The sequence below is a fragment of the Ralstonia sp. UBA689 genome (assembly GCF_002298975.1).
GTDB lineage: Bacteria > Pseudomonadota > Gammaproteobacteria > Burkholderiales > Burkholderiaceae > Ralstonia.
This window is the reverse complement of sequence record NZ_DBMV01000011.1, coordinates 228,123-283,563: the sequence shown is the minus strand read 5'-3', so window position 1 is coordinate 283,563 and position 55,441 is coordinate 228,123. Positions and strand designations below refer to the sequence as shown.

The 55,441-nt window shown below is 65.1% G+C and carries 57 protein-coding genes (2 of these 57 only partly in view); 30 read left to right on the top strand and 27 right to left on the bottom strand.

Features of this window, described 5'->3' with window-relative positions; all coding sequences use genetic code 11:
* From B4F51_RS06890 to B4F51_RS06875, 4 genes are all read left to right on the top strand, one after another.
* Positions 1-291: the 3' end of an AraC family transcriptional regulator gene (locus B4F51_RS06890; protein WP_296224341.1), read on the top strand. The gene continues 606 nt to the left of window position 1, outside the view; 291 of the gene's 897 nt are visible here — the last part of the coding sequence; its start codon lies beyond the left edge, outside the window; its stop codon occupies positions 289-291.
* A gap of 160 nt (positions 292-451) precedes the next feature.
* Positions 452-1,342: an NAD(P)H-binding protein gene (locus tag B4F51_RS06885; RefSeq protein WP_296224340.1), complete on the top strand. Its 891-nt coding sequence runs from the start codon at positions 452-454 to the stop codon at positions 1,340-1,342.
* A 128-nt stretch (positions 1,343-1,470) separates the two neighbouring features.
* Complete coding sequence (locus tag B4F51_RS06880; protein ID WP_296224339.1) at positions 1,471-2,256, top strand: hypothetical protein; 786 nt, start codon at positions 1,471-1,473, stop codon at positions 2,254-2,256.
* 74 nt (positions 2,257-2,330) lie between these two features.
* On the top strand, positions 2,331-2,864 hold the full coding sequence (locus B4F51_RS06875) for a BON domain-containing protein (RefSeq protein ID WP_296224338.1): 534 nt from the start codon (positions 2,331-2,333) through the stop codon (positions 2,862-2,864).
* A gap of 23 nt (positions 2,865-2,887) precedes the next feature.
* On the opposite strand, the gene B4F51_RS06870 is transcribed toward B4F51_RS06875, so the two are convergent.
* The 4 genes from B4F51_RS06870 to B4F51_RS06855 all read right to left on the bottom strand — a co-directional run bounded on the left by B4F51_RS06870 (position 2,888) and on the right by B4F51_RS06855 (position 4,834).
* Positions 2,888-3,367, bottom strand: coding sequence for a YbhB/YbcL family Raf kinase inhibitor-like protein (locus B4F51_RS06870; protein WP_296224337.1), 480 nt, complete (start codon positions 3,365-3,367; stop codon positions 2,888-2,890).
* A gap of 246 nt (positions 3,368-3,613) precedes the next feature.
* On the bottom strand, positions 3,614-3,976 hold the full coding sequence (locus B4F51_RS06865) for a DUF1304 domain-containing protein (protein WP_296224336.1): 363 nt from the start codon (positions 3,974-3,976) through the stop codon (positions 3,614-3,616).
* Positions 3,977-4,028: 52 nt separating this feature from the next.
* Positions 4,029-4,475, bottom strand: coding sequence for an AsnC family transcriptional regulator (locus tag B4F51_RS06860; protein WP_296224335.1), 447 nt, complete (start codon positions 4,473-4,475; stop codon positions 4,029-4,031).
* The gene (locus tag B4F51_RS06855) at positions 4,472-4,834 is read right to left on the bottom strand and encodes a GIY-YIG nuclease family protein (protein ID WP_296224334.1); all 363 of its coding nucleotides are present in this window, start codon (positions 4,832-4,834) and stop codon (positions 4,472-4,474) included. The genes B4F51_RS06860 and B4F51_RS06855 overlap by 4 nt, the downstream gene beginning before the upstream one ends.
* A 186-nt stretch (positions 4,835-5,020) precedes the next feature.
* Between B4F51_RS06855 and B4F51_RS06850 the strand changes: the two genes are divergently transcribed.
* Positions 5,021-5,737 carry a dienelactone hydrolase family protein gene (locus B4F51_RS06850; protein ID WP_296224333.1) on the top strand — a complete coding sequence of 239 codons (717 nt, stop codon included), beginning with the start codon at positions 5,021-5,023 and terminating at the stop codon, positions 5,735-5,737.
* Positions 5,738-5,746: 9 nt separating this feature from the next.
* On the opposite strand, the gene B4F51_RS06845 is transcribed toward B4F51_RS06850, so the two are convergent.
* The 7 genes from B4F51_RS06845 to B4F51_RS06815 form a co-directional block, all read right to left on the bottom strand.
* Positions 5,747-7,369, bottom strand: coding sequence for an NAD(P)/FAD-dependent oxidoreductase (locus tag B4F51_RS06845; protein ID WP_296224332.1), 1,623 nt, complete (start codon positions 7,367-7,369; stop codon positions 5,747-5,749).
* Positions 7,370-7,382: 13 nt separating this feature from the next.
* Entirely contained in the window at positions 7,383-8,969 is a 1,587-nt protein-coding gene (locus tag B4F51_RS06840) for a polyamine aminopropyltransferase (RefSeq protein WP_296224331.1), read from the bottom strand.
* A gap of 118 nt (positions 8,970-9,087) precedes the next feature.
* Entirely contained in the window at positions 9,088-9,816 is a 729-nt protein-coding gene (locus B4F51_RS06835) for an ABC transporter ATP-binding protein (protein WP_296224330.1), read from the bottom strand.
* A complete protein-coding gene (locus B4F51_RS06830) occupies positions 9,813-10,562 on the bottom strand; it encodes an ABC transporter ATP-binding protein (RefSeq protein WP_296224329.1) in 750 nt (249 codons plus the stop codon). Before B4F51_RS06830 ends, B4F51_RS06835 begins: the two co-directional genes overlap by 4 nt.
* The gene (locus tag B4F51_RS06825) at positions 10,559-11,518 is read right to left on the bottom strand and encodes a branched-chain amino acid ABC transporter permease (protein ID WP_296224328.1); all 960 of its coding nucleotides are present in this window, start codon (positions 11,516-11,518) and stop codon (positions 10,559-10,561) included. The genes B4F51_RS06830 and B4F51_RS06825 overlap by 4 nt, the downstream gene beginning before the upstream one ends.
* Complete coding sequence (locus tag B4F51_RS06820; protein ID WP_296224327.1) at positions 11,515-12,384, bottom strand: branched-chain amino acid ABC transporter permease; 870 nt, start codon at positions 12,382-12,384, stop codon at positions 11,515-11,517. The genes B4F51_RS06825 and B4F51_RS06820 overlap by 4 nt, the downstream gene beginning before the upstream one ends.
* A gap of 65 nt (positions 12,385-12,449) precedes the next feature.
* Positions 12,450-13,709 carry an ABC transporter substrate-binding protein gene (locus B4F51_RS06815; protein ID WP_296224326.1) on the bottom strand — a complete coding sequence of 420 codons (1,260 nt, stop codon included), beginning with the start codon at positions 13,707-13,709 and terminating at the stop codon, positions 12,450-12,452.
* A gap of 309 nt (positions 13,710-14,018) precedes the next feature.
* On the opposite strand from B4F51_RS06815, the gene B4F51_RS06810 reads away from it, so the two are divergent.
* From B4F51_RS06810 to B4F51_RS06780, 7 genes are all read left to right on the top strand, one after another.
* On the top strand, positions 14,019-14,417 hold the full coding sequence (locus B4F51_RS06810) for a DUF350 domain-containing protein (protein ID WP_296224325.1): 399 nt from the start codon (positions 14,019-14,021) through the stop codon (positions 14,415-14,417).
* Positions 14,418-14,459: 42 nt separating this feature from the next.
* Complete coding sequence (locus B4F51_RS06805) at positions 14,460-15,494, top strand: SPFH domain-containing protein (RefSeq protein WP_296224324.1); 1,035 nt, start codon at positions 14,460-14,462, stop codon at positions 15,492-15,494.
* 74 nt (positions 15,495-15,568) lie between these two features.
* A complete protein-coding gene (locus B4F51_RS06800) occupies positions 15,569-17,020 on the top strand; it encodes a DUF4178 domain-containing protein (RefSeq protein ID WP_296224323.1) in 1,452 nt (483 codons plus the stop codon).
* Positions 17,017-17,202, top strand: a complete 186-nt coding sequence (locus B4F51_RS06795) for a hypothetical protein (RefSeq protein WP_296224322.1) — start codon at positions 17,017-17,019, stop codon at positions 17,200-17,202. The genes B4F51_RS06800 and B4F51_RS06795 overlap by 4 nt, the downstream gene beginning before the upstream one ends.
* On the top strand, positions 17,199-17,618 hold the full coding sequence (speD, locus tag B4F51_RS06790) for an adenosylmethionine decarboxylase (RefSeq protein ID WP_296224321.1): 420 nt from the start codon (positions 17,199-17,201) through the stop codon (positions 17,616-17,618). The genes B4F51_RS06795 and speD overlap by 4 nt, the downstream gene beginning before the upstream one ends.
* Before the next feature lie 138 nt (positions 17,619-17,756).
* Entirely contained in the window at positions 17,757-19,049 is a 1,293-nt protein-coding gene (gene cqsA / locus B4F51_RS06785; protein ID WP_296224320.1) for an alpha-hydroxyketone-type quorum-sensing autoinducer synthase, read from the top strand.
* A gap of 17 nt (positions 19,050-19,066) precedes the next feature.
* The gene (locus tag B4F51_RS06780; protein WP_296224319.1) at positions 19,067-20,344 is read left to right on the top strand and encodes a sensor histidine kinase; all 1,278 of its coding nucleotides are present in this window, start codon (positions 19,067-19,069) and stop codon (positions 20,342-20,344) included.
* 37 nt (positions 20,345-20,381) lie between these two features.
* On the opposite strand, the gene fumC is transcribed toward B4F51_RS06780, so the two are convergent.
* Positions 20,382-21,767: a class II fumarate hydratase gene (gene fumC, locus B4F51_RS06775; RefSeq protein ID WP_296224318.1), complete on the bottom strand. Its 1,386-nt coding sequence runs from the start codon at positions 21,765-21,767 to the stop codon at positions 20,382-20,384.
* Positions 21,768-21,921: 154 nt separating this feature from the next.
* On the opposite strand from fumC, the gene mdtD reads away from it, so the two are divergent.
* The gene (gene mdtD, locus B4F51_RS06770) at positions 21,922-23,346 is read left to right on the top strand and encodes a multidrug transporter subunit MdtD (protein ID WP_296224317.1); all 1,425 of its coding nucleotides are present in this window, start codon (positions 21,922-21,924) and stop codon (positions 23,344-23,346) included.
* Here mdtD and B4F51_RS06765 read toward each other — a convergent pair whose 3' ends face one another.
* The 7 genes from B4F51_RS06765 to B4F51_RS06735 form a co-directional block, all read right to left on the bottom strand.
* Positions 23,347-25,485 carry an ATP-dependent helicase gene (locus B4F51_RS06765; RefSeq protein ID WP_296224316.1) on the bottom strand — a complete coding sequence of 713 codons (2,139 nt, stop codon included), beginning with the start codon at positions 25,483-25,485 and terminating at the stop codon, positions 23,347-23,349.
* 224 nt (positions 25,486-25,709) lie between these two features.
* Entirely contained in the window at positions 25,710-26,102 is a 393-nt protein-coding gene (locus B4F51_RS06760; RefSeq protein WP_296224315.1) for a 2-oxoglutarate dehydrogenase, read from the bottom strand.
* Between the two features lie 14 nt (positions 26,103-26,116).
* Complete coding sequence (locus B4F51_RS06755) at positions 26,117-27,928, bottom strand: S10 family serine carboxypeptidase-like protein (protein ID WP_296224363.1); 1,812 nt, start codon at positions 27,926-27,928, stop codon at positions 26,117-26,119.
* A 1,316-nt stretch (positions 27,929-29,244) separates the two neighbouring features.
* Positions 29,245-29,550 (bottom strand): hypothetical protein, encoded by a 306-nt coding sequence (locus tag B4F51_RS06750; RefSeq protein WP_296224314.1) that lies wholly within the window; start codon positions 29,548-29,550, stop codon positions 29,245-29,247.
* 147 nt (positions 29,551-29,697) lie between these two features.
* Positions 29,698-30,030: a YnfA family protein gene (locus B4F51_RS06745; protein ID WP_296224313.1), complete on the bottom strand. Its 333-nt coding sequence runs from the start codon at positions 30,028-30,030 to the stop codon at positions 29,698-29,700.
* A 63-nt stretch (positions 30,031-30,093) separates the two neighbouring features.
* Positions 30,094-31,128, bottom strand: a complete 1,035-nt coding sequence (locus tag B4F51_RS06740) for a TraB/GumN family protein (RefSeq protein WP_296224312.1) — start codon at positions 31,126-31,128, stop codon at positions 30,094-30,096.
* A 39-nt stretch (positions 31,129-31,167) separates the two neighbouring features.
* Complete coding sequence (locus B4F51_RS06735) at positions 31,168-31,779, bottom strand: TetR/AcrR family transcriptional regulator (protein WP_296224311.1); 612 nt, start codon at positions 31,777-31,779, stop codon at positions 31,168-31,170.
* A 169-nt stretch (positions 31,780-31,948) separates the two neighbouring features.
* Here B4F51_RS06735 and B4F51_RS06730 point away from each other — a divergent pair, with 169 nt between their 5' ends.
* A complete protein-coding gene (locus tag B4F51_RS06730) occupies positions 31,949-33,409 on the top strand; it encodes an MFS transporter (RefSeq protein WP_296224310.1) in 1,461 nt (486 codons plus the stop codon).
* Between the two features lie 118 nt (positions 33,410-33,527).
* Positions 33,528-33,836 (top strand): DUF1272 domain-containing protein, encoded by a 309-nt coding sequence (locus tag B4F51_RS06725; protein ID WP_296224309.1) that lies wholly within the window; start codon positions 33,528-33,530, stop codon positions 33,834-33,836.
* A 30-nt stretch (positions 33,837-33,866) separates the two neighbouring features.
* Here the strand turns inward: B4F51_RS06725 and B4F51_RS06720 are convergent, their stop codons facing one another.
* Positions 33,867-35,045 (bottom strand): hypothetical protein, encoded by a 1,179-nt coding sequence (locus tag B4F51_RS06720; RefSeq protein WP_414706706.1) that lies wholly within the window; start codon positions 35,043-35,045, stop codon positions 33,867-33,869.
* 184 nt (positions 35,046-35,229) lie between these two features.
* Here B4F51_RS06720 and B4F51_RS06715 point away from each other — a divergent pair, with 184 nt between their 5' ends.
* From B4F51_RS06715 to B4F51_RS06695, 5 genes are all read left to right on the top strand, one after another.
* The gene (locus B4F51_RS06715) at positions 35,230-35,631 is read left to right on the top strand and encodes a DUF2946 domain-containing protein (RefSeq protein ID WP_296224362.1); all 402 of its coding nucleotides are present in this window, start codon (positions 35,230-35,232) and stop codon (positions 35,629-35,631) included.
* Positions 35,632-35,715: 84 nt separating this feature from the next.
* On the top strand, positions 35,716-38,037 hold the full coding sequence (locus B4F51_RS06710) for a TonB-dependent receptor (RefSeq protein WP_296224307.1): 2,322 nt from the start codon (positions 35,716-35,718) through the stop codon (positions 38,035-38,037).
* A complete protein-coding gene (locus B4F51_RS06705; protein ID WP_296224306.1) occupies positions 38,025-39,290 on the top strand; it encodes a sialidase family protein in 1,266 nt (421 codons plus the stop codon). Before B4F51_RS06710 ends, B4F51_RS06705 begins: the two co-directional genes overlap by 13 nt.
* A complete protein-coding gene (locus tag B4F51_RS06700; RefSeq protein ID WP_296224305.1) occupies positions 39,287-39,793 on the top strand; it encodes a TlpA family protein disulfide reductase in 507 nt (168 codons plus the stop codon). Before B4F51_RS06705 ends, B4F51_RS06700 begins: the two co-directional genes overlap by 4 nt.
* A 73-nt stretch (positions 39,794-39,866) precedes the next feature.
* Positions 39,867-40,568, top strand: coding sequence for a hypothetical protein (locus B4F51_RS06695; protein WP_296224304.1), 702 nt, complete (start codon positions 39,867-39,869; stop codon positions 40,566-40,568).
* A 258-nt stretch (positions 40,569-40,826) separates the two neighbouring features.
* Here B4F51_RS06695 and B4F51_RS06690 read toward each other — a convergent pair whose 3' ends face one another.
* On the bottom strand, positions 40,827-41,123 hold the full coding sequence (locus tag B4F51_RS06690) for a hypothetical protein (RefSeq protein ID WP_296224303.1): 297 nt from the start codon (positions 41,121-41,123) through the stop codon (positions 40,827-40,829).
* A gap of 11 nt (positions 41,124-41,134) precedes the next feature.
* Complete coding sequence (locus B4F51_RS06685; RefSeq protein ID WP_296224302.1) at positions 41,135-41,893, bottom strand: sulfite exporter TauE/SafE family protein; 759 nt, start codon at positions 41,891-41,893, stop codon at positions 41,135-41,137.
* Positions 41,894-42,021: 128 nt separating this feature from the next.
* On the opposite strand from B4F51_RS06685, the gene B4F51_RS06680 reads away from it, so the two are divergent.
* From B4F51_RS06680 to B4F51_RS06670, 3 genes are all read left to right on the top strand, one after another.
* Positions 42,022-42,906 (top strand): LysR substrate-binding domain-containing protein, encoded by an 885-nt coding sequence (locus B4F51_RS06680; protein WP_296224361.1) that lies wholly within the window; start codon positions 42,022-42,024, stop codon positions 42,904-42,906.
* 141 nt (positions 42,907-43,047) lie between these two features.
* A complete protein-coding gene (locus tag B4F51_RS06675; RefSeq protein ID WP_296224301.1) occupies positions 43,048-43,557 on the top strand; it encodes a hypothetical protein in 510 nt (169 codons plus the stop codon).
* Positions 43,558-43,688: 131 nt separating this feature from the next.
* Positions 43,689-45,377 (top strand): AMP-binding protein, encoded by a 1,689-nt coding sequence (locus B4F51_RS06670; protein ID WP_296224300.1) that lies wholly within the window; start codon positions 43,689-43,691, stop codon positions 45,375-45,377.
* Between the two features lie 84 nt (positions 45,378-45,461).
* Here B4F51_RS06670 and B4F51_RS06665 read toward each other — a convergent pair whose 3' ends face one another.
* Positions 45,462-45,803: a DUF1488 family protein gene (locus B4F51_RS06665; protein WP_296224299.1), complete on the bottom strand. Its 342-nt coding sequence runs from the start codon at positions 45,801-45,803 to the stop codon at positions 45,462-45,464.
* Positions 45,804-46,705: 902 nt separating this feature from the next.
* On the opposite strand from B4F51_RS06665, the gene B4F51_RS06660 reads away from it, so the two are divergent.
* Positions 46,706-47,773: a hypothetical protein gene (locus tag B4F51_RS06660; RefSeq protein ID WP_296224298.1), complete on the top strand. Its 1,068-nt coding sequence runs from the start codon at positions 46,706-46,708 to the stop codon at positions 47,771-47,773.
* Positions 47,774-47,791: 18 nt separating this feature from the next.
* Here the strand turns inward: B4F51_RS06660 and B4F51_RS06655 are convergent, their stop codons facing one another.
* Positions 47,792-47,923: a hypothetical protein gene (locus B4F51_RS06655; protein WP_296224297.1), complete on the bottom strand. Its 132-nt coding sequence runs from the start codon at positions 47,921-47,923 to the stop codon at positions 47,792-47,794.
* Between the two features lie 361 nt (positions 47,924-48,284).
* Between B4F51_RS06655 and B4F51_RS06650 the strand changes: the two genes are divergently transcribed.
* Complete coding sequence (locus tag B4F51_RS06650) at positions 48,285-48,518, top strand: hypothetical protein (RefSeq protein ID WP_296224296.1); 234 nt, start codon at positions 48,285-48,287, stop codon at positions 48,516-48,518.
* 146 nt (positions 48,519-48,664) lie between these two features.
* Here B4F51_RS06650 and B4F51_RS06645 read toward each other — a convergent pair whose 3' ends face one another.
* Positions 48,665-49,291 carry an FMN-dependent NADH-azoreductase gene (locus B4F51_RS06645; RefSeq protein ID WP_296224295.1) on the bottom strand — a complete coding sequence of 209 codons (627 nt, stop codon included), beginning with the start codon at positions 49,289-49,291 and terminating at the stop codon, positions 48,665-48,667.
* 139 nt (positions 49,292-49,430) lie between these two features.
* On the opposite strand from B4F51_RS06645, the gene B4F51_RS06640 reads away from it, so the two are divergent.
* Both B4F51_RS06640 and B4F51_RS06635 read left to right on the top strand, forming a co-directional pair.
* Positions 49,431-50,384, top strand: coding sequence for a LysR family transcriptional regulator (locus tag B4F51_RS06640; protein WP_296224294.1), 954 nt, complete (start codon positions 49,431-49,433; stop codon positions 50,382-50,384).
* 90 nt (positions 50,385-50,474) lie between these two features.
* On the top strand, positions 50,475-52,046 hold the full coding sequence (locus B4F51_RS06635) for an MDR family MFS transporter (protein WP_296224293.1): 1,572 nt from the start codon (positions 50,475-50,477) through the stop codon (positions 52,044-52,046).
* Between the two features lies 1 nt (position 52,047).
* Here B4F51_RS06635 and B4F51_RS06630 read toward each other — a convergent pair whose 3' ends face one another.
* A complete protein-coding gene (locus tag B4F51_RS06630; protein WP_296224292.1) occupies positions 52,048-52,944 on the bottom strand; it encodes an oxygenase MpaB family protein in 897 nt (298 codons plus the stop codon).
* Positions 52,945-53,104: 160 nt separating this feature from the next.
* On the opposite strand from B4F51_RS06630, the gene B4F51_RS06625 reads away from it, so the two are divergent.
* Positions 53,105-54,049, top strand: coding sequence for a hypothetical protein (locus tag B4F51_RS06625; protein WP_414706697.1), 945 nt, complete (start codon positions 53,105-53,107; stop codon positions 54,047-54,049).
* A 6-nt stretch (positions 54,050-54,055) separates the two neighbouring features.
* Here the strand turns inward: B4F51_RS06625 and B4F51_RS06620 are convergent, their stop codons facing one another.
* On the bottom strand, positions 54,056-54,487 hold the full coding sequence (locus tag B4F51_RS06620; RefSeq protein ID WP_296224291.1) for a PGDYG domain-containing protein: 432 nt from the start codon (positions 54,485-54,487) through the stop codon (positions 54,056-54,058).
* A gap of 82 nt (positions 54,488-54,569) precedes the next feature.
* On the opposite strand from B4F51_RS06620, the gene B4F51_RS06615 reads away from it, so the two are divergent.
* Both B4F51_RS06615 and B4F51_RS06610 read left to right on the top strand, forming a co-directional pair.
* Positions 54,570-55,175, top strand: a complete 606-nt coding sequence (locus B4F51_RS06615) for a hypothetical protein (protein ID WP_296224290.1) — start codon at positions 54,570-54,572, stop codon at positions 55,173-55,175.
* A protein-coding gene (locus tag B4F51_RS06610) for a dipeptidase (RefSeq protein WP_296224289.1) crosses the window boundary here: on the top strand, positions 55,172-55,441 show its 5' portion. The gene runs 258 nt beyond the window's last position; the window shows 270 of its 528 coding nt (coding positions 1-270); the start codon lies at positions 55,172-55,174; its stop codon lies off the right edge, out of view. The genes B4F51_RS06615 and B4F51_RS06610 overlap by 4 nt, the downstream gene beginning before the upstream one ends.

Genomic DNA, 55,441 nt, shown 5'->3' with positions numbered 1-55,441 from the left:
CTGGCTGATCTGGCAGCGCAGGCCGGCATGAGCGTCCCGCATTTCAAGGTGTTGTTTCGCACCACCCTGGGCGTGCCCGTGCATCGGTACGTTGTGCAGCGCCGGGTGGAGCGCGCCAGGTCGATGCTGTTGGAAGGGCGGATGAGCGCCACGGAGATCGCCCTGGAAGTCGGCTTTGCACACCAGAGCCACCTGACCCGATGGATGCGCCGCTTGCTTGGTGTCACGCCACGCGAAGTGGCGCGCTCGGGTTCAGGCAGGTCTGCGGCGGCGCAACGCGATCATCCATAGCTGCGAAATTCCTCTTTTCCTGCAAGTCGCCTTTCTCGACCTTGTTTAGGCTCCCGTCTCGCTGGTCCGGCGTGCGCTCGGTCGCCGAGTCACACAACGGGCTTTGATGCCCGCGCCGCATGCTGGCGGCCAGTGCAATCCGACAAAGGGGGGGCAAAACATGTACGTCATTTTTGGAGCGTCGGGCAACGTCGGGCGCGCAACCATCAGCGCCTTGCGCAATGCCGGCAAGCCCGTGCGTGCCGTGGTGCGCGATGCGCGGCAAGGTGATCGCTTTGCAAAACAGGGGTGTGAAGTTGCCCGTGCCGATCTGACGGACGCGGCGTCCGTTGCCGAAGCGATTGTGGGTGCCACGGCGGTGCAGATCCTGTGCCCGGTGCCGGTGCGCGATCCGCACCCCGAATCGACGATGCGCCGCATGATCGATGTGGTCGCTGATGTCTTGCGGGCCAATCCGCCGCCCAGGGTGCTTGCGCTCTCCGATTACGGTGCCGAGCTGGAGCAGGGGACCGGCCTGACGCTCCTGTTCCACTACCTTGAGGTGCGCCTGGAGCCGGTGGCGACACACCTGACCCTGCTGCGGTCTGCCGAGCACGTGCAGAACTGGGCGGCCATGCTGCCGGTCATGCTGGCCGTCGGCACGTTGCCGAGCCTGCATCATCCGCTGGACCGGCGCATTCCCGTCATCGCGGCGCAGGATGTCGGCACGCTGGCCGCCGAGTTGCTGATGGAGGACACACGCAGCCCCAGCCCGCGCATCGTCAGTGTTGAAGGCCCACGGCGCGTAAGCGTGCTTGATGTGGCGCACGCGTTCAGCGAGGTGAGCGGTCGGGAGGTCGCCGCTGTCGAGTTGCCGCGCAACGCATGGGCGCCGAGCTTGCAGCGTGCCGGACTCAGCGAGAACCACGTGCAACTGCTGACTGACCTGTACGACCAGCACAACGCCGGTCACATCGATGTCGAGAGGGGGGCGACAGAACAGCGGTTCGGCAAGACTGAACTGGCGGACGCCGTTGCCGCATTGGTGGCGGAACACGCCCGCTCGAGATAGCTGGGGTCCGGTGATGCAACGGCGTGCAAATGCGAATGCCTCTTATGCGGATTTCGGTCTGCGCCCCTGGGGTATTTCGCGCAATGCCTGTAACGCCACTATGATCTCGGGAAATCCCCGGGGTCATCATGCTGCTTTGTCGTTCCACGCGCGCCATCTGGATGACGGCTGCGCTGTCAGGGTTCGCCTTGCCGGCGCAGGCCGTCCTGCCTGACGAAATCCAGGTCTACACCGGCGATATCAACGCCCCCGGGCAGTTCGGGCTGGAACTGCACCTGAACACCGCGCCCAGCGGGATCGGCGAGCCGAGCTATCCGAATGAAGTCACGACGCCGCACGGGTGGCGTGCCACGGCGGAGTTCTCCTATGGGCTGACGCCGTCGGTGGAGCTTGGGCTGTACGTTCCGACCACGCTCACGCGTGAGAACACGTATTACGTCACCGGCCCCAAGCTGCGGGTCAAATGGATGCCGCTGCGGCCCGTGGATGACGTCGGCCAGTTCGCCGGCATCAACGTGGAGCTTGCCCACGTTGCCGGGCGTTTTGAGCAATCGCAGAACGCTGTGGAGTTGCGGCCCATCTATGGGTATCAGAACGCGCAATGGCTATGGGCGGTCAACCCGGTGCTCGACTGGAACCTCTCCGGCCCGGGGAGCAGCGGCGTGCCGGAGGCCGCTCCGAGCTTCAAGATCGCGCGCACGGTCATGACGGGCGTACGCGCCGGCGTGGAGTATTACGCCGGGCTGGGGCCCATCAACCACATCGCGCCGCTGCATGAACAGCAGCACTCGGCCTTCCTGGCCTTCGATGTCGACCTCAAGCCGTTCGTCTTCAACGTCGGCATCGGGCGTGGCCTGACGCGCGCGACCGATCGCTGGACGGTGAAGTGGATCTTTGAGATTCCGCTCGGTTGAGTTCTGGCAACGCCGTCGTTGAGCGCCTATGCTTCGCAGCACTCGGTTGACCCGGGGCCAACGAGGGGGGCGCTATGACGACGATCGACATCCGCTGCATCGCGCTGGCATTGCTGTTGTCGGCTTCCGCCACGCATGCCGACGACGATCTGCAGAATCGCGGTCACGACCCGTTCTTCCAGATATCGTCTGGCGTCTCCAACTGCCCTGAACCTGCTGGCCCGCGCATCAGCGAGGCGGAATGGAAGCGCGATTCGCATCACCGTATCGAGCACGGCAACCACTGCTGGCTGGAAGGTCGCTGCCGCTTGCCGAATGCCTTTGCCTACGACGGCGAAATTGCCGACACCGCGCAGCGGCGCCTGCAATGGATGTCGATCCACGTGCCCGGATGGCGGCAGAACAGCACGCTCTGGGTGACGGTGTGGCAGCGGTGGATGCTGGTGCAGGGCTGCGTCGCGCCGGGTTTCTCACTGGCGCCGTTCATGGCCGCGCTGCGCGAGGTGCCCGACGTCGAGCGCTTCATCGACGAGACGACGGCACACCCCGAGCGCGGTGTGCCGTACGCGCTGTTCCGCAAGGGGACGGCCGCGGTTGCAAAACCTTGAGCCTGAACGCACCGTGTGCGGGCTCAGTGTCGGTGCTTCTGATACGTGCCGACGAGTTGTGCCTGGGCCAGCACGTGGCCGCGCATGGCACGTTCCAGCCCCGTCTTGGTGAGCGCACCGAGCTCGGGCAGTTCAACGTCCAGCGCGTAGAGCTTGTGGACGTAGTGATGGCGTCCGACTGGCGGGCATGGGCCGCCATAGGCTGTGTGCTGCCAGTCGTTGGTGCCGGCGCGGGTGCCCGGTGGCAGGCCCTTGTGCGCCGCATCTTCCGCCAGGGCTGCCGTGCCGGGCGGGATGTTGTAGAGCACCCAGTGGACCCATGTCATCTGCGGTGCCGCCGGGTCTGGTGCGTCCGGGTCGTCAACGATCAGGGCCAGGCTGCGCGTGCCCGTCGGCACGCCGGTCCAGGCCAACGGCGGCGATGTATCCGAACCTTCGCACGTGAGACGGTCGGGTATCTCGGCGCCCGCGGCAAAGGCGGGAGAAGTCAGGGTCAGCGTCATGGCGTTCCTCACTTGAGCGGAGACGGGGAGGCCGCACAGGCCCGCGAGCAGCAGCGTCAAGATGCACGTTGGACGGCTTGCGTGTGGCATGTCGGTATCCCGTTGATTGGTGCCGTGCCAATGGCGACAACACCTTCGACTCTCTTCAAGCTAGTGCGCGACGGCGATACCGACAAGGGCCATCGGGCTGCGCGCACTGATCGGGAGCAGGTAGGCGGCCCAGAGTGCCAGAGTGCCCGGAGTGCTTTATGCAAACCACCCCAGCGCCAGCGCTACTACCGCAGGTACCGTCTGGACAAAGAGAATCCGGCGGTTGACGGTGATGGCGCCCCAGATGCCCGCCACCGCCACGCAGATCAACCCGAACAGCGCAAACGCGGCGTTGATGGCAGGGTCCGGCGCCACCAGCCCGATCACCAGCGCCGCCACCAGGAAGCCGTTGTACAGCCCCTGGTTGGAGGCCATGGCGGCGGTTTCGGCTGCCTTCTCGGGCGTGATCCGGAACACCTTGGGGCCGCGCGTCTTCCACAGCACCATCTCCAGAACGACGATGTAGACGTGGATCAGCAGCACCAGCAGGTAGACGATCAGGGCGAGGGTTTTGATCATGGCGGCGGTCAGTCGTGAGTTGTGAGCGTGCCGCAATGATAGAGAGTTTGTCTCAGAGCGCGGTCGGGGCGCGGGCATGGGCAAAGGCGTGCAGCGCTGTTTCCACCGGTGCCATGGGTGCCGGCTCGATCGCCGCGCGCGCGGCTTCGAGGGCGCCTTCGCAGAGGTAGCCGATGGTTTCCCGCGCGTTGCGCACGAGTGTCTTGCCTGCGGGCCGAAGAGCGATCCGGCGGCCGTTGTCTGTGCCCTGACGTTCGATCAGGCCGATCTTCTCCAGTGCCCGCACACGTTTGAGCACGGCCGGACGTGGTAGCCCAACCGGCCGCACGCATTCCAGGAGGCTAGCCTCGCCCGCAGCGGTGGAGGCCAGCCAATCCAGCAGGGCGAAATCGCAGAAGTCGATGCCGTAGTGGGTGCCGAGCGCATCGTCGAGCTTGAGGCGAAGGCTGGCGTGGGCGCGCTGCACGGCCATGCAGAACCCGAATGCGGAAGCGGTCATGCCACGCGCTCCTCATCCTCATACCCGGCGGCCCCCTGACACGGGATTTCCTGGCGCCAGAGCGTGACCAGGGTTTCCAGTTCTCTTGCGACATCGAAGCCCGGTTCTTCGCGTGGCTTGACCAGGTCGAGCACCTCAAAGACGAAGCTCGATTCGCCGTGGTCGGCCCAGTCCTTGCGCAGCAGCAGGTTGGCGTGCCCGCCATGCTTCAGTTCGAAGTGATGCCGGTTGAGCGCTGCCTGCGCATGAGAGCTGCCCTTGACCAGCGCTCTGCCCGTGATGAGGTTGCGGATTGCATAGACACCCGCGCGCGTGCGGGTCTCAAGGTACTGGCGTTTCAGTGCCCGTCGGTCGGTCATGGTGGGGCCTTGCAGGATTCAAGTGTCGCCAATTATTACCCGGGTATAAAGACTGGTCAATAATATCCGGGTTAAATTGTGGCGACCAAGTGCCATCAAGGCCATCTCGATAGTCGTAGTGCGGCTGCAAAATTCACCATCGAGGGCTATGCTGTGCGCTTTCGTTTCAGGCAGAGGAGCCATCCCATGACAGCAGCGCAAGGATCCATGATTTCGTTCAAGCGTCCGGACGGCCAGGAACTCCAGGGCTATCTGGCCAAGCCCGCCAAGGCGGCGGGCGCGCCCGGGGTGGTCGTGATCCAGGAATGGTGGGGTCTGAATGACCAGATTCGCGGCGTGGCTGACCGTCTGGCGCGCGCCGGTTACGTGGCGCTGGTGCCCGATCTCTACCGCGGCCAGATGACGGTGGAGGAGGAGGAAGCCCACCACCTGATGACCAACCTGAACTTTGGCGACGCTGCCACGCAAGACGTTCGCGGTGCCGTGCAATATCTCAAGCAGACCTGCGACCGCGTGGGCGTGACGGGCTACTGCATGGGCGGCGCGCTGACACTGCTGACGCTGAGCAACGTGCCGGAAGTGGATGCCGGCGTGGTGTGGTACGGCTACCCTCCGCTGGAATACATCGACGCCTCGAAGATCAAGGTGCCGGTGCAGGGGCACTGGGGTACGCAAGACACCGCCTTCAATATCGAAGGCGTCGATGCACTGGAAAAGAAGCTCGTTGATGCGGGCGTCGATGTCGAGTTCCACCGTTATCTCGCGCACCACGCCTTCGCCAACGAGACGGCCGTGGGCGAAAACCGCATCGCCATCACGCAATACGATCCGGTGTGGGCGCAGCACGCCTGGGATCGTGCTCTGACGTTCTTCGGCCGCACGCTCTGGCCGCGTCAGGGCTGATGCGCAGTCTCAGGCGGCGAGGATGGCCCGCGCCGCCTGATCTCCCCACCACGCGGCTTCTTCAAACACCGAATAGCCGGACAGATCGGCATGCGCGTAGTGAATCGGCCCGGCGCTCTCGCGCAGGCGCGCGATGCCCGGTCGAGAGAGAAAGCCCGGCGCCGGAATCGCCATGGCATGCCCGCGCAGGGTCAGGTCAGCCCGCCGGATCTGCGTGCGCAGGCGGATGCCGTACACCGTATCCAGATCGGCCAGCGCGCGATCCAGCAACGCTTGCGGTGATTCCTTGAGCAGCCATTCACGTGCCGTCTTGGGCGTCATGTCCGACAGCGCCACGTAGGCTGTGAACACGCTCTGCGCGGGCGGCCCGACGCGGATGTCCTGGTGGTTGGCCACCACATAGCCCAGCCCCGTGCCGCGATAGACCACGTTGTCCCACGCCAGCGGGGTGTCGTCATGCTCGGGCGGGAATCCTTCGATCAGCAGGTTGGCAAGCAGCCACGGCGCGGCTTCGGGCAGTTCGGCGGCGGGCACGTCAAAGCCCTCGACGATGTGCTTGGCAACGTGCAACGGCATCGCGCTGACCACGTGGTCGGCCAGCAGGCGGATCACACGTCCGTCGGGCTGCAGCACGTCGGCCAAGACGCGTGCGCCTGCCTCGTTGGTCTTGCCGATGCGCGCGGCGCTGCCCGGGAGCAGGCGGCCGGCATCGTTCAGGCCAGCGGCTTGGAACAAGCGCTCGGCCATCCAGTCCAGCCCTTCCGGCCACGTGAGCACGGTGCCCTGTTCCGCATTGCTGGCCATGCCGCCGCGGCTGGCGAAGTAGGCAATGCCGGCCCAGGCGGAGACGTGGTCGGCCGTGGCGCCGTAGTCGTCGCGGCAGCAGTAGTCGGCATACCAGTGCAGCGTGGCGGCGCGGTAGCCCTCGCGGTGCAGCCAGTCGCGGAAGGTGAGCGCATCGAGCGCGCGCCAGGCCGGGTCTGCGGAAGAGAGCGCAGTCGGAACGGCGAAGAGGCGGCGGCCGTCGTTGCCGGTGGTCTGGCGCAGGCGGTCGATATGGGCGAAGAAGCGGGTGTGCTCGGCACGCTCGGCCGGCGAGATGCCCTCGTGCGGCACGAAGCCGTCTTGCCAGCGGTTGCCCAGCCACAGGCGTTCATCGGGCGCGTGAACGAGGACGCGTTCATCATAGGTCGGGCGCAGGGCAAACGGGTTGCGCTCGATTACGCCAAAGTCGGCCAGCATCTCGCGCACGTGCGTCGATTCCATTGACGGCAGCGGCAGGTAGTGCGCGCCGGTCGGAAAGCGCTGGGTGCCGAACGCGCCACCAGCGGCATTGCCGTACCGCTCCGGCCCCTCGACGACAACGACATCGCTCCGGCCGCTCTTGGCAAGGCGCCATGCGCAGCTCAACCCGCCGATGCCGCTGCCGCAGATGGCGACGCCCGCGCGGCGTGTTTCCGATGGCGCGGGCAAGGCCTTGAGGTCGCGCAATTGGTGCCCGGCTGCCTGGCCGGGCATGCGCACGTTGGGCGTGATCTCGGTCAGCGCACGAAAGCCGGCCCAGGAAGCGGCACCGGCCGCTGCCACACCGGCTGCGGCCGCGCCGATCAGGAAGCTGCGTCTGCTGTTCATGGGGTGCCGGTCATCAACGCAGCACACCGTGCCAGTCTTCTTCAAAGTACCGCACCAACGATTGGTTGTTCAGCCGGTTGGGCTCGACCTGCGGGCGCGGCATGTCGGGCGCGAAGCTGAACATCTGGTGCGTGGTGTCGGCATCCAGGAAGCGCGTCGGCACGCGGTATGAGGTGGGCGGCTGGAAATCCGCGCGCCCCGGCGCGGCCAGGATGAAGCCCCATTCGCCAAAGGACGGCACCAGCGCGTGGTACGGCCACGTGCGGTAGCCAGCTTCCTTCAACGTCGCGTCCACGCACCAGTACGAGCGCGGCGCGAAGTAGGGCGAAGTCGCCTGAATGACCACGAGCCCTGTGTCCGCCACGTGGCGCGACAGCAGCCGGTAGAACGGCACCGAATACAGCTTGCCGATGCTGAAGTTGGACGGGTCCGGAAAATCGACGATGGCCACGTCGAACATGTCGGTGGCGGTCTGCAGCCATTGCCCCGCGTCGGCGTTGACTACCGTTACGCGCGGGTCGCTGAACGAATGCTCGTTGAGCGCGACCAGCGCCTCGGCGTGCGAGAACAGGTTGGTCATGCGCGGGTCCAGGTCGACCAGCGTGACGTGCTCGATTTGCGGGTACTTCAGGATCTGCCGCAGCGCGAGGCCATCGCCGCCGCCCAGCACCAGCACGCGCCGCGCACCGCGCACCGATTCCAGCGCGGGCAGCACCAGCGCCTCGTGGTAGCGGTATTCGTCGCGTGAAGAGAACTGCAGGTTGCCGTTGATGTACAGGCGCAGGTCGTCCTTCCAGCGCGTCACCACCAGCCGCTGATACGGCGATGAGATCGCATGGATGATCTCGTCGCCGAAGAGCGCGCGCTCAGACCATTGCGTGAGCCTGTCCGACGCGGCAAAGCCCGCGAGCAATGCCGCCGCCACCGCGCCCGCGCGCCACGCCATCGCCGTGCGCATGCGGGCCGAAAGCGCCAGCTCGGCACGGAAGTGCCAGAGCGTCCAGACCGCAATCGCCGTGTTGAACAGTCCGAACAGGAAGCCCGTGCGCACCAGCCCCAGGCGCGGCGCCAGCACCAGCGGAAACAGCAGCGAGACGGCCAGCGCGCCCAGGTAGTCGAACGTCAGCACGCGGCTGACGAGGTCCGAGAACTTGGCCTGCCGGCGATGCAGCATGCGCATCACCAGTGGAATCTCCATGCCAACCAGCACGCCGATCACCGTCACCAGCGCATACAGCACGAGCCGGAACGGCGCCGATTCCAGCGCAAACAATGCAAACAACGCCGCCGCCGACACGCCGCCAAACAGCCCGACCAGCAGTTCCAAGTCGACAAAGCGCGCCAGCAGTGCCTCGTCCGCCACGTAGCGCGACAGCCACGAGCCGATGCCCATCGCAAACAGGTAGGCGCCGATGATGGATGAGAACTGGAGGATGGAATCGCCCAGCAGGTACGAAGCCAATGCCCCGGCAATCAGCTCATAGGCCAGCCCGCACGAGGCGACCACGAACACGGCCAGGACCAGCAGGGCACTGCCGCGACCTTGTGGGCTTTGTGGTGGGGAAGATTCGAGAACGGCGTCGGTCTGCGGCGTCGACATGCGAGGGGCGGGGGTAGGCAGAGGATGATCGGGCGTTAACAAAACCACCGACGCGCCGTTGCGGCGAGCGCGATTGTGCCGATTTTTTGCCCTGCCTGCGAGCCCATTTCGCCAGCGCCTACGCCGCCGCTGCCGCGCTGGCCCCCGTCAACGCCCGCACCCGGCTTTCGTCCGCCGCCAGCTCCCGCGCGTTGCCGGCATGGACGATGCCGCCGTCATCCAGCACATAGGCGTAGTCGGCAATTTCCAGGCTCATGCGCGCGTTCTGCTCGACCAGCAGCACGGTGATGCCCGCGTCGCGCATCTGCGACACCACGCGAAACACCTCGCGCACCACCAGCGGCGCCAACCCCTGAGACGGCTCGTCGAGAATCAGCAGGCGCGGGTTGAGCAGAAGCGCGCGCCCCAGCGAGAGCATCTCCTGCTCGCCGCCGGAGAGCGAACGTCCGCGGCTGAATCTACGCTCGGCCAGGCGCGGGAACAGCTCGTAGATGCGGGGGATCGTCCACGGGCCGCTGCGTTCGCGCGGCACCTTCAGGTTTTCTTCCACCGTGAGATTGGCGAATATCCGGCGCCCTTCCGGCACGTAGCCGACACCGCTGGCGGCGATGCGGTAGGTGGGCCAGCGCGTGGTGTCGGTGCCAAAGATCGTCACGCGCCCCTGCCGCGCGGGCGTCAGGCCCATCAACGTGCGCAGCGTGGTGGTCTTGCCGGCGCCGTTGCGCCCAAGCAGCACGGTGATGCGGCCATCCTCCGCTTCCAGGCTCACGCCGTGCAGGATGTGGCTTTTGCCGTAGTAGGTGTGCAGCCCCTCGGCAATCAGGGCGGAATGCGGGGCCGCGTTCATGATGCGTTTCCCAGGTAGGCCGCCTGCACGGCCTCGTTGGCGGCAATCTGTTCCGGCGTGCCCTCGGCCAGCAGATGCCCGCGATCGAGCACCGTGATGCGATCGGCCAGGTCGAACACCATGCGCATGTCGTGCTCGATCAGCACGATGGTGAAGTTGTTCTCGCGATGCAGCCGGCGAATCAATTGCATGGTTTCGTTGGTCTCCTGATCACCCATGCCGGCCGTGGGCTCATCCAGCAGCAACAGGCGCGGACGCAGCGCCAGCGCAATGGCGATCTCGGTGGTGCGCTGGTCGCCGTGGGCCAGCTCGCCGGCCAACCGGTCGGCCTTGCCTCGCAAGCCAGTGAGTTCGAGCGTCTGCTCCACGTGCTGTCGCACACGCGCCTTGTCTGCCGCGCCGATCCACGGCCGCAGGCGAAAGCCCGTCGCTGCCTCCGCGCTGATGCGCACGTTTTCGAACACCGTCAACTCCGGGAAGATCTCCGTGATCTGGAACGTGCGCGCAATGCCGGACGTCACGCGCCGGTGCGCGGGCAGGGCAGTGATGTCCTGCCCTTCAAAGGCGATGGTGCCCGCGCTCGGCCGAAAGAAGCCGCTGATGAGGTTGAAGAACGTTGTCTTGCCCGCGCCGTTTGGCCCGATGACGGCACGCAGTTCGCCCGGCTCGACAGAGAGCGACACGTTCTGCACTGCGACCAGGCTGCCGAAGTGCTTGCTGACGCGTTCGACCGCAAGGACACTCACGATTCACTCCTGCGCTGGATCACACCCAGCAGCCCGCGCGGGAAGAACAGCACGATCGCCACGAACAGCATGCCGACAAACGACATCCAGTTGATGGTGATGCTCGACAGATAATCCTGCAGCACGACAAACACCACCGCGCCCAGCAGCGGCCCCCAGAAGCTGCGCATGCCGCCCATGACGGCCATCATCACAAAGTCGCCCGACTGGCTGTAATGCAGGCCGCGCGGGTCGGCAAAGTTATTGAGCAGCGCATACAGTGCGCCTGCAAAGCCCATGAAGAAGCACGACAGCGTGAAGGCAATCCAGATGTGCCGGTTGACCGGGATGCCGAGAAAGCGTGCGCGCCGCTCGTTCTCTCGGATGGCAATCATGGTGTGGCCGAACGGCGAACGCAGCACGCCCGCCATCACGCCTGTGGCCAATGCCAGGCAGACCAGCACGAAGTAGTAGAACGCGTCGGCATTCGACAGGATGTCGATGGTGGTGAAGCCAAGATGCAGCGGTGCGCGTGCGAAGCCGCGCAGCCCGTCGTCACCGCCCGTGAGCGAACTCCATTGGAAGGCGATGTAGTAGAACACCTGCCCGAAGGCGATGGTGACCATGGCGAAATACACGCCGCGCCGCCGCACGCTCAATGCGCCCAGCAGTGCACCGGCAACGCCGCCCAGCAGCGTGCCGCATGCCAGCGCCAGCGGTGTGCTCGGCGCCAGGAACTTCAGCGCAAGGCCGGCGCCATATGCCCCCAGCCCGAAGTACGCCGCATGCCCGAACGACAGCACACCCGTGAAGCCCAGCAGAAAGTTGACCGACATGGCCGCCAATGCCAGCACCAGCACGCGCGTGCCCAGTGCGGTGTAGCCGCCCAGCAGCGGCATCCAATAGGGCGCGAGCAGCAGTGCTGCCCAGATGGCCAGCAGCCCCAGCAGACGGCGAAGCGGCACGGGCTTGCTCATGTCAGCATGCCTTCTTCACCAAGCAGCCCGCGCGGGCGCAACAGCAGCACCAGCGCCATCATCACGTAGATGACGGCCTCGCTGGCCGCCGGCACGAACACCGCCGTCACGCCCGACGCTACCCCGATCAACAGCCCGCCCAGCAGCGTTCCGGTCAAGCTGCCGACCCCGCCGACGATGATGGCGATGAAGCTGGGCATCAGCAGCCCCGTGCCCATGGTCGGCTCCAACCCGAGTTGCCCGGCCGCCAGCACGCCGGACAGACCCGCCAGGAAGATACCGACCGCAAAGTTGAGCGAGCGCAGCCGCCCCACGTTGATGCCGAGTGCCGCCACGGTTTCCAGGTCCAGCGTGCCGGCGCGGATGCGGATGCCCATGCGTGTGTAGCGCAGCAGCAGGAAGAGCGCCGTCACCGTCACCGCCACGGTGCCGACCATGAACAACCGGTAACCGGTGATGAAGAAAAACTCGTTGGAGAGCGGCTGCGCCAGCGCTTCGGGAATCGTCACTGGCTTGCCCTGCGCGCCCCAGATGAAGCGCGTGCCGTCTTCAAACACGAACGCCAGGCCGAAGGTCAGCAGCAGGCTGTAAAGCGGGTCGCGCCCGTAGACGTGGCGGATCAGCAGGCGCTCCAGCACCAGCCCGATGAGCGCGGCAATCGGCGGCGCAATCAGCAGCGCGCCCCAGAAACCGACATACGGCGTGATGGTGTAGGCGATGTAGCCGCCGATGACGAGAAAACCGCCGTGCGCAAAGTTGATGACGTTGCTCAGGTTGAGGATGAGCGACAGCCCGAGCGCCATCAGCACGTAGAACGCGCCGATGATCAGCCCGTTGGTGATGTTGAACAGCAGCAGTTGCGTCATGGCCCCCCGCGCGTCTACCGGAACCCTGGGCGCGCGCTCCGTATGCGCGCTGGCCTGCAGTCAGATCAGGTCGGCCACTTGATGGTGCAGCCGGTCGCGCTCTCGGGCGGCGCGGTCTGGTCGCCGGGCACGACGTGGTCGACGCGGAACAGGTCTTCCGGGTCGCCCGCTGGCTTGGTCAGCGCCTCGCCCACAAACGACGACGTCATCAACTGGTGATCCCCCTTGCGGTAGTAGCACTTGTTGGGCTGCAGCTTCACGTCATCAGGCAATTCGTAGCCGCCCAGCGCCTCGGCCAGTTTGCGCGCGTCGAGGGTCTTCTCGCGATTGGCCACGCCCGCCAGCGTATGCACCGAGGTATAGCCGAACCAGTGGCGTGCGGTCGGCACCTTGCCGTTGTTGACCTTGCGGATGTCGGCGACGAACTTTTCCACGTGCGGCACGCCCGGCTGCTTCCAGTACCACTCGAACATCCAGACGCCGACGCGCGCCTCGGGCGGCATGGCTTCCAGCGATTCCAGCTCCTGCTGCAGCCCCGCAATGTGCATCTGCTTGCCGATGCCGAACTGCGCAATCTGCTTGAGGCAGTTGACCATGTCGGAGCCCTGCGGCAGCACCAGCAGCACGTCGGGATTGGCGGCGCGCGCCTTGATGAGGAAGGAAGAGAAATCGGTGGTGCCCAGTGGCGTCAGCTCATTGCCGGTCATGGTGCCGCCGAGCTTCTGCAGGTCGGCCGCTGCGGCTTTCTGCAGCGTGTGGCCGAAAGCGTAGTCCGGCGTGATGAAGTGCCACTTCTTGCCGTACTTGGTGAACAGCAGGCTGGCCACCGCGTTGGCCTCCATGCTGGTGGTGTTGCACACGCGGTAGACATTCCATTTGCAGTCGCTGCCGGTGATGGTGTCGGTGTGTCCGCCCGAGACGATGTGCAACACCTTCTTCTCGTTGCTGACCTGGGCGATGGCCTGTGCGATGCCGGAGTTCACGTCGCCGATCAGGAACGTCACCTGATCGCGCTCGATCAGCTTGCGCGCCTTCTGCACACCGGTGCCGACGTCGTTGGCGGAGTCCTCCACCAGCAGCTCGATCGGCCGGCCGAGGATGCCGCCTTTGGCATTGATCTGTGCCACGGCAAGCTTTGCACCCGTGACTTCGTTCTGGGCGACTGCGGCGTAGACGCCGGTCAGCGGGTCGACCATGCCGATGCGCAGAGGGGCATCGCCGCGCGCCTTGATGATGAAGGGGGGCGCCAACTGCACCGCCGCCGCCGCGACGGCAGTTTTCAGGATGGTGCGTCGGTCAACGTGATTGCATTTCGGTGTCGTCATGGTAGCCCCCTGACTGTCTGTCGAATCGACCGATCCCTGCCCACCACTTTAGGTGTGCGCATAGCGTTGCACAAGGCAGGTCAACCCGCGAAAACGGTTGATGGGTAAGGGTTTCTGCGGTGAGGGGGAGGAGGCGGACGCGGGACCATGACCACCATGTATAGAAGGGGGCACGCCGGCGGAAATGAAGGCGCGATAACAAAACCTGCGCAAACGCTTGCTATCTCGGCCTGCCGGTATCTGCGGGGGGTACGCAAGCGACGCATCAGCCGCTATAGTGGCGCCACTTGTGCACTGCCCATCCTGCCCATGCCCGACATGACCGCTTCCGTCATCGCCTACGCCTCGCACCTGCTGGCGGGCGCCGTGGTGTTCTCCGGCTTCTTCTTCGTCTACCTGCGCCTGACGCCGTATGACGAGTTCAAGCTCATCCGCGAAGGCAACGTTGCCGCGTCGCTGTCGCTGGCCGGTGCGCTGCTCGGTTTCGTGCTGACCATCTCGTCGAGCATCTCCCACAGCGACGGCCTGCTGCCGTTCCTGTTCTGGTCTGTAATGGCCTCGGTCGTGCAGTTGATCGTCTTCGTGGTGCTTACGCGCCTGATGCCCGACTACCGCCTGCAGATCGAACACAACAACATTGCCGCCGGTATGCTGTTCGGCGTGAGCGCATTGGCGGTGGGCGTGATCAATGCCGCGTGCCTGTCCTGATTCTTGTCCTGCCCCGCGAACCCGATCGCGAAGGAGTTTCCTGTGAGCCTGTCCAGTTTCATCAAGAAGCAGTTCATCGATATCCTGCAATGGACGGAGGGCGAAGACGGCGTGCTCGCCTGGCGCTACCCCATGCAGGACATGGAAATCCAGAACGGCGGCAGCCTGACCGTGCGCGACTCGCAGATGGCGATGTTCGTCAACGAAGGCCAGATTGCCGACGTGTTCAGCCCCGGCATGTTCAAGCTGACCACGCAAACGCTGCCGGTGCTGACGTACCTGAAAAACTGGGACAAGCTGTTCGAATCCCCCTTCAAGTCCGACGTCTACTTCTTCAGCACACGCCAGCAGCTCGGCCGCCGCTGGGGCACGCCGCAACCGGTGACGGTGCGCGACAAGGATTTCGGCATGATCCGCCTGCGTGCGTTTGGCGTGTACGCCTACCACGTGGCCGATCCGAAGCTCTTCTACCAGCAGGTGAGCGGCACGCGTGACGCCTACACCGTTGATGAGATGGAGCAGCAACTGGGCCCCGTCATCATGGGTGCGATGGCCACGGCCTTCGGCGAATCGGGTGTGCCGTTCCTGGACCTGGCCGCCAACCAGACGCTGATGTCGAACAAGGTGCGCGAGGTGTTGCTGCCGCAGTTCACGCAATACGGCCTGATGCTCGACAGCTTCCAGGTCTCCAGCGTGACGCTGCCCGACGAGTTGCAGGCAGCGATGGACCGCCGTATCAGCATGGACATGACCGGCGACATGGGGCGCTTCACGCAGTACCAGACGGCCGAATCGCTGCCGCTGGCCGCACGCAACGAGGGCGGCATCGCCGGCACGGGCGCGGGTCTGGCGGCGGGCCTGGCGATGGGTCAGGCGATGGCCGATAGCCTGCGCACGGCAGTGCAGGGCAACGCGGGCGCAGCACCGGCCGCGCAGCCGGTTGCCGCAGCGCCTGCTGCAGACGATCCGACTGCACGCCTGGCCAAGCTCAAGGAACTGCTCGATAAGGGCCTCATCACCCAGGCCGACTTTGACTCTGGCAAGGCGGCCGTGCTCAAAGCGCTGACTGGGGGCTGAACGCACGCCCCACCTCGGATGACCGGGCGGCGCGGTGAGCCGCCCGTTTTTCTGCGCAATTGAACGACTCAACCATGTTTCATGCCAACTGCCCGGCGTGTGGCGCGCCGGTGGAACTGAAGTCTGCCGCCGCCGTCATGACGGTGTGCAGCTTCTGCAAGAGCACGCTGCTGCGTGACGGCGAGACGCTTTCCGACATCGGCAAGATGTCAGCCGTGCTGGAGGACTACGCGCGTGTGCAGATCGGCACCACCGGGCGCTACAAGAACAAGGCGTTCACGGTGGTTGGCCGCATCCAGTTGCGCTATGACGCGGGCTTCTGGAACGAGTGGTACGTGCTGTTCAACGACGGCACCGACGGCTGGCTGGCCGAGGCTTCCGGCCAGGTCACCATGACCTTCTCGCGCGGCACGCCGCCTAACGCCGTGGCTTTCGAGGCACTGCGGCCGGGGCAGCTTTACGACGCCGAGGGCCAGCAGTTCACGCTGTCCGACGTGCGCGAGGCCAACTGCACCGGCGGCCAGGGCGAACTGCCTTTCCGCGTGGGCGAGGGCTGGCACGCGCGCGTGGCTGACGGCCGGCGCGAAGGGGCCTTCATCACGCTCGATTATTCCGACGGCACCGCGCCCACGCTGTACCTGGGCGAGTCGACCACGCTCGAAGCGCTTAAGTGCCAGCTTCTGCGCACCGACGCCGAGATCAAGGAAACCGCCGGCCGCGTCCCCGGCAAGCTCACCAACCTCGACTGCCCGCAGTGCGGCACCTCGGTGCCGTTCAGCCCCGGCATGACCGGGCATGTGCTGTGCCCCGGCTGTGGCGCGGCCATTGACGCAGCCACGCCGCGTGGCGAGATCATCGCCCGTGCGCGTTCTGTGCCGCAGGTTGTCACCACGCTCGACTTGGGCGACAAGGCGCTCATCGATGGCCTGCAATGGCAGGTGATTGGCGTGATGCGGCGCACGGCGGTCGGCGACGGTGGCGAGTGGTTCGAGTATCTGCTGTACAGCCCGAAGCGCGGCTTCACTTGGATGGTCGAGACGGATGACGGCTGGTTCCGTGCCAACGTGCTCGACCGCTGGCCCACCCAGACCGACGGCCGCAAGGCCACGCTGGGCGAGACGCAATACATCCGCGACGACGATTACACCGCGCGCGTGACCTACGCTGCCGGCGCCTTCAACTGGCGCGTCCAGGCCGGTGACCAGACACGCGTGGTCGAATACAAGGCCGGGCAGGAAAGCCTGGCTGCCGAGAGCGACGCGCATGAGCTGACCTGGTCCAAGAGCACGCCGGTGAGCGCCGCGCAGATCAAGGCCTGGTTCGGCAAGGTGGTGGCCGAGCCGGTCAAGGAGACTTCGGCCTCCGGCTACATGTCGGTGGCGGTGGTGGCCTGCGTGCTGCTGGGGCTGTTCAACCTGGTGCCGTTCTTCATGGCGCCGGGCTCGGTGTTCGTCATCACGTTCTTTGCGGCGCTGCTGCTGATCGTGCCGGCGTGGCTGGTCGCCAAGGTCGGAGGTGACGAATGAAAGGCTGGTTCTTGTTGTACGCCGTGTGCGTGGTGATTGGCGCGACGTACATGGACTGGAAGGCCGGCTTTGCCGCGCCGCGCACACCCTCATACGGCAGCGGCACGGGCGGGTCTTCGTACTGGGGCGGTTCGTCGGGCGGTAGTGGTTATGGCGGCGGCTTCAGTGGGGGCCACAAGTGACGCGTGTCGACGCGACGCCGCAACCGGCTGCGCTGTCCGCCGCGGTGGGCGAGCATCTGCTGCTCGACCTGTATGGTGTGGCACCGACGCTGTTGCGCGATGCATACGCGCTGGAGGCCGCGTTGCGCGAGGCGGCCTATGCGCTCGGCGCCACTATTCTTCATGCACATCTGCATCGCTTCGATTCGCTGCGTACCGGCATGCCTGCGGGCGAGCAGGGCGGGGTGACCGGCGTGCTGCTCCTGGCCGAATCGCATTTGTCGATTCACACCTGGCCTGAGCACGGGTTTGCCGCCATCGATGCCTTCATGTGCGGCACCGGCACGACACATGCCGCGCGTGCTGTGTTTGAACGGGCGCTGGCGCCGCAGCGTATCGACGTGCGGGTGATGCAGCGCGGCGGCGTGTCGATCTAGCTTGATCTAGCGCTTTCGATCTAATCCAAATTTCATTCCGTTCATGCTTCGCGCATGAGGGGCAGAGTGGTAGTTCGGGTTGTATCCCGGTGGCTGACGCAGGGCCACTGGAGTTCTCATCAACCCGACGAGGCCTTCATGCCCACGCTGCCCACCCACGTTTCGCCATCGGTAATTCCCTGCCAGCCTTCCACTGCCACGCCGGCGCTGCCGGACTGGGTTCATGCCCGCATGCGGTGTCACTTCGATGAGCGCATGGCCAAGCTCTGGGATGGCGATCATCTGCTGCACGGGCAGACGCCCGGCCCCGGTGCGTTGTTTCTGAACAGCAACGACTATCTATGTCTGCTCGGCGAGCGTCCGCTGGTGCGTGCGCAGGCGCGCGTTCTGCTCGGGCATGAGCACGAGCTGCTGATGTCGGCTGTGTTCCAGCATGGCGATACGCCGCAGAGCCGGGTCGAGGCCCGGCTGGCCAGGCTGATGCGGGCCGAAGCCGGGTTGATCGCGCAGTCGGGCTGGGCGGCCAATGTTGGCCTGATCCAGTGCATTGCCGGCCCAGGGGTGCCGGTCTACGTTGATATGAACGCGCATGCGTCCCTGTGGGAGGGGATTCATGCGGCCGGCGCGCAGGCTGTTCCTTTCCGCCATAACGATGTCGACCACCTGAGCCGGCAACTTGAGCGTACGGGGCCGGGCATCATCCTGGTGGATTCGGTCTACAGCACGACCGGCAGCGTGGCGCCCTTGCCGGAAATGGTGGCGCTGGCGGAATCCAGCGGGTCGGCCATCGTTGTGGACGAGTCCCACTCGCTGGGCACGCATGGGCCCGGCGGCGCGGGCCTGGTCGTGCAGCTTGGCCTTGAGCAGAGGGTGCACTTTCGTACCGCATCGCTGGCCAAGGCGTTTGCCGGCCGCGCTGGATTTGTCGCTTGCAGCGGCAAGTTCAAGGAGTTCTTCACTGTGGAGGCGCGCCCCGCTATCTTCAGCTCGGGGCTGTTGCACCACGAGCTGGCCTGGTTTGATGCGGCGGCGGATTTCATTGTCGCAGCCGATGATCGCCGGCAGCGTCTCCACACGATGACACGCGTGGTTCGTGCGGGTATCGCCAGGCTGGGCTACAACATTGCAGACGGTACGGAGCAGATCATCGCGCTCGAAGCGGGGTCGGAGCCGCAGGTCAAGGTTCTGCGCGATGCGTTGCAGTCGCGAGGGATCTTCGGCGCAGTATTCTGTGCGCCGGCCACTCCCAAGAACCGGGCTTTAGTACGCCTGACGCTGCATGCGAAAATCACCGAAACCGAGATCGAGCGCCTGCTCTGCACGCTGGAAGATATTCGCGACCGCGTCGGGCTGGATGCCTGGTCGTCCACGCGCCGTGCGCGGCGAGCGGCCCCGACGGATCCATTCAGAGAATTTTCCACGACCCCATGACGAGAGAACAGGGCGGCATGCTTCGAGTTCCCCCAGGTAGCTGGCTGGGACGCGCCTGGCAGCATCTGGGGGACTCCCTCGCGCGCGCGGCGCTCCTTGATGAAGAGAGCGCCGCGCGTTTGCGGCGAATCCGCTTCGTTGGCGCATTGGGCGTGCTCGGACACCCGCTCTATTTCTGGATCTGGGCGTACGTTTTTCCGCAACCGTACGAGAACGTTTGGTTGCGACTGCTCTGCACGGTCTTGTTCATCCCGTTGCTGTTCACGGCTCGGCTGTCTCAGTACAAGTGGCTGCCGGCTTATGCACTGTTTGCGATTACAGTCGGGTTGCCTTTCGCATTCATCTTTCTGTATCTGGAAAATGGCGGAACGATGGTATGGGCGGAATCCGTCATCATCGCCGTCGTGATCCTGTTCCACTTCGGCGCGACATTTGCGTTGATCTCGCTTGCAACGGGCGCGATTGCCGCGACGGCGCTGTTTCTAGTGGCGGGGCATGCGGTTGCCGTGTTCCCTTGGCACGCGTTGCTGGTGCAAATGCCGATTCTGGCATTTGTCATTGCGGTCCTCATTGTGATCAAGCTGGACCGGCAGATATTGGCCGAACAGAAGCGGCGCGGCGTGGAGTTGGCGCTGGGTACCGTTGCGCACGAGTTGCGCACGCCGCTGGCCAGCCTGGCACTGACGGCGAGCGGCATTCAGAACCGCCTGCCGAGCACGGTACCGCCCGATCATCCCGATTTGCCGGCGCTGCAGCAGGCGGTTGAGCGGATGCGTGCAGACGTTATTCGTGCCAACAACAGCATCGAACTGCTGGTGGCCAACTCGAAAGACCCGCAAACCGTCAGTACCGCGTGGTTCGACCTGCATGAGTCGATCAGCGCGGCCATTGCCGCCTTCCCTTTCGAGCCCGGCACGCACGCGCTCGTGCAGGTGGCACCCAGCGTGGGTGTGCAGGTTCTGGGCAATGCCAAGCTATTCGAACACATCATCACCAACCTGACCAAGAACGCGCTGGAGGCGATCCACCGTGTCGGCAAGGGTGACGTCCGTATCGGCTATGTGCTCCTGCCGGGGACGGTTGAAGTCGTTGTGCGGGATACCGGCGCCGGGGTGCCGCCAACGGTGCTCAAGCGGATGTTCCAGCCATTCTTTTCATACCCGGCCCATCGCGGCACGGGCATCGGCCTGATGTTCTGCCGCAAGGTCCTGCACGGCTGGGGCGCCAGCATTTCGTGCAGTTCGGTGGAGCGTGAATACACCGAATTCCGCATCCGCTTCCCGAACCCGCGCTGACCGTGTCAGTGCCGGTTCGGGGCGCGGCGGATGCAGCTTACCTGCCGACCATGTTCTCCGGCCGCACCCAGGCATCGAACTGCTCGGCCGTCACGTAGCCGAGCGCCAGTGCTGCTTCGCGCAGGCTGGTGCCTTCCTTGTGCGCCTTCTTGGCGATCTGTGCGGATTTGTCGTAGCCGATGTGCGGGTTGAGTGCCGTCACCAGCATCAGCGAGCGCTGCACCAGCTCGTCGATGCGCGCGCGGTTGGGCTCGATGCCCACGGCGCAGTGGTCGTTGAAGCTGCGCATGCCATCGGCCAATAGCCGCGCGCTGTGCAGGAAGTTGTAGGCAATCATCGGGCGGAACACATTCAGCTCGAAGTTGCCCGACGCACCACCCACGTTGACGGCGACATCGTTGCCGAACACCTGTGCGCACAGCATCGTCACCGCTTCGCTTTGCGTGGGGTTGACCTTGCCCGGCATGATGGAGGAGCCCGGCTCGTTCTCGGGGATGGAGATTTCACCCAAGCCGCTGCGCGGGCCACTGGCCAGCCAGCGGATGTCGTTGGCGATCTTGGTCAGGCTCGCGGCCAGCGTCTTGAGCGCGCCATGCGCATGCACCAGGCCGTCGGCCGAGGCCATGGTCTCGAATTTGTTGGGCGAGGTAACGAAGGGCAGGCCGGTCAGATCGGCCAACTCGGCGGCCACCTGTTCGGCATAGCCGGCCGGTGCGTTCAGGCCGGTGCCCACCGCGGTGCCGCCCAGTGCCAGCTCGCACAGATGCGGCAGCGCTGCGTTCAGGTGCGTCTCGTTGTGCTGCAGTTGTGCGACGTAGCCCGAGAACTCCTGGCCGAGCGTGAGTGGCGTGGCGTCCTGCAGGTGCGTGCGGCCGATCTTGATGATGCTGTCGAAGTCGGCAGCCTTCTTGGCGAGCGTTTCGCGCAGCGTGCGCAGCGACGGGATCAGATGCCGCGTGATGGCGGTGACGGCCGCCACATGCATCGCCGTCGGGAAGACGTCGTTGGATGACTGGCTGCGGTTGACATCGTCATTCGGGTGCACGAGGCGGGCCTCGCCGCGTTCGCCGCCCAGCAGTTCGCTGGCGCGGTTGGCGAGCACCTCGTTCATGTTCATGTTGCTCTGCGTGCCGGAGCCGGTCTGCCAGACCACCAGCGGGAATTCGTTCGGGTGCTTGCCCGCGATCACCTCGTCGGCCGCGGCAATGATGGCGTTGGCCTTGTCGGCCGGCAGCAGGCCCAAACGCTGGTTGACGGCGGCGCTCGCGCGCTTGATGCGGGCCAGCGCGTCGATCAGCTCGCGCGGCATGCGGTCGCCGGCAATGTCGAAGTTCTGCAGCGAGCGCTGCGTCTGCGCACCCCACAGGTGGTTGGCGGGAACTTCAATCGGGCCAAAGGTGTCGCGTTCGGTACGGGTGGTCATGGCGGGAGGGCGCAAGGCGGCGGGGACGAACGCCCATCAGTATAGGCGTGGGCCAGTGCCCTTGTTGGCGGTAGGGCGGCATGCGCAGTGCATCGTTTGCGGGCTTGCGCTGCGCACGCCACAATGGCGGCTGACTTCTCGTCAGCATCCTCCTATGTCCTCCTCCGTTTCCGTCGACAAGTCCCTCCAGCCGCTGCTCTGGCTGGTGGCCGTCGGCCTCTTCATGCAGACGCTGGATTCCACCATCGTCAATACAGCCTTGCCGGCCATGGCACGCAGCCTGTCGGAGAGCCCGCTGAAGATGCAGTCGGTCATCATCGCCTACACGCTGACGACCGCCATGCTGATGCCGGCCTCGGGCTGGCTGGCCGACCGCTTCGGCACGCGGCGCACGTTCTTCGCGGCAATCTTCCTGTTCACGGTCGGATCATTGTTGTGCGCGGAGTCGCGCAGCCTGACCATGCTGATCGCCTCGCGCGTGGTGCAGGGCGTGGGGGGCGCGCTGCTGATGCCGGTAGGGCGGCTGACGGTGCTGCGCGTGGTGCCGCGCGAGCAGTTCCTGCCGGCCATGAGCTTCGTCACCATCCCGGGATTGATCGGCCCGCTGATCGGCCCGACGCTGGGTGGTTGGCTGGTGCAGGCGGTGTCGTGGCACTGGATCTTCCTGATCAACATTCCGGTGGGCGTGATCGGCGCGCTGGTCACGCTCAAGATCATGCCCGACGTTCGCACGGATGATGAGAGCCGCTTCGATTGGTCGGGCTACCTGATGCTGGCCTTCGGCATGGCGGCGGTGTCGTTTTCGCTGGATGGGCTATCCGGGCTGGGCTTCAAACAGGCCACGGTGCTGGTGTTGCTGATCTTCGGGCTGGCAGCGCTCACTGCGTACTGGTTGCACGCCGGGCGCGTGGTGGGGCCGCTGTTTCCGCGTTCGCTGTTTGCCGTGCCCAGTTTTTCTGTGGGCATCCTGGGCAATCTGTTCGCGCGCATCGGTAGCGGCGGCATGCCGTTCCTGATCCCGCTGCTGCTGCAGGTAAGCCTGGGCTATTCGCCGCTGGAGGCCGGGCTGATGATGGTGCCGGTGGCGGCAGCCGGCATGGCGGCCAAGCCGCTGGGCAACTGGTGCATCAAGCGTTTTGGTTATCGCCAGATGCTGTTCAGCAACACGCTGATGGTCGGGTTGATGATGGCGAGCTTTGCGCTGGTGACGCCTGGGTGGCCGCTGTGGCTGCGCATCGTGCAACTGGCGCTGTTCGGCACCTTCAACTCGATGCAGTTCACGGCCATGAACACGCTCACGCTCAAGGACCTGACAGGGCCTCTGGCCAGTGCGGGCAACAGCATGCTGTCCATGGTCATGATGCTGTCGATGAGCCTGGGTGTGGCGGCGGCCGGCGCGTTGCTCACAGGCTTTACCGACTTCACCGTTGGCCCGGAAGGGCGCGACACGCTCGCGGCCTTTCACAAGACCTTCATCTGCGTCGGCGTCATGACCGGTGCGGCGGCATGGATCTTCGCGCAGCTTTCGCGGGCTGAGTCGACGCAGGCAACCAAGCACACAGGGCTGGAGGTGGAGTAATCACTTCCAGTAGCCGCGCATCTTCTTGGTCAGATCGACCTTGGCGGCTGCACGTGCTTCTGCTGCGGGGTCCGCGCCGGGCTCGGGCGGAGGCCATGCACAGGCCTCGAACAGCGGCAGCAGCGCCGGCGGAATGAAACGCGTGCGCGATGCGTAGATGTGCCGGTCGCCATTGGGCGTCTGCTGCGTGACATAGAAGCGTTGTGGCACCAGGATGTCGAGGTGCTCGCGCGCGCGCGTCATGGCCACGTAGAGCAGGCGGCGCTCCTCTTCCAGTTCTTCATGCGAGCCCGCGCCCAGGTCGGCGGGCATGCAGCCGTCCACGGCATTGAGCACGTACACCGCTTTCCACTCCTGGCCCTTCGACGAATGGATGGTCGAGAGGATCAGGTAGTCCTCGTCGCGGTATGGGTCGCCGGATTCATCGCTGGTCAGCTCGGGCGGGTCCAGCGTCATCTCGGTCAGGAAGCGCTCACGCGTGGCGTAGGTGGCGGCCATGCGGGCGAGCTGGTCCAGATCACCCTGGCGCACGGCGGCATCGTCGTGCAGGCGCTCCATGTGCGGCGCGTACCAGGCGCCCACGGCTTCCAGCTCGCTGGCCCATGCCAGGCTGTCCTTGGGCTGGCGCAGGGTTTCCATCAGCGCCATCAGCGCAGCCCAGTCGCCAGCCAGGCGGGCGGGCGGCTCGTAGCCGAGCAGCGCGGCAATCGGGTCCATCGCTTCGGCCATCGCATCGAGCACGCGGGCGGCGGTGGCGGGGCCAGCGCCCGGCAGCAACTGGATGACGCGAAACCCGGCGATGCGGTTGCGCGGGTTTTCGGCCCAGCGCAGCACCGAGAGCACATCTTTTACGTGCGAGGCTTCCAGAAACTTGAGGCCGCCGTATTTCACGAAAGGGATGTTGCGGCGCGTGAGCTCGATCTCTAGCGGCGCGCTGTGGCTGGCGGTACGGAACAGCACGGCTTGCGATTTCAGTGCCAGCCCGCCTTCGCGCTGATGCAGCACCTGCTCGGCTACGCAGCGCGCCTGCTCCGCTTCATCGCGCACCGAGATCAAACGTGGGCGATGCGTTGACGCGCGATCCGTCCACAGCGTCTTGGCAAAGCGCTCGGTAGCAAAGCGCATCACGCCGTTCGACGCATCCAGGATCGGCTGTGTCGACCGGTAGTTGCGTTCCAGCAGCACCGTATGCGCCGGCCGCGAGAAGTGGCGCGGGAAGTCGAGGATGTTGCGCACCGTCGCCGCACGAAAGGCGTAGATCGACTGCGCGTCGTCGCCCACCACCGTCACGCCACGGCCGTCCGGACGCAGCGCGCGCAGGATGGACGACTGCAGCCGGTTCGTGTCCTGGTATTCGTCGACGAGGATGTGGTCGAAGCGCGCGCCGATCTCGGCCGCCAGCTCCGCGTCGGACACCATCGCATGCCAGTAGAGCAGCAGGTCGTCGTAATCGAGCACGTGCTGGGCCTGCTTGGCTTCCACGTACGCGTCGAACAGCGTGCGCAGTTGTGTCTGCCACATCGCGCACCATGGGAAGTGCTGCTTGAGCACGGCATCGAGCGGGCTCTCTGCGTTGATGGCGCGCGAGTAAATGGCGAGGCACGTCTGCTTGAGCGGGAAGCGGCGTTCCTTGGTCGACAGGTTCAACTCGTGGCGTACGACGTTGAGCAGATCGGCCGAGTCGCTGCGGTCGTGGATGGTGAAGTCGGGCGCGAGGCCGACGCGCTCGGCGTATTCGCGCAGCAGGCGCGCGCCGATGCCGTGGTAGGTGCCGGCCCAGGGCAGGGTGGTTTGGTATGCCGTGCCGGCGGCGTTCAGGGCGCGATTGCCGCTCTCGGCCTGCATGGCGCGCGCCAGCAGGTGGCCCGCGCGGTTGGACAGCTCGCTCGCGGCCCGGCGCGAGAACGTCAGCAGCAAGATGCGCTGCGGGTCCGCTCCGTTGGCCACCAGATGCGCGACGCGCCAGCCCAGCGTGTGTGTTTTACCCGACCCCGCGCCGGCCAGTACCAGCAGCGGGCCGGTCTCGGCCGCGTCGGCCCCGGAAATGCCGAACTCGACCGCCTGGCGCTGTTGGTCATTCAGTTGTGCCAGGTACGCTGGGGCGCTGACGGTGTCAGGAGTGAGGGAGGTGGCAGGCACAGCGAGGTGTCACAAAAAATAACTGTATGAATATACAGCACTGTGTTGCCTGTCCGCGAAAAGTGAGGGGATGTTGGCGCCGTTGAATGCCTGGCGTTTTGGAGGGCAGATCGGTGATGGCACACCCAGGTAGCGGGTGTGCCATCAACCCGGATCTTGCTTCACGCCGCCGTATCAAGCGACAGCCACGCGAAGCAAGACGACTGCGAGCGCGTCAGGCGCGCCTAGTGACTTTGCTGCAAGTACCGCTGGACATCACCCGTCGAAACGTGGCCCGAATGGGTTGTGTCGATCTGGTCGAAGTGCTTGGCCACGAAGCCCAGGCCGCTGGCCTTTGCTTGTGTTTTCGTGATCGAGCCGCCGTTGCTCAGCACGGCGTTTTCGTTCAGCCGCTTTGCAATGCGTTGCTGGGCTTCCTGCTGCAATTGCGCGCCTGTGGTGGGGCTCACAGGTACTGCTCGTTGAGTCGGGAAAAACGGGCCATCTACGCCATGGCCGCCCTTGGGAAGGGTCACCGGCGCCACAGACTGCGTTGTGGGCGCGGCGTAAGCCTGACCAATCAGCACGCCGAGGAGAATGGGCGGCAGGCTGCGCCGCAGCATATCGATAGGGGACATGATCACTCCTTCAATCAAAGTTTAGGCGCAGCAGTCTGTGCGGTGAGCGTTGGCGTGCCGGCGGGGTTCTCGTCCGCCCACGGAGCTGGCAGCGTTGCCAATGTCAGTGCGGACGGAATGGACTGACCGCCGAAGTACGCGACAAGGTCGCTCTTCATCTGCGGCCGGGCCACGTCATCCAGGTAGATCATGTGCCCGCCCTGGTAGAAGGTGACCTGCAGGTTAGGGTTCAGGCCCTGCACGGTTTGCAGACGTGCCAGTTGCTTCTCGGTGTTAAAGAACGGCGTCGCGAGATCGTGGTAGCCGTTTGACGCAAGCACCTTCAACTGTGGGTTGAGCTGAAGCGCAGCGAGCAGGTCGGGCAAGGTGTCCGGCAGCGGCTGGCCATCGTGGGAGAAATCCCACGCGCTGATGATGTTGTCGTTCAGCGGAGCGTACGTTGCGTTGGGCGCCGTATAGCCCAGGTAGTTTGGCATTTGCGTCTGCAACGCGGTGGTGAACGGTTGCGAGATCAGAATGTCCGACGGATCCGAGTCGTTCGTCAGGCGTGAATCCGAATTCGGAAGCGAAACACGACCGTCATACCGCCCAATCGTCGTGCCGGGCAAGAGCGACGTGGTGAACGGATTCCTGTTGAAGTAACCCTGCAGCGCTTGCAACGTCAGGCTGGACGGCGCCTCCCAAGAGGCGAGAGTTGTCCGTGATGGGTACTTTGGCGCGCCGAGCGCGTTAGGCGAGCCGAGCTGGCTGAGTGCCCATGACTGCGAGTACGTCTTGAACTGGCTGTATTTGTTCGTGACGAACTGTTCAGACTGCAGCGCGTATTGCGACTGGTTGGGCTGGCTCGGCGAGACCTGGTTGAAATAAGAGGCCACTGCGGCATAGCCGGGGTAATAGCCCACAAGCGTATCGGTCGCGAGCGTCAACCCAGCGGTTGAGTTCTCAATGGCCGTAGCTTCAACCGCATCGGCAAAGTAGTTCAGGATGGACGATTGCAGCACGATGCCGGTGAGGTGCACGCCTGCCGATTCCAGCGCGAGCGCCAGCATGTCGGTGCGCGGGGTGCCATACGATTCGCCGTAAAGATAGATGGGCGAGCTGCTGCGATTGTTGGCTGTCAGATAGCGCTGGATGAAATCGCGCATGACGTTGACGTCCGCATCGCTGCCCCAGAACGTCTGGTTGGTGTTCGGCGCAATCGCTTCCGAAAGACCGGTCCCCGGCGGATCGATGAACACCATGTCCGTGGTGTCGATCAGGCTCTGCGCGTTATCGACGACGGGGTAGTTCGGCCAGTTGGTCAGCAGCGGATCGGGCGTTGCGACTCGCGTGGGCGCGAACGAACCCAGGCGCAACCAGATCGACGAAGAACCCGGCCCCCCGTTGTAGAAGAACGTGACCGGCCGCGGCTGCCCGTTGGCGCTGGGCGCCGTGTACGCGACATACGACATCGTTGCCTCGGGGTTGCCGCTTGAGTCCGATGCAGTCAGATGGCCGGTGGTTGTTGTGTAGCTCACCGGGGTTTGGCCAGCAGTCCATTGATAGTGCATGACCGCTGCTTGCTCTGAGACCTGCGACGCATCCAGGCTATCCGTCGCATTGGACGAATACGCGACTGGATCAACATAGGGTTGGTTGGCCGACAGCGTTTGCGCGCTCGCGGCTGCCTGGTTGGCACTCAATGTGGACGCCGTGGGGCTGCCGTCACCGCCCCCGCACCCTGTGACAAGCGATACGCCGACAAGCAGTGCGCCTGCTCCGACCAGCCGTCCCAAAGCAGGAGAATAGCCGGGGCCATTACCACTGGAACTACGGTTTGGTTTCATTTGCATCCCTGTCATTGATGAGACACGAAAAAAGCCGCTTGCGTAGATGAATCTGTCAGAAAATGGGCAGCAAAAAACCGGCGCACGATTGGACGCCACCGGTGAAATCAAAAGGATTTCTATCCGGTGATCAAAAGACGCTGATAAATGTCTGCCGATAATCTTCTTAATACGATCGGAGCATTAGCGGCGGGTTTCACGCAAGCCAATAACCTGGGAGGGGCTCTCCTGGCTTGCGTTGAAAGGCGCTAAGTGCAACCTCGGCCACCGGAAAATGGCGGCTTGAAAATCATCAGGTTGAAAGCGGGCTCTGGCGGCGAATTGGGAAAATTGACGCCGCGTTCTCTATCCGTTGTGGCCGGAGCAACCGGATGGCTCGGTTTGGTGATGTCGCTATCGCTTGACCACGCGCCAGTTGTGCGTCGATGGTGCGGCGTTGATTGAGTCTGGGGCGGTAAGCCTCTTTTTGTCATGTGCCCAAGTAATGCTCTTGCTTTATCGCTTCGCTGCAATCTTGCGGACAACATGTTCTCTCCCGGATCAGGATTGTTGCCGGGCCATGGAGGGGGTGTCTCTGTGGCCGTTTTGTACACCTCTTGGGTGTTTTAATCAATTCCCGCCTTTAGATCGGCGTCAAAAGAGCGATTGAATCATAGAGGCGAAGTTGCCCGTATCAATAGAGTGTCGCCTCGGTTTTCGGGTTTTGTAATCTTGATGCTAAACCCATGCTTGCTAAAGCTGAATAGGAAAATCTTGCATCTATTTGCGCGAGTGCTTCGTGGAATCCGTTGGCTATCGCTTGGCGGTTCCGGTCAATGCGTCAGGTGCGAAATGATTTGCGTCGTGATGGGTGTCGGAAATCAATGAATCAATCTGAGCACGCTAAGGGATTTGTCATGTTTACACCACCGCAGAGGGTTACGCTGGAAGTTTTTAATGTTTTGATAGAGAAGTTTCTATGATCTCTGTTAAGACGAACTGAACACGCGCATTGGCCGTTCTGGGTGCGCGTCCTGATCTTGGCGCGTTGTGCTGGATGGAAGAACGGAACTTGCTGCGCTCGATCTTGGCGGCGTGGGCCTGAGCAAGCGAGTGAGGGCTTCAATGGAATGATTGGCGGCCGAGCCGACACCTGTCATGGTGAAGGCTTACGGAGCGGCGGGCGAGACGGGGCCGGCGTTGCAGCCCGTTCAGTTGCGCTAGATGCGCGGGAGCGCTGGCGATGTCAGGAGGGGAGGCGACAAGCACGGTGGGATGTCACGGAAATCGCTGGGTGAATATCCAGCGCCGCGACACCCGCCAGTTGGAACGCAGGGTCAGATGCCGTCCCGGAGCTTCTTTGCCAAGTCATGCGGCGAGGTGCGCTGATTCACGGCGTCCACCAGATCCGCGAGGAACCAAGGCAGCACAAGCTGGGTATTCGGATCGGACAGGCCGATGCGCAGTGTCGGCTGCGAGGTCGGTGCGGGCGCTTGCCGTGGTTGCGCCGGTTGGCTTTGGGCAAGCATCGTCTGGACATCCTGATCGGTCAATGTCGTGGACGCCGTTGTCAGCGCATTGGCGCTCATGGTGGCGGACAGCAGCGTCAACGCCACGAAGACATGTTTGAGGGTTGCAGGCATCGGGGCCTCCAGGGCAAGAACGAGGGGAGTGAGGGCGGCCGGCTGCCGTCCGCAGCATGGCTGTCGGTAACAATGATCCACCATCGGATCGTAGCGGAGCCTTAGGGTTCCTTTGCGATCAGGAAAGCGTAAAGATCAAGCGGCTGGTCAACCCGCCTGCGGCTGCAGTGCAATCACCGCCATGCCGGCCAGCGCGATGGCCGCGCCGCCGATGTCCCATCGCGTGAGCGCCGCACCATCGACAAGGCGCAGCCATGCCAGCGCCACGGCGATGTACATGCCTCCATAGGCAGCATACGTGCGGCCGGCAGCCGTGGGATGCAGCGTCAGCAGCCACGCGAACAGCGCCAGCGACGCCGCAGCCGGCAGCAGTAGCCAGACGGGCTTGCCTTGCCGCAGCACGAGCCATGGCAGGTAGCAGCCGACGATTTCCGCCACGGCCGTGACGGCAAACAGCAAAGCAATGCGAAGGAGGTCCAAGGGTCGGCGCCGGAGGCGATCAGAGGTCAAATCGCGCCGATTGTGGCACGCGAGCGCCGGCGGTCAGCGTGCTGATGTTGCCGGCAGCACCGGTGTGACCGTAAAGCCGCGCGCCGCCAGCAGGGCCGGCAAACCTTGCGGCCCAACCATATGCAGCGCCCCCACGGCGCCGAACACGCGCTGGCCGCTCGCATGCACGCGGGCGATGTTGTTGGCCATCGCGCGGTTGCGGTTCGTCACCAGCCGCTTGAAGGCGCGCTTCTCGGACGGCGTCTTCAGGCAATCGCACCATTGCGGATAGCGCTCCAGCGTATCGAGGTCGCTATCGGCCCAGGCGTTGGCCAGTGTCAGCGTCTGCGTGCGCGCCTCGCCCGATTCGATGGCGTCGAGCACCGTATCGAACGCCTGCGCCATCTCGTTCTTCGGCACGATCTCGTCCAGTACACGCAACTGCTCGGCCAGGGTTTCCAGCGGCACGATGGGCAGGTGTGCTTTGTTGGCGTAGCCGGTCAGGAACAGGTCGATGCCGAAGTCGGGATAGAGCCCGTCGGTGCGTGCACCCAGCACGGCCAGGGAAGCAAGCTGCATGGTCGGCTGAAACTTGCGGACCTGCGCCAGCGCCGGTTCGGGCAGGCAGGCCGCAGCCAACAGCTTGTTGAAGCGTTCGCCGCGCCGGCCGGCCATCAGGCTGCGGTCGTTGTTGGCCTTGCGTGCCTCGAGGGCCTTGCGGTTGGCTTCCTTGTCGAGCAGGTCGAGTTCGAGCGCGACGGCGTCGCTGTGCTTGAGTGCGTCGCGCACGGTGGGCCCGGGCAGCATCCAGTCGGCATGTGCGACGTGGATCGTGCCGTACAGCCACGACGTGTGGCCATCCTTCTCGATGCGCCAGAGCAGGCCGTGGTCGGTGGCGCGCTGGGCAGTGGCGGCCCAGCCGTCTTTGGGGATGAACTGGGTGGCCGGTGGCGGGCAGTTTGCGGCGGCTTGTGACGTTGCAGGCGATGCAGGCGGCGTAGGCGGTACGTCTTGCGCGGCGGCGCCGATGGCGCACAACAAGCCAAGCGCGAGCATCAGCGCGCGCCATGTGGTGCGATTGCGTGCCATGTGGCGATCCCCCGGGATGTTGTTGTGTCGGTGCGCAGTTTATCGGGCGCCGGCCATCGCGTCCCACGTGGCCATTGCGCAGTCGACGGTGGCAAGCAGTGCTTCGCGCGAGGCGCCGTCTCGCGCCTGGATCGACAGGCCGTTGAGCACCGTCGCGTAGTAGCCGCCCAGCGCATCGGCATTTGCCGTGGCCGGCACGTCGCCTTCGTCGATGCCGCGGCGGATGCGTGCGCGAATGGCGTCGACGGTCTCCAGCCGGATCGCGCGCATGTCTTCCTGCACCTGCTCATTGGGCGCCGAGCACAGTAGCGCCCCCAGTACCACCATGCAGCCGCGCGGTGCGTCGGGCTGGCTGAAGGCGATGGCGTTACTGCGCAGGAGCGCATCGATCGACTCGCGTGCGGTGGCCGGCTCGGTGAGCGCAACCGCCGTTGTGCTGCCGGCCGTCTGCCGGTACAGCGCCACCGCCTCGCGGAAGAGCGCCTCCTTCGAGCCGAATGCGGCGTAGAAGCTGGGCGCGGTAATGCCGCCCATCGCCTGCTTGAGTTCGTCGAGCGTGGTGCCTTCGTAGCCGCGCGCCCAGAACACGGTCATGGCCTGGCGCAAGGCTTCGTCGCGGTCGAAGGTGCGGGGGCGTCCGCGTGTCGCCATGATGAATTCCTGAAATCCCTATTTATGTACCGGGCAATATATTAATCCTTGACGCTGGCCGTGTCGTGCCCTTAATTTATGTATCAATCGATATATAAATGAGGGGTCTCCCTTGGAGAACACAACACAAGTCCACGCTGGGCGCTGGTTGGTGCTGGCGGCGGTTTGCATGGCAGGGGTGATCCTGCCGCTGTCTTTTACTGGTGCAGCGGTGGCCACGCCGGCCATCGGGCGCACGCTGGGCGGCAGCGCCACGGCGCTCAACTGGGTGGTCAACGGCTTCATGCTGGCGTTCGGCAGTTGCCTGATGGTGGCGGGCGCCATGGCGGATGCGTATGGCCGCAAGCGGATTTTTGCCAGCGGGATTGCGCTGTTCGTGCTGGCGTCGATTGGCGTGGCGATGGCGCCCAGCGTGATGGCCATCGGCTGGCTGCGGGCGCTGCAGGGCGTGGCGGCGGCGTTGTCGATGGCAGGCGGTTCGGCCGCGCTGGCGCAGGAGTTTGACGGGCATGCGCGCATCCGCGCCTTCAGCCTGCTTGGCACGACCTTCGGCGTGGGCCTGGCTTTTGGGCCGCTGATTGCCGGCGCGCTGGTGCAGACGATGGGCTGGCGCGCCATCTTTGTGCTGTGTGCGGTGGTGGGCACGCTGGCGTTTGTGTTTGGTGTGCCCTGCATGCGCGAGACGCGCGATCCGCAGGCGCGCGGCGTGGATTGGGCCGGCGCGGCCAGTTTCACCGCCACGCTGGTGCTGCTGACGTGGGCGTTGATGGAAGTGCCCGAGCGCGGCCGGGCCGATGGCGTGGTGCTGGCGTTGTTCGCGGCGGCGGCGCTTGGGCTGACAGCGTTCATCGTCATCGAGCAGCGTGTGACGCGGCCGATGCTGGATCTGTCGTTGTTCCGCTTCCGCCGTTTTGTGGGTGTGCAGTTCCTGCCCATTGCCACAGCGTGCTACGTGGTGATGCTGGTCGTATTGCCCGCGCGCCTGATCGGCATCGAAGGGCAGGGCGAGACCGAAGCCGGCATCACGATGATTGCCCTGTCGCTGCCGTTGCTGGCTGTACCGCTGTTGGCGGTGCAACTGGCGCACCGGTGGTCGGCGGCGACGCTCACTTGCTTCGGGCTGCTGCTGGCAGCCGTGGGCTTCTGGTGGCTGGGCGATGTTGCGCCGGGCCAGCCCGCGACCGCGTGGATTGCGCCGATGCTGCTGACGGGCTTCGGCACCGGTTTCGCCTGGGGGTTGATGGATGGCCTGTCGGTGAGCGTGGTGCCCAAGGAGCGCGCTGGCATGGCCACCGGCATCTTCAGCACCACACGCGTGGCCGGCGAGGCGATTGCGCTGGCCGTGGTGGGCGCCGTGCTCTCGGCGCTGATCGTGGCGCAGACCGGCACGTCAGGCGTGGTCAGCGCGGGCACGTGGATGGAGGCCGCACACCGCACCGCCATGGGCAATGTGTCGGCCGCGCTGGCCTTGCTGCCGGCGGGCTCGAGTCCGATGCTGACTTCCGCTTACGGCGCGGCGTTCACGCAGTTGGCACGTGCGCTGGCCGGGGTGTCAGTGATATCGGCGGTGGTGGTGTGGGCACTGCTGGGCCGTTCACCGGCCGTGGTCGCGATGGCCGAGCCGCTGTAGCGCGGGCGTGGTCGTCACGATGGCAGGATTTGGCTCGCGATTGTCCGTTTACGGCGTGGCGGCACTTCGGGTGCATGAGTATCTTGGCGGTGTCTCCAGGCCCACCTTTGAGGCCACCATGCTTGAACTCCGCCCCAGCTGTGAACACTGCAATCGTGCACTTCCGCCTGAGTCAACCGAGGCGCGCATCTGCTCGTTCGAATGCACGTTCTGCGCAGCGTGTGTCGACACCCTTCTCGGCAACGTTTGCCCGAACTGCGGCGGCGGCTTTGCACCCCGGCCGGTGCGGCCCTCAAAGGATTGGAAGAACGGCAACTATCTCGGCAAGCACCCCGCGAGCATGACGGTCAAGTACCGTCCTGTCGATCTTGAGGTGCATGCGCGGTTTGCGGCGGCACTGCGCACTATGGATCCGGCGCGCCGGTAAGCGCTCAGGCTGCATGCGTGGGGTCGGCTCCTAGGCGCCGAGCTTGGGCGGCACGGCATGCGCGCCACGTGTCTCGCGAAACCACAGCGCCAGGCTTTCGTCTTCCAGCGCATACGCGCCACGCGATTCCTTCCAGATCAGGTTCTTGTCGCGCAGCGCGTCGAGCGCCGCCTGCACCGTGGCCGTAGAAAAGTCGCTATGGCCAAGCCGTGCGGCATACGCCTTCATTGAATCTTCCGAGAACGGCGAATAGCCTGGCCCGCGCTCGATCAGCACCGCCAGCACGGCGCGCTGGATCTCGGTCAGCGCGCTGTAGTCGCTTTCGATCTCACCCCAGATGCGGTCGCGAAAGCCTTGCGCGCCGCGCTTGAGCAACTCGCCCAGGTTGGCGGCTGCACCCAGCTCCAGCGCGATCTCGCTGACGATGCCCTTGAGCATTTCCGGCCGGTGCCCAACCAGTTGGAAGGCCGCGAACATGTCGTCTTCCTTGAACTGATTGTCGGGCGCCAGATGCTGGTTGACCCACGCTGTGTAGGCCGCCACGTAGGCGCGGCCGAGCAGCGGGAAGTTGGTCACGCGCGAGCCGAAGAAGGGCTGCGTGCGGTTGAGCAGCAGGTTGGCCAGCTTGTCGCGGTTGGAGCCCGTGAAAACCAGGAACAGGCGCGGTGCTTCCACTCCCTGGTTCATCTGGTCGCGCGCGGCCTTGAGCGCAAACATGGCATTGGTGCCCGCCTCGGTGGACAGCGCGTGCTGCGCCTCATCGATGATCAGCACGACGGGCCGCTGTGCCGCCTTATAGAGCACATCGAGCGCATCGGCCAGCGTGATGCCCGGCGGCAGCCCGATCTTGCCGAGGTTGAAGGTGAAGGTGCGCAGCACGTCGACCTTCTCCATGCCGGCCGACTTGGCCAGCTTGGCAATCGGCCCATCGAACTCGGCCAGCTTGGATTTGATGGCATCGGCGATCAGCAGGCCGGGGTCGCGGGCGCGGTCGGCCCACAGGTCAACGTAGATGGAGATCCACTTGCGGCGCTCGACTTCCGGCACCAGGTCTTCACGCAGGAAGGTGCTTTTGCCGGTGCGCCGGGGCGCGGCCAGGAACAGGCCCGAGCGCGCGTCGGCCAAGCCCTTGCCCTCCAGGCTCTCGCACAGCGTGTGGGCGAGGTCCTGGCGGTGGAAGTTGAAGCGGCTGGTGTCGCCAGAGTCGATGCGGGAATCCATGAAAGCCCTGTTTTAGACTGAATTATTGAGTTTGGTATAAATTATAGCTACTCCAATAATTAAGACTAATTCCGGTCGGATAGCAAGGTAATGTGCCCTGCGCGACGGGATGTCGCGGCAAAAGTGTGGAACTTTGTGCGGCGTTATACTCCTGCAGCTTCCCATCGTGTCCATGTTCTCCCGCCGCTGGCTCTCCCTTGTCTGGCTTGCGATCGTACTGAATGTACTGTCGCCGGTGCTCGCGTCTGCTCGCTCAGCGCAGACGGGCACGCTCGCCGTCGACCTGTGCAGCGCAACGGCCCCCCATGGCAGCACGGTGCAGATTGCCGTCGACCTGCCGGGCGATGGCGCCGCCGACGATTCGGCTGCCCATCACAGCGTGGCGCACTGCGTGTATTGCCCGGGGTTTGCCGCCGGGTTTGCGCTGGCCTCGCCGCCAGCGCTGGATGTTCCCTCCGCCCATTTCGTCTATTGCGTGCGGCAGCCGGCCAGCCCGGCGCCGGTGTATGCGCGCAGCGCGCTGCGCGTGGCCGAGTCGCGCGCGCCGCCTGTGTCTTCGTCGTTGCTGATCTGATGCGCTTGCGGGAGTGAGTCTCGCGGCGCTATTGCGCTCGGCTGTTCTCACGGCCGGCGCCATCGCAACCCGGAGACCATCCCGATGTCATCGCCCAAGCGCGCCGCGGCTGCCAGCCGCAAGCGCACGCTGGTGCGCCGTGCCGCGCTCGCCCTGAGCGCGGCTGCACCGCTGTCCACATTCGCCGCCGACGACAATGCGTCGGCTCCCAGCACAATCATCGCCCAGGAGCTTGCGCCCACCTTGGTGCGCGCCGATGCGGCGCCCACGCCGTTCGCGCGCAATACCCCCGCTGTGGTCCAGAGCGTCACCGCAGACCAACTGGCCGACCGTAACGTCGTCACCACCGAAGACGCCGTCAAGTACCAGCCCAACGTGATGGTGCGCCGCCGGTTCATTGGCGACCGCAACTCCATCTTCGCCGGCCGCGATTTCAACGAGATCCAGAGCGCGCGCGGCCTGCTGTACGCCGACGGCATCCTGCTCTCCAACCTGCTCGGCTCCAGCTACACCTACCCGCCGCGCTGGTCAATGGTCGGGCCGGATGATCTGGCGCGCGTGGACATCCTGTACGGGCCGTTCTCCGCACTGCTGCCGGGCAACTCGATGGGCACGACGATTGCGCTGACGCTGCGCAATCCCGAGACGTTCGAGGCCAGCGCGCAGACCCAGGTGATGCGCCAGCATTACAGCGATGCGTATGGCTTCTCGCGCAACGTCACGGGCAACCACGAGAGCGCTTCGCTGGGCGATCGCATCGGTAAGTTCTGGTACGCGCTGTCGGTCGACCGGCTGGAGAACGACAGCCAGCCGATGCAGTACGCTACGCCCAATTCCAGGTTGACGCCGGGTGGTGCGCCGGTTCCGGTGACGGGTGCGGTGCAGGATCTCGGCCCCAACGGGCAGCCGCGCGTGATCCTCGGGCCGCAGATGCTCGAACGCACCCAGCAACTGCAGGAAACGCTGCGCCTGGGCTATGTTTTCAGCGACCGCCTGGAAGCGTCGCTCACGCTTGGCCACTGGGAGAACCATTACAACGACCAGGCCCAGAGCTTCCTGCGTGACGCCGCCGGCAACGTCGTCACCGGCGGCAACGTGCTGATCAACGGCACGCCATATACCATCGCCCCGAACACGTTCGCCCCGCAGAACGGCGACCAGGAGAACTGGCTCTACGGCCTGGGCGTGAGGGGCAAGCTTGGTGACTGGAAGATCGACGCCAACGCTTCGGCCTACAACGTCACGCGCGACGTCCTGCGCGCCTCCAGCACGGCGGCCGGTAGCGGCCCCGGCACGGTGTTCTACGGCGACGGTACGGGCTGGTCCAACTTTGACCTGAAGGCGGTCTCACCCACGGTGTTTGGCCACACCTTCACCACCGGCTACCACGTCGACCAGTACCACCTGCGTAACCAGACCTTCAACGCGACGAATTGGTCGACAGAGGCACTGTCGACGCTGAAATCCAGCTACCAGGGCGACACGCAGACGCAGGCAGTCTTCCTGCAAGACGCCTGGGCCTTTGCGCCGCGCTGGCTGGCCACACTCGGCCTGCGTTATGAAACCTGGCGTGCCTACAACGGCCAGCTCGGCAACGGCTCGACCACGCTGGGCTATGCCAGCCGTACGGAAGATGCCTTCTCGCCCAAGGCCGCGCTGCAATGGCAGGCCACGCAAGACACGCTGCTGCGCCTGTCGTACGGGCGCGCGGTGCGCTTCCCGACCGTGGCCGAGTTGTTCCAGGGCAGCATCAGCGGCAACTCCATCGTCAACAACGACCCCAACCTCAAGCCCGAGCGCGCCAACGATCTGGATTTCACTGTCGAGCAGGCCGTGCCCTACGGCGTGCTGCGCACGAGCCTGTTCCAGAGCGACGTGCGCGACAGCATCTACACGCAGACCAACATCACCGTCACGCCCAGCGTGACCAACGTGCAGAACGTCGATCGCGTGCGCACGCGCGGTATCGAGCTGGCATATTCCGGGCAGGATGTGGCGCGCGATCTGGGGATGCGCGGTGTGGACGTTGAGGCCAACGTTGCCTTCACGCAATCGAAGACGCTGGCCGATGCTGCCAACCCCACCTATGTCGACAAGACCTGGCCACGCATGCCGCGCGTGCGCGCAAACCTGTTTGCGAGCTGGCACGCCACGCCGGATTGGACGGTGGGCGCAGGCGTGCGTTATTCGGGGCGGCAGTACGGAACGCTCGACAACACCGATGTGCTGCCCAATGTCTATGGCGGCACCAGCAGCTTCTTCACGGTGGACCTCAAAGCCAGCTATCGCATCGACAAGCACTTCACGCTGGCGCTCGGCATCGACAACCTGACCGACCGGCGGTATTTCGCCTACCACCCATATCCGTCGCGCACCTTCTATGGACAACTGAAATGGCGTCTGTAATCCATTCGATTTCCCAGCTGGCCGCTGGCCTGCTGTTGGCCCTGACAACGACGTTGAGCGTTGCCCACGAAGGCCACGACCACGGCGCCATGGCAACCAAGCCCGCCGTCAGGCCCCAGCTTGCCACCACGGCGGCGTTCGACAAGGCAGGCCGCCTATGGGTGTCGTGGGCCGAAGGTCAGCACGTGGTGGTGGCGTCTTCCGACGACCAGGGCAAGACGCTCTCCAAGCCCCAGCGCGTGAACCCGCAACCCGAGCCGATCTACACCGATGGCGAGAACCGCCCGAAGGTGATCGCCAGCCCGGATGGGGCGTTGTATGTGAGCTGGTCGCGTCCGCTCGATGCGCCGTACACGGGCTACGTGCGGTTCTCGCGCTCGCTCGATGGCGGCAAGACGTGGAGTGCACCCATCAACCTCCATCATGACAACCAGCCGATCACGCATCGCTTCGATTCGATTGCCGTGGACAGCGCAGGCCGCATCTTTGTCTCGTGGATTGACAAGCGCGACTTGCTGCGCGCACAGGCTGCCAAGCAACCGTACGACGGTGCGGCGGTGTACTACACCGTCTCGACCGATCGCGGCGCAACCTTCGCTCCCGAGCGCAAGGTCATCGACCAGACCTGCGAGTGCTGCCGCATCGCAATGGCGACCGACGCCAGCGGGCACATGCTTGCGTTGTGGCGCAACGTCTTTGCCGGGCAGATCCGCGACCATGCGTTGGCAGTGCTGCCCGTCGATAACGCGCCGCTGGCTGTCACGCGCGCGACGTTCTCTGAATGGCGTGTCGAGGCGTGCCCGCACCATGGCCCGACGCTGGCCGTGACGGCTGATGGTGTGCGGCACATGGCGTGGTTCTCTGTGCAGCAAGACAGGGCTGGACTGTTCTACAGCCGGCTCTCGGCCGACGGCAGGCCGATTGGCGGGGCGTGGGCGTTTGCCGGTTCGGCGCAAGCCGGTGCGCAGGCATCGCACCCCGCGCTGTTGGCGGCCGACGGCGCGCTGTGGCTCGTCTGGAAGCAATTTGCCGACGACCGCATGCAGATCCTGATGCGCAAATCGGTCGATGGCGGCGCGCATTGGACTGTGCCCGTCAGCCTGGCGCGCACCGACGGCGGCAGCGATCACCCGCAAATCCTTGCCCGCGACGGTCATGTCTACCTGTCATGGCGCACACAGGCCGAGGGCTATCGGTTGATCGATGTAGCCAGCGCCAATCCGTCCAATCCATCATTGGAGGCATCGGAATGAAGTTCAGTTTGAAGTCTTTGATGATGGGGCTGGCGTTGTCCGCTGTCGCCCTCGTTGCGCAGGCCGTTGAGGCGCTGCACTTCCAGCCGCTTCATGCGCGCGACGTGCCCGCGCTGCTGCAGACGCCACGAGCGCGCCCGCTGATCGTCGAAATCTGGTCGCTCGATTGCAGTTACTGTCGCGAGAACATCGCTCGCATCGCGCAATGGCGGCGGTCGGCCAAGCAGAACGTGGACGTGGTGATGGTGTCGATGGACGGCCCCGAGCAGGCCGAGATGCTGAACCGTGCGCTGGCGCCGCTGGCGCGCGATGGCAAGATCGGGCTTGCACGCATGCCGCAGTACGCCAATGCCGAGGCCATACCGGAGCGCCTGCGTGCGGCGCTGGACCCCGGCTGGCAGGGCGAGATGCCGCGCACGATCATCCTGCGTGCGGATGGCGCGCACCATGCTTCGAGCGGCCTGCTGACCCCGCAGGCACTCGACGCAGCGCTTGCGCGCTAAGTTCTCTTAACCTAACAAGGCGCTTGTTCTGAAATAATCGCCGCCCCAATTTCATAACAACACAGGCAGCGAAATGAGCGTTCTCAATAAGGTGGAAAGCGGTTATCTGCAACTGATGCGGATTCTGGTGCTGGGTTTGGCGACGGTTGTACTGATCGGGGTGGCGCTGTTGGGTTTCAGCGCCGTGAGCGACTACAACGCCAAGCCGAAGGCCGTTTCAGAAGCCATCGACATCAAGGCCTCGGCGTTCAAGCTCGATGACGGCGAACAGGCCTCCGGCGACGATGCCGCCAAGCTGCATCCGGGCGCTGCAAAGCTGGAGACGGCGTTGGCTGACGTGATCAACAAGCACGGCAAGGCTCTACTGGGGGCATCGTTCCAGTTCGACAAGTCGGAGCTGCATGAATTGGTGACCAGCGCGCTGGAAGACAGCGACCAGGGCGAGCCGTTCCTGACCTCGGAAACGGCTTACCTCGACCAGGTGCTCAGCCGCCCCGACGTCGCCAAGCAAGCCAAGACGAGCGACGCGTTCTACGCTGTCGTCAACAAGGTGTTTTCGGATTACCACATGGCTTACGCTGCCGAGAAGGAGCGCATTTCCAGCGAAAAGGGCGCCGCCAAGATGGATGCCAGCGACAAGCGCTCGGGCGTCTACATCTCGCTGTACATGATTGCCGCGCTGTTCTCGGCATTCATCATGCTGGTGATGCTGATCGTGCAGATCCGCATTGAGCGCAGCATCCGTGTGATGTCGGAAGCGAACGTCCGCGCCTGAGGCTGTTCGGTCTCGCCCTCGGCGTCTTCTGCGGATGGAAAGATGGGATGGGGAAACCCCCCATCGTTGGGGTATGGCGGGGGGCGGGACCTTTTTATAATGGCCTCGCTTTGTGAATTCCGGCGCATTGCTCGTTCACAAAGCACACCCGACCATCTTTCGTCGTCAAAGGCTGAAGATGTTAAGCCCGCCCGCCCCCCGGCCCGCGGGCTTTTCTTTTGCTCGGTCGGTACTGCGGGGGCGGATGATAGCGCGCCTTCAGCGCGTTGTCGCGTGCGGCGAAGTGGGGGGTGGGGGCGTGGCCGACGAGGTGTCCGGCTGACCGGGCGTGCCGCCCAAGCCCACGGCAATGGCGGCAAGCAGCAGGGCCAGGCCGCGCGCAACGAGAAAGACGGTCTGCGCGCTGACGAATTCCGCCTTCGGCTCGCCGGCATCCTCGTCATCTGCGCGCCATGCTTCTCGTATGCTCCGGCGCTGCACGTGCAGGGGCTGTGCGTCACGATAGGCGCGCGGCGCACGCGTCTGGCGGCGCGTGTGAGGCTGTGTGTGCGACATGGCGTTCCTCCTCAGCCTTGCGACCAGGCGCGCCAGAACAGCAACGCCGTCATCGAAAAACCGAAGGTGGAGATCAGCGCCCGTACCACCGGCACCGGCAACCGTTTGCCCACGTGCGCACCCAGATAGCCGCCCAGGGCAGCAGCCACCAGCATGACCAGCGTCTGCGGCCACCACACCATCCTGGCCAGGGCAAAACACAGCACGGCCACCAGATTGGTCGCACCCACCAGCAGCGTGCGGGAGGCGTTCAGCGCTTTGATGTCGTCGTGGCCGAACAGCATCCACACCGCCATCATCATGATGCCTACCGCACCGCCAAAGTAGCCGCCGTAGACGGCCAGGCCGCCCTGCGCGACCAGCAGCGTCGTGCGGCCGATATGCATGCGCCGGCGCAGCCATGCCCCGGCCTGCTTGCCGAACGTAAATGCCAACGCACCCACCAGCAGCAGCCACGGCACGATGAAATCGAATGCACGCGACGGCGTGTTCATCAGCAGCAGGGCGCCGGCCAGGCCGCCCGTCAGGCTCACCGCCACCATGGCGCGCATCGAGACCTGCTCGAACCCGCGATAGTCGGCGCGATACGCCCATGCCGACGTGGCTGCGCCGGGCAGCAGCGCCACCGTGCTCGACGCATTGGCAAAGACAGACGGCACGCCCGCAAACATCAGCGCGGGCAGGGTAACGAACGAGCCGCCGCCCGCCAGGGCATTCATCATGCCGGCGAGCAGGCCCGCGCCAAAGAGCAGCAGCGTGGCGGATTCCATTGGGGGCGAGGTTGGGGATGTTGTGTTGTGAGATGCCTCAGTTTCTGCCGCTGGTGCCCACGACACAATCTGCGATACATTGATCGAGCCTCAGGATCAGACTGAGGCACATGCCAACCAGGACCGCCGTGCGCTTTGACCTGACCGACTTGCGACTGTTTCTGCATACCGCCGAGGCCGGCAGCATCACGGCGGGTGCGCAACGCTCGCATCTGACCTTGGCTTCGGCCAGTGCGCGCATCCGCGGCATGGAAGACACCTTGGGTGTGCCGCTGCTCATGCGCAACCGCCGCGGCGTGGAAACCACCGCCGCCGGCCGTACGCTCATGCACCATGCGCGCGTCGTGCTGCAACAGATGGACCGCATGCGCGGCGAACTGGGCGAATACGCGCGTGGGCTCAAGGGCTACGTGCGGTTGCTGTCCAACACCGCCGCCATGACCGAATTCCTGCCCGAGACGCTCAGCGCTTTCCTGGCCGCGCACCCCGAGGTCGACATCGACCTGGAAGAACTGGTGAGCCACGAGATCGTCGAGGCGATCGCGCAGGGGCGGGCAGACATCGGCATCGTCAACGATGCGGTGGATCTGTCGGGGCTGGAGACCTTTCCGTTCCGCCACGACCGCCTGGTGCTGGTGACCGCGCGCGACCACCCGCTGGCCGAGCGCCGCGAACTGAGCTTTGTCGAAACCTTGCAGGAAGCCTTCGTCGGCCTGACCGGCGACAACGCGCTGCAAGCCTACCTGGCCGGCCACGCCGCGCGCGCGGGGTATCGGCTCAAGTACCGCGTTCGGCTGCGCAGTTTCGATGCGGTGTGCCGGATGGTGGAGCGCAACGTGGGCGTGGGCGTGATCCCAGAACGCGCGGCCATCCGGCTGCAGCGCTCGATGGCCATCCGTCGCGTGCGCCTGACCGATGCCTGGGCGACGCGCCTGCTGCGCATCTGCGTGCGCCGTTTCGACGATCTGCCGGTCTTTGCGCGACAACTGATCGAACATTTGCGCGAGGCCTGACCCAACGGCGTGTCCGTCATTCGGCGGAGGAAGGCGGTTTGCACTCGCTTGGCCGCATGCCCGTCGGTACACTGCAAGCAGTTGTCGCCGCACTGGCGTGACGTGCGGCGCCGCACCAATCTTCCGCTGATGGAGCGCATCATGGCTTCTGCCGGTGTTCCCCCGATTGGCCTGCTGCACGCTGCGCGTGCGCTGCGCATCTATCGGCGCCACGAGATCAACGCGCTGGCATGGATCGCGCTGGGTGTCTGCCTGCGCAGCCCCGCGCCGATGGCGGCCCTCAGCATCGCCCTGCTGATCGTCTGTGTGTGGTCGCTCACGCGGCATATTCAATATCTCAAGCCCTTGCATGAGTTGCCGGTGTTCAGCCGCGTGCTCACGCACAGTGGCATGGCGTTCGCGGCCATCAACGCGGCGCTGTTGGCTGTGGAACTCGCCACCGGTGCTGGGCGTGGCGCCTGGTTCGGTGCCGACGGCTGGCTCACGCCGGCCTGGCCGCAGATCCTGCCGGAGGTGTCCGGCACGGTCGAACTGATGCTGGTCACCGCCCAGTGGATCGCCGTGCTGGGCGCGGTGGCTGCGGCTGGCGCCTGGGCGTGGCTGAGCCTGGGCGGCGGCCGCTCGCTGCGTCTTCCGCCGCGCTCGCAATGAGCCGATAAGCACGCTGCCCCGGGTGAATCCGGGTTGGTCTGGCGGAGTATTTCCTTCTATAAGTGTCAGTTGCAGGTGCGTTTCCGTCGCGCCCGAACGAGGCGCGCGTAGTCAAACGACAGGAGACAGGCATGACATCGTTGGACGCCTTCCTGCGGTGCCGCGACTTTCTGCTCGCGCATCGTGAGGACTACGACACCGCCGCGCGCGATTTCGCGTGGCCGGTGCTGGACCGCTTCAACTGGGCACTCGATTATTTCGACACCATGGCGCGCGGCAACGAGGGCATTGCGCTGTGGGTGCTCGACGACCATGGCCACGAGACGCGCCTGTCATTCGCGCAGATGGCCGAGCGCTCGGCGCGCGTGGCCAACCATCTGCGTGCGCTTGGGGTGCAGCGTGGTGACCGTATCCTGCTCATGCTCGGCAACGTGCCTGCCCTGTGGGATGTGATGCTCGCCAGCATCAAGATCGGCGCCGTCATCATCCCGGCCACCACCTTGCTCACGGCCGAAGACCTGCGCGAGCGCATCGCCATGGGCGAGGTGCGGCACGTGGTGGCGGGTGCGGCGGACTGCGCCAAGCTCGACGCCGTATCCGGCACCTTCACGCGCATCGTGGTCGGGGCGGACAAGACCCCGGCCGGCTGGTTCCGCTTTGAAGATGCCTACGGCGCTTCGCCCGAGTTCACGCCCGAGGTGCCTACTCAGGCCAGCGACCCGCTGCTGCTGTACTTCACCTCCGGCACCACGTCCAAGCCGAAGCTGGTGATGCACACGCATGCGAGCTACCCGGTCGGACACCTCTCGACGCTGTACTGGATCGGCCTGCGCCCAGGCGACGTGCACTGGAACATCAGTTCGCCCGGCTGGGCCAAGCATGCGTGGAGCTGTTTCTTTGCGCCGTGGAATGCCGGTGCCACCGTGTTCATCTACAACTACGCGCGCTTCGAGGCCAAGGCTGTGCTGGACGTACTCTGCCGCGCCAAGGTGACGACGCTGTGCGCGCCGCCCACCGTGTGGCGCATGCTGATCCAGGAAGACCTGGCCGCCTGGAAGCCCGCCCTGCGCGAACTCGTGGGCGCGGGCGAACCGCTCAACCCCGAAGCGATCGAGCGTGTACGCGCGGCCTGGGGCATCACCATTCGCGATGGCTACGGCCAGACCGAAACCACCTGCCAGATCGGCAACAGCCCTGGTCAGCCAGTCAAGCCGGGCTCAATGGGAAGGCCGCTGCCCGGCTACCGCATCACCCTGCGCGACCCCGACGGCAACGAGGCCGACGAAGGAGAGATCTGCATCGAATTGGAATCACGACCGACAGGCCTGATGGACGGCTATGCCGGCAACGCCGATAAAACCGCCGAGGCCATGCGGGGCGGCGTGTACCACACCTCTGACATTGCCGCGCGCGATGCCAGCGGCTACCTCACCTACGTCGGCCGCGCGGACGACGTCTTCAAGGCCTCCGACTATCGCGTGAGCCCGTTCGAACTGGAGAGCGTGCTGATCGAGCACCCGGCGATCGCCGAGGCCGCCGTCGTGCCGAGCCCCGACCCCGTGCGTCTGGCCGTGCCCAAGGCTTTCCTCATGCTGCGTGCCGGGCACGAGGCCACCCCTGAATTGGCGCGCGACATCCTGCGGTTCTGCCGCAACCGTCTGGCGTCGTACAAGCGCGTGCGCCGTATCGAGTTTGCCGATCTGCCCAAGACCATCTCGGGCAAGATCCGGCGCGTGGAGCTGCGCCTGCGTGAAGCCGCGCGTCCTGAGACCGGCCGCAACCTGCAGGAATATTGGGAAGAGGATTTCCCGGCCGATTGAGCCGTCGTCCGGCGTGGCACAGAACGAAGTGCGGCCCGGGTGGGCCGCACGACGTTTCGAAATCACCGACGCGAATACTGCTGATTAACGCGATGAGCGCGGCACCAGGCGCAACTGACGCACGCGGTCCAGGTCATACGCCGGCACGCCGCCATGCGGCAGTGATGCGCGCGAGGCGGCTAGGTCGCGGCCGCGCACGATGACCGGCGCAAGCGCGCCCGCGCGGATCAAATCCGACGCGGCCAGCTCGATCCAATCCCGATAGTTGCGGTAGACCTCTTCGGCTGTGGCTTTTTGGTGTGCGCAATCGCACAACGACAGGGCTTCGGACGTGACGAAACAGCTCACGACCTTGCCGTCGACGATGGCCTGAAAGAACAGGTCGCCTACAGACCTGAAAGTCTTACCGGTGAACGAGATGTTCATGATGCCCCCCCCATTGATCAAGCGCGCCGATTGGCCGGCGTGCCCCACATGCCGCTTGCGCGGCGCAGTGATCACATGCGGGAGCGTGTTGCCGAACGGAGGGAAGAAGCTGCTCCGGATGCAGAATCGATCCGGTTGCAACGGACCCCATGAAGCGGGTCGAACTGTCCCTCGGTGCCGTTATGCGGTCTGTCAATTCGGCGTTTGACTGCGGTTTTTGCTCTCGCGCTGCGACCTTCCCCGTACACATCCTGTTTGATGTCGAAGCCTGTTCGACATCGTTATGGTCACTACAGTTGATGCCAAAAAACACGACCGACGCCGATCACGATTGCAATCGTGAGCAGCCACAACAAAACAAGTGGAATTCGGACTGATGGCCCGCGTGTCGTTTGAAACAGGCGCCGCCGCGTTGGGATCACCTGCCAATCGGCAGTGTGACGCTCCCACCCCATGCGGGCTGAGAGTCCTGCGCTTCCCCGTTTGATTGTTCCCATGGCTTGCTCCCGAAAGCCTTGTTTTCTTGCGTATTTAATTTTATTTAATTCTGCTTTTCTTCGGTTGCATTCTAGGACACTCTACGCGCAGCGCTAGTGCACCTTGGCATGAATTCTCTACGCCATTTGGCTCATGGCTGGCAGGTCTAGGACAAATTGGGGGGGAATCGAAAAATCGATTTTCAGAAAATCACGCGGCGATTATCGGATACGCAAACGCTTACGTTTCAAACGCTTAGAGATCGTCGCCCCAATGCTTTCGCAAGGCCGGACGACTACAGTCATGCGCCTTTGGTCAGACGCGCACGTTGTGATGTGGTGTACGTGTCACAAGATGGAAAACACCCTCGACACTGCGGTAGAGTGCTGGCGGCCGCAAGGCCTCACAAGGATTTGGACATCGACATGACGCAAGCAGGACGCGCCCGGAAACCGAGGGCGTTGGCAAAGTTTGGATCGCGCGCGGCTGCCGCGCTGGCGGTCATATTGGCGGCCGCAGGCGCGATGGCGGCGCAGGGGCAGGAGCCCAGCCTTGCGCTACGCCGTGCTGCCGTTGAGTCGACCTTGGCGCACGCCAGCAATTGCCAGCGGCTGGGTGACTATTACTGGGAGATCGGCGACGCCAACGGCGTGCAGATGCGCGGGCAGCGGGGCCAGCGCATTGGTGCCAACAAGACTGTGCGGCTTGCGTCCGCCTCCAAATGGGTGTTCGGCGCCTACGTGGTTGAGCGCGAGCGCGGCAAGCTCACGCCCGCGGAGGTCGAGGCACTCACCATGCGCTCGGGCTACGACGCGCTCAATCCGCTCCTGTGCAATCGCAATGACACCGTGCAGAGCTGCTTCCATCGCGGTCGCAACGCCACCTTCACGCCCGGCCACGTCGGCCGGTTCAGCTACAACGGCGGTCACGACCAGAAAATGCTGATGGACCTCGGCTTTGCCAATGCCGACGCAGCGGCGCTCTCCGACGAGCTCGATCGCGAACTCGGCCACACCCCCGGCATGCGCGATGCCGACAGCCCGCTCGGTATCCGCTACCTCGCTCCCGAGCCGGCCAGCGGCATGATCGCCACGCCCGCCGCCTATGGCCAGTTCCTGCGCCGGCTCCTGCGCGGGGAATACCTGCTCGGCAGGATGCTCGGCCAGCACGCCGTGTGCACTGAGCCCGGCAGTTGCCCGACCGCCGTCAGCACGCCGGCCGCGCAGCCATGGCACTACGCGCTCAACTACTGGATCGAAGACCAGCCCGGCGGTGACGGCGCTTACAGCTCACCCGGCGCGTTCGGCTTCTATCCGTGGATCTCGGCCGACAAGCGCCACTACGGCATGATCGTGCGCGAGACGCGCGCCCCGCGCGCCTACATACGCAGCGCCGCGTGCGGCGCGTTGATCCGCCGGGCTTTTGCCGAAGGCCGGCCCCAGCATCCGCCGGTCGAGAGCGATCAGACCGGCAACGCCGACGCTGGCGACTGACACCAGCCGCGCTGCCGATCAATAGCCGCGGTAATACGGGCGATAGTGCGGGTGGTCGTAGTAATAACCACCCGCCGGCACCACCACGCACGCGCTCAGTGCGGAAGCGGCAGCGGCAGCAAGGATCAGCAAGGCGAGGGTGCGTTTCATGATGAGGCTCCGGTGTTGTCGTTGGACTTGCCTCGACTGTATGGAAAGGCCTCGCAACCGCGCTTTACCGTTTGTAAGCAAAACTGCGCCGCATAGGCCCGCAATGGGCAGTCCGGGCCGCCTTTGCAACGCCCCGCATCGGCGGCCGTAATTTGCCGTTACCTTTGCGGACGGATTGCGTGGCTGGCGTGCGCCGCCTGTCGGTGCACCGCCACAATGTTCGACAAACTTGTCGCCAATCTATTGACAGATCATCGAGGTAGGCGGGAAATTTGACAAACGGCAAACGTTCGACATTCAGATTCAAGTGTCTGGCGCCGATAGCCGTTCATACAGAGATGTCAGGGCGCCCGAAAAGACGATGACGGGCATCAAGCCCTGCGGGGACTACGCGATGCGCGCCGCCGTTGCCGCGCGCATCGGCAATATGTGTCGGGGGGAACGCATCATGATGACTTTTCTGGAATCCACCATCGCTTGGATCGTGCCGTGCCTGATCGCCACCGCGATTGTTGTGCCGGTCATGTGGCGCAAGCTGCGCGCTCGCCGTGTGTTGCAAGCGATGCACCACGCGCGCGAGCACCGCGACGAGTGATACGTTGAAGGACTGACCGCCGGCCGGTCGCTTTCCTTTCCATTTGCCTATGAAGAACGGGCGCCGCATTGCTGCAGGCGCCCGCTAGGTATTGCACGAACCGGTGGCGGCGCGTCCCGTTGCGCCGCCCACCGGTTGGCCGTTGCTCAGGCTGCGACGGCCTGGTTCACCACATCACGCATGGCAGCATGCGCGGCTTCCATCGCTTGCGTACGGGCGTCGGCGCCCATCGCGAGGCGCTCCGCACGTACGAACTGCACATCGGTGATGCCGAAGAAGCCGAACACCGTCTTCAGATAGGCTTCCTGGAAATCCATTGCTGCCGCTGGGCCGGCCGAATACATGCCGCCGCGCGTGGAAGCGACGATGACCTTCTTGCCGCCGGCCAGGCCGACCGGGCCGTTTTCCGTGTACTTGAACGTGCGGCCGGCTTGCGCCACGCGATCGATCCAGGCCTTGAGCTGGCTGGGCACCGAGAAGTTGTACATCGGCGCGCCGACCACGATCACGTCGCTGGCGAGCAGCTCGTTCACCAGCGCTTCGGAGCGGGCGTGCTCGGCGCGGGTGGCGTCGTCAAAATCGTTGCTGCCCGTGGCGCGGAAGCCGGCAGCGATGGCGCCGTCCAGGTGGGGGATGGCTTCGACCGACAGGTCGCGGCGGACCACGGTGGCTTCCGGGTTTTCGCGGCGCAGCTCGTCGACGATGGCGGCGGTCAGGATGCGCGAGGCCGAGGCGTCGCCGAGGATGCTGGAATCGAGGTGAAGGACTTGCATGGCGTCTCTCCAAGAAAAAGGTGGGTTGCTGCAAAGATAGTGCGGTGCAGCAAGTTCCAGTAGTGGGTCGAATCGGCACAGATCGTTCTATGAATGAGACAATGCACCTTTCCGCCGATGCGCATTCTGGGGAGCCGCCATGGAAGACCTGAACGACCTCGTCCTGTTTGCCAGCGTGGTGGCGAACGGCAGCTTTTCCGCCGCCGCGAGGGCGTTGGGGATTCCCAAGTCGCGCGTGAGCCGCCGCGTGGCGGATCTGGAAGCGCGCCTTGGGGTGCGTCTGCTGCAGCGATCGACGCGCGCGGTGCACGTGACGGATGTCGGCCAGGCGTTCTACGCGCATTGCGAGACCATGACGCAGGCCGCGCGCGCCGCCTTCGAGGTAGCCGAGCACGCCGGCGAGAAACCCTCCGGCCGCCTGCGCGTGAGTTGCCCGGTTGGGGTGGCGCACCTGTTCCTCGCGCCCGTGGTGCCGCGCTTTCTGCGCGCGCATCCGGATGTACGCCTGGAGCTGGACGTGACCAACCGGCGGGTCGACGTGATCGGCGAGGGGTATGACGTGGCGCTGCGCGTGCGCTCAACGCTGGACGATTCCAATCTGGTCGTGCGGACCTTTGGCATGAGCCAGCAGGTGCTGGTGGCCAGCCCGGAATTTGTGGCCGCGCATGGGCCCTTCGATACGGTGGTGTCGTTGCAGGGAGTCGCCGCGCTATGGCTGGGCGCCGTCACCGGCGAGCGCTCGCGCTGGCATTTGACCGGGCCGGACGGCGCGGCCGTCGACATCGAATGCCAGCCGGTGCTGGCCACCGATGATCTGCACATGCTCACCCAGAGCACCATTGCCGGCGTGGGCGTCGGGCTGCTCCCCTACAACTTGTGTGCCGAAGGTCTGCGCGACGGCCGCCTCGTCCGGCTGCTGCCCGACCACAAACCACCGAAGCACCAGTTTCACGCCGTCTTCCCCTCGCGGCGTGGGTTGGTGCCGGCGGTGCGCGCGTTCATCGAGTTCCTGGCCGCCGAATTGCCCCCGCTCACCGAGAAGGTCGCCGCTGGGTGCTATGACGATATCCTGCAGTCACCGCCTGATCGTTGACTCTGCAACGATTGCCATTCGGGCGTATGATCGACGGCTTCGCTTCAGTCATTTGTGTGGATGTCTGTGACGGCATTCGCGCGCATGCCCATGTCCTCCCGCCCCAGCATCGAGCCACCTCAGCCGGATACCGCCGTTGCTTCGTTGACCGCCCCGCTCGGCACGCCGCCGGTACCCGAGATTCCGGTCATGGTGGTGATGGGCGGCCTGATGCTTGCCATCTTGCTGGGGGCATTGGAGCAAACGATTGTCGCGGTGGCGCTGCCCGTCATTGCTGGCGAACTCAACGGTTTTGCGCTGATGGCGTGGGTGGTGTCGGCATACCTGGTGGCCTCCACTGTCGTCACGCCCATCTACGGCAAGCTGAGTGACCTGTATGGCCGCCGTGCCATGCTGACGACGGCCATTGCGCTGTTCGTGCTGGCCTCGGTGGCGTGCGCCATGGCGACCAGCATGCCGATGCTGCTGTTCGCGCGCGTGCTGCAGGGCCTGGGCGGCGGCGGGTTGATCTCGGTGGCGCAGGCCACCATTGCCGACGTGGTGCCGCTACGCGAGCGCGGCCGCTACCAGGGCTACGTGAGCGGCATGTGGGCCATGGCCAGCCTGGCCGGGCCCGTGATCGGCGGATACCTGACGCACTATCTTTCGTGGCGCTGGATCTTCTGGATCAACCTGCCGCTGGGCATCCTCGCGCTGGTTGTGGTGCGCCGCACGCTGCGGCATCTGCCGGTGGCGCACCAGCGCCGACCCATCGACGTGCCGGGCGTGGTGCTGTTTGCGGTGGGCCTGACGGCGCTGCTGCTGATGATCACGCGCGTGGGACAGGGCGTGCCGCTCACGCAGCCCGAAAACCTCGGCCTGCTGGTGGGGGCGGTGGTAGTGCTGGGCGCCTTCGTCTGGCAGGAGAACCGCGCGGCCGAGCCAATCATTCCGCTGTCGATGTTCCGCGTGCGCACGGTCACGATCTGCTGCCTGGCACTGTTCCTGTGCTTCTTCCAACTGATTGCCACGTCGGTGCTGATGCCACTGCGCTTCCAGATGGTGGCCGGCGCCAGCCCCGATGCCGCCGCGCTGCGTCTGGTGCCGCTGACGCTGTCGATTCCGTTCGGCGCGTTCGTGGCCGGCAAGTGGATGACGCACAGCGGCCGCTACAAGCCGCTGATGGTGGGTGGCGCCTGCGTGGTGCCGTTTGCCATTGTCGCGCTGGGCCTGCTGGACCCGCGCAACGTCTGGGCGCTGACCCTGGCGATGATTGTGCTTGGCCTAGCGATTGGCGTGCAGTTTCCGACCGGGCTGGTGGCCACGCAGAACGCCGTGCCGCCGCACACGATGGGGCTGGCAACGGCGCTGACCGCATTCTCGCGCCTGCTGGGCGGTGCGGTGGGCGTGGCGGTGCTGACGTCGGTGCTGATTGCGCTGCTGCGCCAGGCGGCCCCCGAAGCACAGGTCGCGGCCGGCGGAGATTTGCTGATGGACCTGTTTCACGCGGCGCTCGCAAGCAACAGCGCCGATGCGCAGACGCTGCAACGCGCGGGCGAGAGCGCGTTCCGGCATCTGTTCTTCTTTGCGGCAGCGGTTTCGGTGGTTTCGCCGTTGCTGCTCGTGCGGCTGGAAGAGAAGGCTCTGCGCGGCAAGGTGTCGACCGCGCACGCGGTGGATTGAGCTAGCTCGCGCTCGGCGCCAGCGCACGGCGGCGGGCGCGGCGCGCAACGCTGCCTTCGTACAGTGCCCAACGCAACGTGGGCGCAATGGTGCGCATGGCGGCCGATGCGAAGGCAGCCTGCAGCGCTGGCCGTTTCAGTTCAAGCATCTGCATGGCCCACGGCGGCAGCAACTGGATGCCGGCATCGAGAAAGATGCGTACCGCCGGCTGCAGCCCAGGGCGTGGCGCCTTCCACGTCATCAAGACTTCCACCACCGCGCGCGCACGATCGCTGGCCACCAGATCGGCACGCATGGCATTCAGGTAGGCCTGGACCGCCGCGCGCGACTTCGGTACATCACGCGCGCCAAGCAGTTCGGCAACCAAGGCGGTTTCTTCAAAGTAACGGTCCTGCTTGGCGCCGGCGAGGCTGCCATCGACATAGCGCAGGTAGCCGGCCAGGAAGCTCGACATCTCCGCCACATGCACCCAGGTGAGCAGGTCCGGATCGTTGGCCGAATACGGCCGTCCGTCGGGGGCAATGCCGTGGATGCGGCCGTGGATGATCTTGACGTGCTCGATCAGCGCCAGCGCGTCGCGTCGACTGCCATAGGTCGTGCCGGCCACGAACTGCGCGGTGCGGCCCAGACGCCCCTGCAGGTCTTCACGAAAGTTGGAGTGATCCCACACGCCGGCCAGCGCGCGCGGGTGCAGCGCCTGCAGCAGTAGCGCGCTGATACCGCCCGCCATCATCGACGGGAAATCGGCATGCACTTGCCAGCAGACCGCATCGGGGCCGAACAGGCCGGGGTCACCCGGTGGCGAAGCGATGTCGAGGGACAGTCCGCCGGTGGCCCGCGTGAGGCCGCGGACCTGGTTGGCGATGCGTTCGCGAAGTGCTGCGAGCGGGGAGGGCATGGAGCCGGAAGGGGCGCGAGGGAGATGCCTTCATTTTACCGGCGGGCCCGGTGGTCTAGCACCCCGCCGCGATGACAGAACGCCGCATGACGTGTCCGCCATGCCGGGATTGTCTGTTGCAGGGTCTGTCGCGGGGCTGATGACATCCGGGCCTCCTAGAATGCGAAAAACACCTCGCGAGAACGTCATGCACATGGCCCACCTTTCAACCGCTGTCAGGCGGCGCTGCATCGCGCTGGCGCTGCTTTGCTTCTGCCTGAGCCCGCTGATGTGCGCGGCAGAGAGTGCGCAAGCGTTACGCGACAAGTACCAAAGTCTGGCGCAGCGATTAGCCGACAGCCCATTCCACCAACCGCTGGTGCTCGAATCCACCGAGACGCCCGACATGCTCAAGGGCGATATCTACAGCGTGATCGATTACCCGTTTGTCACTGTCAGCGGCGCGTTGAACGATCCGGCGCAGGGGCCAGCCCATTGGTGCGACGTGCTGATCCTGCATCTGAACATCAAGTACTGCCACGCGGTGGCGGGGACCAGCGGCAGCGTGCTCGACGTGAACCTCGGGCGCAAGGTGGAGCAGTCCTTGTCCAGCAGCTACCGGCTTGAGTTCAGTTACCGCCCGGTCGTCAGCAGCGCGGAGTACTTCCGCGTAGAACTGAATGCCGATTCCGGCCCGTTCAGCACCCGGGACTACCGCATCGTGCTGGAGGCCATCCCATCCCCGGCCGGTGGCAACCGGACCTTTCTGCACCTCACCTATGCCTACGGCTATGGCACCGCCGGCCGGCTGGCGATGCGCACGTACCTGGCCACCGTGGGCAGCAACAAGGTGGGCTTTACCGAGTCGGCCGATTCATCGGGGGCGCAGCCGCAATACGTGGGTGGCGTGCGCGGTCTGCTTGAACGCAACACGATGCGCTACTACTTGGCCATCGATGCCTATCTGAAGGCGCTCGCCGTGCCGCCGGACAAGCGGCTGGAATTGCGCCTTGTTACGTGGTTCAACGCCACGGAGCATTACCCGCGCCAGTTGCACGAGGTGGAGCGGCAGGACTACCTGCAGATGAAGCACCACGAAGTCGAGCGCCAGCAGACGGCGCAATGACACCCGCTACGCGGGGCGATACACCTTGGCGAAGCGCTGTGCCTGCACGACGCCGTAGTCGCCGGGGGCGTATTGCAGTATCCAGTCGCCGGCCTGGCCGTGCAGCACATCGCCGGCTTCGGAGCGCGCCATCGAGAACGGCGCGCTCATCTGCTTGGCGAGCACCTCGCTCGGGCGGTTGCGGTATGCACCGGATTCGCCATGCGTGTGCGATGCATCGGCAGGGACGTACTTCGCATCGAAACGCACGCGTGAGACCACCCAGCGGTCGCCCGTGGAACCGGTGATGAGCGCATCGCCGGGGGCGTAGCGGTTGGGGCCTTCCAGGCTCATGAGCTCGCCGGCCTGGGTGGCAAAGTCGACGTGGACGGTCTCGTCCTTGACGAAGGGGCGGGCTGCGGGGTCGGTGCGCAGGTCGACGTGTTGCAGGGTGGGCATGAAGCGTGGGGCGTAAGAAAAAGTCAGACAGATACCGCGGCGAAGGGCGTAAGGGTAACGCGAATGCGCTGGAAGTGCCGTGGTGCCGAGCGCACAATACCGCAGCCCAACCACGCGGAGCGCACAGGCCGATCGACTGGACCCTCATCGAGACACATGGGGCTGGCGGCCTGCGCGGCCTGGCCGCTTCGCCAACTACACAGAAGGGCAGGCGAGCGCCCGCACCGAGGAGGCGGCCTGGACGCCGCCGCCCGGCACACTCACCATCGACATCCACAGCCACGCTGGTCGCGTGACCGTCTCGCGCGATCCGAAGCTGGGCGCCAACCGCCCGTTCCTGCCCGTGGCCGAGCCGATGCGCACCGGTGGCATGCACGTTGTCTGCCTGGCCATCGTCACCGATACGCTGGCGGTGCATGTCGCTGCCAGCGGCAAGCGCTTCGAGGCCTTCCGCACGCCCGAGCCGGGTGAGCTGTACCAGCTTGGTATGACCGAATTCGCGCGCGCCCAGCGGCTGATCGAGAAGGAGCGACTGCACGTGGTGACGGACGCCGCGTCGCTGGCTGCACAGGGCACGCGGGGGCCGAGCGTCATCATTGCGTCGGAGGGCGCGGATTTTCTGGAAGGCCGGATGAGGCCTACACGCAGCACCGTCTGCGGTATTTTCAGCTTACGCCCTACCGGGTGAACGAACTTGGCGACATCCAGACCGAACCGCCCGTGCATGGCGGCCTGACGGACTTCGGCGCGGATGTTGTGCGCCGCTGCAATGCGCTGGGCATCGTGGTGGACGTGGCGCACGGCACGTATGACCTCGTCAAGCGCGCGGCGGCCACGACCACCAAGCCGCTGGTGCTGTCGCATACGGCGCTTTCGGGGCGGCCGGGGGCGCGCAGCCGGTTGATCTCTGCGGACCATGCGCGCGCGGTGGCCGAGACGGGCGGCGTGATCGGC

Excerpts from the sequence above, each read along its gene's own strand:
- fumC (WP_296224318.1), bottom strand. The coding sequence starts at position 21,767 with ATGACCACCCGTACCGAACGCGACACCTTTGGCCCGATTGAAGTTCCC.
- B4F51_RS06860 (WP_296224335.1), bottom strand. The coding sequence starts at position 4,475 with ATGACCGCTTCCGCATTCGGGTTCTGCATGGCCGTGCAGCGCGCCCAC.
- B4F51_RS06650 (WP_296224296.1), top strand. The coding sequence starts at position 48,285 with ATGACGGGCATCAAGCCCTGCGGGGACTACGCGATGCGCGCCGCCGTT.
- B4F51_RS06780 (WP_296224319.1), top strand. The coding sequence starts at position 19,067 with ATGCTTCGAGTTCCCCCAGGTAGCTGGCTGGGACGCGCCTGGCAGCAT.
- B4F51_RS06850 (WP_296224333.1), top strand. The coding sequence starts at position 5,021 with ATGACAGCAGCGCAAGGATCCATGATTTCGTTCAAGCGTCCGGACGGC.
- B4F51_RS06655 (WP_296224297.1), bottom strand. The coding sequence starts at position 47,923 with ATGAAACGCACCCTCGCCTTGCTGATCCTTGCTGCCGCTGCCGCTTCC.
- B4F51_RS06865 (WP_296224336.1), bottom strand. The coding sequence starts at position 3,976 with ATGATCAAAACCCTCGCCCTGATCGTCTACCTGCTGGTGCTGCTGATC.
- B4F51_RS06645 (WP_296224295.1), bottom strand. The coding sequence starts at position 49,291 with ATGCAAGTCCTTCACCTCGATTCCAGCATCCTCGGCGACGCCTCGGCC.
- mdtD (WP_296224317.1), top strand. The coding sequence starts at position 21,922 with ATGTCCTCCTCCGTTTCCGTCGACAAGTCCCTCCAGCCGCTGCTCTGG.
- B4F51_RS06845 (WP_296224332.1), bottom strand. The coding sequence starts at position 7,369 with ATGAACAGCAGACGCAGCTTCCTGATCGGCGCGGCCGCAGCCGGTGTG.
- B4F51_RS06685 (WP_296224302.1), bottom strand. The coding sequence starts at position 41,893 with ATGGAATCCGCCACGCTGCTGCTCTTTGGCGCGGGCCTGCTCGCCGGC.
- B4F51_RS06690 (WP_296224303.1), bottom strand. The coding sequence starts at position 41,123 with ATGTCGCACACACAGCCTCACACGCGCCGCCAGACGCGTGCGCCGCGC.
- B4F51_RS06725 (WP_296224309.1), top strand. The coding sequence starts at position 33,528 with ATGCTTGAACTCCGCCCCAGCTGTGAACACTGCAATCGTGCACTTCCG.
- B4F51_RS06875 (WP_296224338.1), top strand. The coding sequence starts at position 2,331 with ATGACGACGATCGACATCCGCTGCATCGCGCTGGCATTGCTGTTGTCG.
- B4F51_RS06840 (WP_296224331.1), bottom strand. The coding sequence starts at position 8,969 with ATGTCGACGCCGCAGACCGACGCCGTTCTCGAATCTTCCCCACCACAA.
- B4F51_RS06670 (WP_296224300.1), top strand. The coding sequence starts at position 43,689 with ATGACATCGTTGGACGCCTTCCTGCGGTGCCGCGACTTTCTGCTCGCG.
- B4F51_RS06660 (WP_296224298.1), top strand. The coding sequence starts at position 46,706 with ATGACGCAAGCAGGACGCGCCCGGAAACCGAGGGCGTTGGCAAAGTTT.
- B4F51_RS06630 (WP_296224292.1), bottom strand. The coding sequence starts at position 52,944 with ATGCCCTCCCCGCTCGCAGCACTTCGCGAACGCATCGCCAACCAGGTC.
- B4F51_RS06715 (WP_296224362.1), top strand. The coding sequence starts at position 35,230 with ATGTTCTCCCGCCGCTGGCTCTCCCTTGTCTGGCTTGCGATCGTACTG.
- B4F51_RS06825 (WP_296224328.1), bottom strand. The coding sequence starts at position 11,518 with ATGAGCAAGCCCGTGCCGCTTCGCCGTCTGCTGGGGCTGCTGGCCATC.
- B4F51_RS06710 (WP_296224307.1), top strand. The coding sequence starts at position 35,716 with ATGTCATCGCCCAAGCGCGCCGCGGCTGCCAGCCGCAAGCGCACGCTG.
- B4F51_RS06870 (WP_296224337.1), bottom strand. The coding sequence starts at position 3,367 with ATGACGCTGACCCTGACTTCTCCCGCCTTTGCCGCGGGCGCCGAGATA.
- B4F51_RS06885 (WP_296224340.1), top strand. The coding sequence starts at position 452 with ATGTACGTCATTTTTGGAGCGTCGGGCAACGTCGGGCGCGCAACCATC.
- B4F51_RS06695 (WP_296224304.1), top strand. The coding sequence starts at position 39,867 with ATGAGCGTTCTCAATAAGGTGGAAAGCGGTTATCTGCAACTGATGCGG.
- cqsA (WP_296224320.1), top strand. The coding sequence starts at position 17,757 with ATGCCCACGCTGCCCACCCACGTTTCGCCATCGGTAATTCCCTGCCAG.
- B4F51_RS06820 (WP_296224327.1), bottom strand. The coding sequence starts at position 12,384 with ATGACGCAACTGCTGCTGTTCAACATCACCAACGGGCTGATCATCGGC.
- B4F51_RS06815 (WP_296224326.1), bottom strand. The coding sequence starts at position 13,709 with ATGACGACACCGAAATGCAATCACGTTGACCGACGCACCATCCTGAAA.
- B4F51_RS06740 (WP_296224312.1), bottom strand. The coding sequence starts at position 31,128 with ATGGCACGCAATCGCACCACATGGCGCGCGCTGATGCTCGCGCTTGGC.
- B4F51_RS06750 (WP_296224314.1), bottom strand. The coding sequence starts at position 29,550 with ATGCCTGCAACCCTCAAACATGTCTTCGTGGCGTTGACGCTGCTGTCC.
- B4F51_RS06755 (WP_296224363.1), bottom strand. The coding sequence starts at position 27,928 with ATGAAACCAAACCGTAGTTCCAGTGGTAATGGCCCCGGCTATTCTCCT.
- B4F51_RS06835 (WP_296224330.1), bottom strand. The coding sequence starts at position 9,816 with ATGAACGCGGCCCCGCATTCCGCCCTGATTGCCGAGGGGCTGCACACC.
- B4F51_RS06640 (WP_296224294.1), top strand. The coding sequence starts at position 49,431 with ATGGAAGACCTGAACGACCTCGTCCTGTTTGCCAGCGTGGTGGCGAAC.
- B4F51_RS06855 (WP_296224334.1), bottom strand. The coding sequence starts at position 4,834 with ATGACCGACCGACGGGCACTGAAACGCCAGTACCTTGAGACCCGCACG.
- B4F51_RS06795 (WP_296224322.1), top strand. The coding sequence starts at position 17,017 with ATGAAAGGCTGGTTCTTGTTGTACGCCGTGTGCGTGGTGATTGGCGCG.
- B4F51_RS06800 (WP_296224323.1), top strand. The coding sequence starts at position 15,569 with ATGTTTCATGCCAACTGCCCGGCGTGTGGCGCGCCGGTGGAACTGAAG.
- B4F51_RS06880 (WP_296224339.1), top strand. The coding sequence starts at position 1,471 with ATGCTGCTTTGTCGTTCCACGCGCGCCATCTGGATGACGGCTGCGCTG.
- B4F51_RS06735 (WP_296224311.1), bottom strand. The coding sequence starts at position 31,779 with ATGGCGACACGCGGACGCCCCCGCACCTTCGACCGCGACGAAGCCTTG.
- B4F51_RS06810 (WP_296224325.1), top strand. The coding sequence starts at position 14,019 with ATGCCCGACATGACCGCTTCCGTCATCGCCTACGCCTCGCACCTGCTG.
- B4F51_RS06700 (WP_296224305.1), top strand. The coding sequence starts at position 39,287 with ATGAAGTTCAGTTTGAAGTCTTTGATGATGGGGCTGGCGTTGTCCGCT.
- B4F51_RS06705 (WP_296224306.1), top strand. The coding sequence starts at position 38,025 with ATGGCGTCTGTAATCCATTCGATTTCCCAGCTGGCCGCTGGCCTGCTG.
- B4F51_RS06760 (WP_296224315.1), bottom strand. The coding sequence starts at position 26,102 with ATGTCCCCTATCGATATGCTGCGGCGCAGCCTGCCGCCCATTCTCCTC.
- B4F51_RS06620 (WP_296224291.1), bottom strand. The coding sequence starts at position 54,487 with ATGCCCACCCTGCAACACGTCGACCTGCGCACCGACCCCGCAGCCCGC.
- B4F51_RS06665 (WP_296224299.1), bottom strand. The coding sequence starts at position 45,803 with ATGAACATCTCGTTCACCGGTAAGACTTTCAGGTCTGTAGGCGACCTG.
- B4F51_RS06730 (WP_296224310.1), top strand. The coding sequence starts at position 31,949 with ATGGCAGGGGTGATCCTGCCGCTGTCTTTTACTGGTGCAGCGGTGGCC.
- B4F51_RS06625 (WP_414706697.1), top strand. The coding sequence starts at position 53,105 with ATGCGAAAAACACCTCGCGAGAACGTCATGCACATGGCCCACCTTTCA.
- B4F51_RS06675 (WP_296224301.1), top strand. The coding sequence starts at position 43,048 with ATGGCTTCTGCCGGTGTTCCCCCGATTGGCCTGCTGCACGCTGCGCGT.
- B4F51_RS06635 (WP_296224293.1), top strand. The coding sequence starts at position 50,475 with ATGTCCTCCCGCCCCAGCATCGAGCCACCTCAGCCGGATACCGCCGTT.